Source organism: Lentibacter sp. (assembly GCF_965657785.1).
In the GTDB taxonomy this organism is placed as follows: Bacteria; Pseudomonadota; Alphaproteobacteria; order Rhodobacterales; family Rhodobacteraceae; genus Lentibacter.
The window spans coordinates 1-54,254 of sequence record NZ_CBFHPP010000003.1; the positions used below are offsets into that span (position 1 = coordinate 1).

The window sequence follows — 54,254 nt, forward strand, 5'->3', positions numbered from 1 at the left end:
ATGTCCCTCATCGGCGCGGTTGCGCTGGCTTTGCCAACATTTGGCATGGCTGACCCCGACGATGACACGCTGGTGATCAATGGCGATATTGCCATCACCACAAAAGCCCCAGCACCTGAGCACCTGTCAGACGTTCTTGATGAAGTGATGTCTGGCTGGCACTTTCGTTCCGACGAAACGCAGGCCATGGAAATGGACGATTTTGACAACCCCGGCATGATCTTTGTCGAGCAGGGTATCGAAATGTGGAACGCGGTCGAAGGCAGCGAAGGCAAGTCTTGCGCAAGCTGTCACGGCGAAGCTGAAGCGATGGCAGGCGTTAAGGCTGTTTATCCGAAGTGGAACGAGGCCGCTGGCGAAGTGCGCACAATCCAGATGCAAGTCAATGATTGTCGTGAAAACCGCATGGGCGCTGAGCCTTGGAAGACAGACAAAGGCGGCTCTATTCCGATGGAAGCACTGCTCGCATCGGTCTCTCGCGGAATGCCTGTCAATGTGGCCATCGACGGTCCGGCAAAAGCGACATGGGAAAAAGGTAAAGAGATTTACTACACCCGTTATGGCCAGCTCGAGCTCTCTTGCGCCAACTGCCACGAAGACAACTATGGCAACATGATCCGCGCGGACCATTTGAGCCAAGGCCAGATCAACGGTTTCCCGACATACCGCTTGAAAAACGCCAAGCTGAACGGCACGCACAGCCGCTTTAAAGGCTGTGTTCGCGATACACGTGCCGAGACATTCAGCCCGGGTGGCCCAGAGTTTGTGGCCCTTGAGCTTTATGTCGCAAGCCGCGGCAATGGTCTTTCTATCGAAGGCCCATCTGTCCGTAACTAAAACACCCGAAGCCCGCATCTCATCTGAGGTGCGGGTTTCTTTTTGTCAGAACGCATTAGGTTTTGTGCATATGTTGCCGCCAATGCCCGAAGGAAGGTTCTCCCGCCATGATTTCACGCCGCGATTTTCTCCAAGTTTCTATGGCCGCATCAGCGCTTTATGGCGCAAGCGGGTTTGGCAATTGGGCCCGTCTGGCGGCGCAGCAGGCGCTGACGCAGGACCAGCTGCTGGAGTTTGAAACCTATGGCAATGTCAGCCTCATTCACGTGACCGACATTCACGCGCAGATGAAGCCGATCTTCTTCCGCGAGCCAGAAGTCAACATCGGTGTGGGCGTCAACAACGGCCATGTGCCGCATATCACGGGCGCTGACTTCCGCAAGCTCTACGGGATTGCCGACGGGAGCCCCTCGGCCTACGCCTTGAGCTACAATGACTTCACCTCATTGGCGCAGCAATATGGCCGCGTGGGGGGGCTTGATCGCGTTGCCACTGTGATCAACTCGATCCGTGCTGATCGCCCTGATGCGCTGCTGCTGGACGGCGGTGACACATGGCACGGCTCCTACACCTGCTATCAGACCGAAGGGCAGGATATGGTCAATGTTATGAACGCGCTCAAGCCGGATGCGATGACCTTCCACTGGGAGTTTACGCTCGGCTCCGAACGCGTGAACGAGCTTGTGTCCAGTCTGCCGTTTACCTCCCTTGGCCAGAACATTTTTGACGCCGAATGGGACGAGCCAGCCGAGCTGTTCAAGCCCTATAAGTTCTTTGAACGCGGTGGTGTGAAGATCGCTGTGATCGGGCAGGCCTTTCCTTATATGCCAATTGCCAACCCGCGCTGGATGTTCCCTGAGTATTCTTTCGGGATCCGCGAAGATAATATGGCGGCCATGGTGCAGGAAGTGCGCGACCAAGGCGCCGAGCTTGTTGTTGTCTTGAGCCACAACGGCTTTGATGTGGACAAGAAGATGGCGGGCAATGTTGAAGGCATTGATGTGATCCTCTCCGGCCACACCCATGACGCGCTGCCCGAGCCTGTGCTTGTGGGCAAGACACATATCATCGCCTCAGGCTCAAACGGCAAGTTTGTCAGCCGTGTTGATCTGGATGTGCGCGACGGCGAGATGAAGGGCATCCGCCACAAGCTGATCCCGATTTTCTCGGATGTTATCACGCCAGATCAAGAGGTTGCGGCGCTGATTGATGCGCAGCGTGCGCCTTATGAGGACCAGCTCAAAGAAGTGATCGGCACGACCGACACGCTGCTTTACCGTCGCGGGAACTTCAACGGCTCTTGGGATGATCTGATCTGCAATGCGTTGATGTCGGAGCGCGAAGCCGACATCGCCATGAGCCCTGGCGTGCGTTGGGGACCGAGCATCTTGCCGGGTCAGGAGATCACGCGAGAAGACATTTGGAACGTAACTTCAATGACTTACGGCGAGGCTTATCGCTCCGAGATGACCGGTGAGTTTATCAAAGTGATCCTTGAAGATGTGGGCGACAACCTCTTTAACCCTGATCCCTATTACCAACAGGGCGGGGACATGGTCCGCATCGGCGGCATGGGCTACAAGATCGACGTGAGCAAGCCGCAGGGCGAGCGGATTTCGGATATGACGCTGCTTAAGACAGGCGAAGCGATTGACCCTGCGAAAAACTATGTTGTCGCGGGCTGGGCCAGCGTCAACGAAGGCACCGAAGGACCGCAGATTTGGGATGTGGTGGAAAACCACATTCGCAAACAGGGCACTGTGACGCTTGAAGAGAATACATCGGTGAAGGTTACGGGCGCGTAAAAGCTGCGCACCGGATTTATTTGGCCGATTTGAAAATAAAAACGCCCGCGTCATTTGCGCGGGCGTTTTGCTGTCTCGGGCGAGGTGTTTCGGCTTTCGCCGACCCGCTGGGGGGCCAGCCCCCCAGAGACAAAAGCCTGACGGCTTTTGTCTCATCCCCCCGGGATATTTGAGGCAAAAAGAAAGTGCGAAGGCAGATTAACGCTTCTGGCGGGCCATGAAGGCGAGGCGCTCGAAGAGATGAACGTCTTGCTCGTTTTTGAGGAGGGCGCCGTGCAGCTTGGGCAAAGCGTTGGCTGCGTCGCGTTTGAGGTCTTCGGGGGTGAGGTCTTCTGCGAGCAGAAGCTTGAGCCAGTCGAGCACCTCGGAGGTGGACGGTTTTTTCTTGAGGCCCGATTGATCGCGGATGTCATAGAACTGTGTGAGGGCCGTTGTGAGCAGCTGTTCTTTGATGGCGGGGTGATGCACCGCCACGATCTGGCGCATGGTGTCCATATCGGGGAAGCGGATGTAGTGAAAAAAGCAGCGGCGCAGGAAGGCGTCGGGCAGCTCTTTTTCATTGTTGGAGGTGATGATGATCACGGGGCGGTTTTGGGCGCGGATCGTCTCGCCTGTTTCATAGACGTGGAACTCCATGCGGTCGAGCTCTTGCAAGAGATCGTTGGGGAATTCGATGTCGGCTTTGTCGACTTCGTCGATCAAGAGCACGACCCGCTCGTCTGAGGTGAAGGCCTCCCAAAGCTTGCCTTTTTTGATATAGTTTTTAACGTCATGCACGCGCGCCTCGCCAAGCTGGCTGTCGCGCAGGCGGCTGACGGCGTCATACTCATAGAGGCCTTGCTGGGCTTTGGTGGTGGATTTGATGTTCCACTCGATCATCCTGAGGCCCAGAGCACTGGCCACCTGACGGGCAAGCTCTGTTTTTCCTGTGCCTGGCTCGCCTTTGACAAGGAGCGGGCGCTCCAGCGTGACGGCGGCATTGACGGCTGTCTTGAGGTCTTCGGTGGCGATGTAGGCCTTGGTTCCTTCAAATCTCATCTGCGCACTGCCTTCTTGATTGTTGATTTCCAGGGCAAACTAGCCGAGACGCAATTTCACCGCAATCTGATGTTATGGGGTAGTGACAATCAGCTTCCTTAGGGGTAAGAGCGGCGCAGAAGAAGCGCGCAGTGTAGGAGTGTAACCCGTGTCATTGACTCGCTCAAACGTAGGGGTAAAGGAAATGAAAGCAGAATTTTTTCTGCCCGATGATTATCGTCCGGCTGAGGACGAACCTTTTATGAACGAGCGTCAGCTCGAGTATTTTCGCAGAAAACTGATCACGTGGCGCGAGGAATTGCTGGAAGGCAGTCGCGATACGATTGAAGGGCTGCAAGAGAGCACGCGCAACATTCCTGATGCGGCAGACCGCGCCTCCGAGGAAACCGACCGCGCGCTAGAGCTGCGCACCCGCGACCGCCAGCGCAAGCTTGTGTCCAAGATTGACGCTGCTTTGCGCCGTATCGGAGAGGGCGAGTTTGGCTATTGCGAGGTCACGGGCGACCAGATTTCGCTCAAGCGCCTTGATGCGCGCCCGATTGCGACCATGAGTCTTGAGGCTCAGGAGCGCCATGAGCGCCGCGAGAAAGTCCACCGCGACGATTGAGCTGTGGATGGGGCTGACAAGAGATAGTAAGGCGTCGGAGCGGCTGTTCCGGCGCTTTTTTGTTTGGAGGCAAGCATGATCACGGGCTTGAAAACCTATATTATTGGCGCAGGCATTGGTGGGCTGGCTTTGGCGCGGGTGCTGGCGCTGCGGGGCGCGGATGTGACCGTTCTGGAGCAGGCGGGCGAGATCAAAGAGGTCGGGGCGGGGTTGCAAATTTCGCCCAACGGGCTGGCTGTCTTGCGCGCCATCGGGCTTGAGCCGGCGCTTGCGGAAAGCGGGGCTGTGCTGGCGGACACTGTGCGGCTGATGGATTATCGCGGGGCCGAAGTTGTCAGGCTTGATCTGACGCAGATGGCGCCGCAGAAATACCACTTTGTGCATCGGGCCGATCTGATCTCGCTTTTGGCGGAGGGGGCGCGCGCCGCTGGTGTCAAAATTCAGCTTTTGCAGAAGGTTGAGCGCGTCGAGGCGGGCCGCCCTGCGACGCTCATCATGCAAAATGGCGTGCGGCGGGAGGCCGATCTGGTTGTTGGGGCGGATGGGGTGCACTCGGTTGTGCGGCCTGTGCTCAACGGGGCGCGTGCGCCTTTCTTTACGGGCAATGCCGCGTGGCGGGCTGTTGTGCCAAACAGATGGGGCCGGGCGCGCGATGTGCAGGTTCATATGGGGCCGCGGCGACACCTTGTGAGCTATCCGTTGAGGGGGGGGGAGCTGCTCAATCTGGTGGCTGTGGAGGAGCAGCGCGACTGGCTTGAGGAGAGCTGGACGCAGGCGGACGACCCCGCCAATTTACGCGCAGCCTTTGCGGATTTTGCACCTGAGGTGCAAGAGATGCTGGGGGCTGTGGAGGAGGTCAGGCTGTGGGGGTTGTTCCGCCATCCTGTGGCCGAGCATTGGCATGGCGAGGGGCTTGCTTTGCTGGGCGATGCGGCGCATCCGACGCTGCCGTTTCTGGCGCAGGGGGCGGTTATGGCGCTGGAAGACGCTTGGGCTATGGGCGCGGCTTTGCAGGGGGCTGCGGGCCTCGGGCAAGGGCTTGCGCGCTATCAGCTTTGGCGGCGGGCGCGGGTGGAAAAAGTCATCAAGACGGCGACGGGGAACGCCTGGAAATATCACCTCGGATTTGGCCCGCTGCGCTTTGCGGCCCATAGCGCTTTGAGGCTGGGCGGGGCGCTTGCGCCACGGCGGATGCTGGGCCAGTTTGACTGGCTTTACGGCTATGACATTACCAAAGAACTGCCGCCAGAAAACAGGCGTTAACTTTTGCAAAACGGCTGATTCGGGGGGGGTGAAAAGCGTGCACAATGCGTGCACCGGGCGTGCACCGGCTGAACAGGTTTTTGCACACCACAAAAAAGCCGCCGTTCGTTAAGAGAGCGAACGGCGGCTTCATGTTCGGGGCCGATTATTTAAGGATTGAGCGGCCTGCATAGTGCGCGCTTTCGCCGAGCGCCTCTTCGATACGGATGAGCTGGTTATACTTCGCCAGCCGGTCGGAGCGCGCCAGCGAGCCTGTTTTGATCTGGCCGCAGTTTGTGGCGACGGCGAGGTCGGCGATGGTTGCGTCCTCGGTTTCGCCAGAGCGGTGGGACATCACGTTGGTCATACGGGCGCGGTGGGCCATATCGACGGCCTTGAGCGTCTCAGACAGCGTGCCGATCTGGTTGACTTTGACGAGCATCGAGTTGGCGCAGCCTTTCTCGATCCCCATGGCGAGGCGCTCGGGGTTTGTCACGAAAAGGTCGTCGCCGACGAGCTGGACTGTATCGCCGAGCTTGTCTGTGAGCGCTTTCCAGCCGTCCCAGTCGTCCTCAGAGCAGCCGTCCTCAATTGAGATGATCGGGTAGTCGGCGCAGAGCGCGGCGAGGTAGTTGACATTTTCGGCGGGCGTGAGCGATTTGCCTTCGCCTTTGAGCTCGTATTTGCCACCTTTGAAATATTCGGTCGCGGCGCAGTCAAGCGCGAGGTAGATGTCTTCGCCCGCCGTGTAGCCTGCCTTTTCGATCGACTTCAGGATAAAGTCGAGCGCTTCGCGGGCGGAAGCAATGTTGGGCGCAAAGCCGCCTTCATCGCCAATGCCTGTGGAGAGGCCAGCGGCGGTCAGCTCTTTCTTGAGGGTGTGAAAGACTTCCGCACCCATGCGGATCGCGTCGCGGATATTTTCCGCGCTGACGGGCATGATCATGAATTCCTGAATATCGATCGGATTGTCGGCGTGCTCGCCGCCGTTGATGATGTTCATCATCGGCACAGGCAGGGTGCGCGCAGAGGTGCCGCCGACGTAGCGGAAGAGGGGCTGGGAGCAGAAATCGGCAGCGGCTTTGGCTGCGGCGAGGGAAACGCCGAGGATCGCGTTTGCGCCGAGACGGGATTTGTTCGGCGTGCCGTCCAGCTCGATCATCACCGCGTCGAGCAGCTCTTGCTCGGTGGCGTCCATGCCGATCAGGGCTTCGGCGATTTCGCCATTTACAGAGGCGCAGGCCTCAAGCACGCCCTTGCCCATGTAGCGGCCCGCGTCCCCATCGCGCTTCTCGGAGGCCTCATAAGCGCCTGTGGACGCGCCCGAAGGCACAGCGGCACGCCCCATGGTTCCGTCCTCCAGAACCACATCGACTTCAACTGTGGGGTTGCCACGGCTGTCAAGGATTTCTCTGGCGTGGATGTCGATGATGATGCTCATGGCGAAAATGTTCCTCTGGTTGCGTTGTGCTGTTCATAGGGGTTGTGGCGCTGCGCGCAAGGACGGTAGCGCCAACATCACGCTATTAAGCTGCCTCACAGATGCGCCATGTCTGAGAGCGAGGTCGTGCCCTCCTTTGCCCCGCTTGGTCTTCCTCTTTCTAAAAATATCCTGGGGAGAGCGCGAGAGGGGCTAGCCCCTCTCGCTTGGGTCGGATTTTCGCGCAGCGAAAATTCGAAGCCGTCAGGCCGTCACTTAGGCCGCCACAACGGGCTTGTTCGCCAAGGTCTTCGCAAGTTTGCGTTCGCGCAGGACCGTATAGAGGCCTGAGGCGATGATCAGGGTAGCGCCGATGTAGGTTAAGGCATCAGGGGATTCGTTGAAGACGAGATAGCCGAGGATGATTGAAAAGAGCAGGCGCGTGTAGCGGAACGGCATGATGGCAGAGGCCTCTCCCATACGCATGGCGACGACGATCATGTAATAGCCGATGATGCCAAAAAAGACCCCGATCGCAAGAAAGAGCTCCGTGTCTGCGGTGAGGGCCACATATGGCTCTCTCGTGAGCATGAGCAGGGGGACGGCGAAGATAAAGGCGCTTGAGCCATAAAAAGAGACCACCATGGAAGAGGTCTTGGCGGGCACAAGCCGTGTGAGCAGATCGCGCGCGGCGATGCCTGCCACAGCGATGAGCACGAAGAGGGCGGAGGGATCAAAGCCGGCGAGGCCCGGGCGGATGATCACCAGGACACCGATGAAACCAGTGAGGATTGCGGCCCATCGCCGCCAGCCGACCTGTTCGCCCATAAAGAGCGCAGCGCCCAGTGTGATGGCCAGTGGAGTGGCCTGAAACACGGCCGCAACTGTGGAGAGCGGAACGAGCCAGAGTGATGTGATGAAGGCGGCGGCGGCGATGGTATCGGACAGGGTGCGCCAGAAGATGATCTTGGTGCGATAGCGCCGCGCAAAGACATTGACGCCCTGTGCTCGCGCCAGAAGGCCGAAAACGAGCACGGATGCGCCGCCGAGATAGATAAAAATCTGCCAGCGCGGCAGGCTTTGGGTGAGGTGTTTGATGAAGCTGTCTTCAATCGCAAAGGCCGCCATGGCGGCTGTGAGAAGGAGAATACCGCGCAGGTTGTTCATGGGGGGCGTCCGTAAATGTTATGAGGCTTGCTTCACGCAAAGTGGCGGGCGGCGCAAGCTCTTTCGCGTGTTAACGAGTTTTGGCGGCGCGGGAGATTGCGCTTTGGCTTTGCCAAATCGCGGCGGGGGCGAGAGGGGCGCGCCCCTCTCGCGCTCTCCCCGAGCGCGCTGCCCCGCCTGTGCCGAGACGGCGAGGGCGCGTCTGATTTGGGGTTTGGGTTTGGATATTTAAGGCAAAAAGAAAGGAGGTCGGGGGGGGGCTTGCGGCGGCGCGCGCGGCGGGGCAGGCGGGCGCTGGCGGTGTTATTTTTTGAGCGGCACGCCGTAGAGCTCGAGGCGGTGGCCTTTGAGGGTATAGCCGAGCTTTTGGGCGATGCGCTCTTGCAGGGCTTCGATCTCTTCATCGACAAATTCGATCACCTCGCCTGAATTCATATCAATCAGGTGGTCATGGTGCTCGCGCTCGGCATCTTCATAGCGGGCGCGGCCATCGCCGAACTCCAGCTTGTCGAGGATGCCTGCTTCGTCAAACAGTTTGACAGTGCGATAGACCGTGGCGATTGAAATTCCGGCATCCAATGCGGCGGCGCGGGCGTAGAGCTCTTCGACATCGGGGTGGTCATCTGAGTCTTGCAGCACGGCCGCAATGATGCGGCGTTGTCCTGTCATGCGCAGGCCTTTGGCTTCGCAGCGGGAAATAATTGTATCGGTCATGGCGTGGCTCTTTTTGGCGTGGGGCGGGTTTAGCCCAGCTCCCGGCTTTTGACCAGTGGGTTGGCGCTATACGTGAGCTGTCTTTGCATGGTTTGGACGGTTTGTCGGCTCTGTCAGTGTGAAGGGCAGGCCGAAAGGGGCGAGCGTGGGCGCGTGCAGCCTAGGAGCGGTGTCAGGCCAGGCGTTTGGCCTCTTGACCTTGGTGCGGCGGGCTGAGCAGATGGCCGCATGGAGCGTAAATCTCATATCGACATGGCGGGCGCGGCGGCGCTGACTGTTTTTGCTTTGGTGCTCGGGTTTAATCAGGTTGTGATTAAGCTGAGCAACGGGGGCTTTCAGCCTATTTTCATGGCGGGGCTGCGCTCGGCTTTTGCCTTTCTGGTGATGCTGGCGTGGATGCGCTATCGCGGGCTGCATCACGGGATACGGCGGGATCTGCTGTTTCCGGGGTCTGTTCTGGGCCTGCTGTTCACCTTCGAATTTGTCTGTCTCTATCTGGCGCTGGATTACACCACGGTGTCGCGCGCCTCGATTATCTTTTACTCGATGCCTGTCTGGCTCACGCTTGCGGCGCATTTTCTGTTGCCGGGGGAGCAGATGCGCGCGCCGCGTGCGATTGGGCTTTTGCTGGCGATGGCGGGTGTTGTCTGGGTATTGGCCAAGCCTTATGACGGCGCAGAGGCGAGCCTTGTGGGCGATCTTCTGGCGCTGGGGGCCGCCCTTGGCTGGGGCGGGATTGCCTTGTTTTTGCGGCTGCACCCTGTCTCTCAGGAGCGGCCTGAAGTGCAGCTTGTCTGGCAACTCGGGGTGTCGATGTTGCTATTGTTTGCATTTGCGCCCCTGTTTGGGCCGCTGACGCGGGAGCTGGCGCCGATCCATTGGGCGGGGCTTGTGTTTCAGGTTTTGGCTGTGGCGAGCTTTGGGTATCTCTTCTGGTTTGTGTTGCTCAAGATTTATCCCGCCTCTGGCGTGGCCTCGTTCAGCTTTCTCTCGCCCGTCTGTGGCGTGACGCTGGGCTGGCTTGTGTTGGGCGAGGAGATCGGGGTCGAGATCATTGGCGGGCTTTGTTTTGTCGCCGTCGGGCTTCTTCTGATCAACCGCAAGCCGCGCCTTGCGCGCTAGCGCGTGCGGGTCATCAGCATATAGGTTTCGCGCGCTTCAAAGCCTGCACGTTTGTAGAGACTCTGGGCGCGCTCGTTGTCGCGCGCGACTTCCAAATGCAGGGCTTTGACGCCGTGCTGTTTGAGGGCGGGGAGAAGCGTTGTGAGGGCTTCGGAGCCCATGCCGCGACCGCGGATTTTCTCGCGAATGAAAAACTCATCGACAAAGCCGTCGATCCCGCCAAGCTCGACCGAATAGCCCAAAGTGATCACGATATAGCCGACAGGGGCTTTGCGCGGGCCGATGAGGTAAACCATTCCGTGGGGGATGCCCTCAAGGAGCGGTGTGAGGGCGGCGCGGCGCTCATCCTCTGACAGGGAGATGTTGTGGTGGGCATGAAAGCCGGCGACCAGCGGCAGAAGCTTTTCCATGTCTTCCAGACCGGCGAGATGAAGCAGGTTCATAGGCGGGCCAGCCGCTCTGTGAGGAGGGCGAAGAAGCCTTCGGCGTCGATGCTGCCCATAAAGGTGCAGTTGGGCGCGCGGTCTGTGACGCGCCACCAGTCGGCGACCGTCATGCCGAGGGTCAGCTCGGAGTGCGTTTCGATTTCGACATTGACCTTGCGGCCTTTGAACAGATCGGGCTGCAAAAGGTAGGCTGTCACGCAGGGGTCATGAAGGGGCGCTCCGAGGGAGCCGTATTTCTCGCGGTCAAAGCGCTCGAAGAATTCTGTCATCTCGGCGACGGCGACCCCGACGGGGGAGCCAATGGCGCGGAAGGCGTCGTTGCGCTCTTTGGTGACGAGGGCCTTATGGGTCACATCAAGCGGCATGACTGTTATGGGCGCGCCAGATTTAAAAACAATATCAGCGGCTTGAGGGTCAACGTAAATGTTGAACTCGGCAGCGGGTGTGATGTTGCCGACCTCAAAGTAAGCCCCGCCCATGAGCACGATCTCGGCCACGCGGGCGGCAATATCGGGGGCGCGCTGGAAGGCTGTCGCGATATTGGTGAGCGGGCCGAGGGGGCAGAGTGTGACCGTGCCGGACGGCTCGCTGCGCAGGGTATTGATAATGAAATCAACGGCATGGTCGTCTTGCAAGGGCATGGTCGGCTCTGGCAGGACGGGGCCATCAAGGCCTGTTTTGCCGTGGACGTGCTCGGCTGTGACGAGGTTTCGCGCCAAGGGCCTGTCGCAGCCTGCGAAGACTTTAACATGAGGTTTTCCTGCCAACTCACAGATAATGCGCGCATTTCTCTCTGTCAGGGGCAGGGGGACATTGCCTGCGACACAGGTGATCCCGAGCACATCCAGCGCCTCGGGGCTGGCCAGCGCCAGAAGGATCGCCACGGCATCATCCTGCCCCGGATCGGTATCAATAATGATTTTACGTGCGCTCATCGGGGCCTCCAAAAGTTTGAGCGACCTTGGCAACAGTTCTGCGCACTGTCCAGCCAAGCATTGCAAATTGGCGCAAACTAGCCGAAACTTGCAGCGTGATTTGAGGGGGTGAACATAGTGCGTAAATTATATCTTCATGCGGGGGCGCATCGCACGGGGACATCGAGTTTTCAGCTCTGTCTTGCGGCCAACCGTTCAAAGCTTGAGGCCGAAGGTTATGATCTTGCCTATCCCGGGCGGGACGGAGCGCCAGGGGGGATGCTGCATCTGCGCCTGCCAAAACCGCGCCACAGCAAAGAGGATTTGCCCGAGTTTACCGCCAAAGTGACCAAGACCCTTATGCGTCATGTGACAGGGGACAGTGGCGGGCTTATTCTTTCGGATGAAAATGTGCTGGGATTGATCGTTCATTTCTTTTCTGGGCGTCTTTACCCTGCGCGGCGCAAGCGGCTTTTGGCCTTTCGCGGTGGGCTTGAGGCGATTGAAGCCGAGGTAGCCCATATTTTATTGGTGATACGCTCCTATGAGGAGCTGTTTGTCTCGGGGTATCGCAAGCACGCCGAGGACAATTCTGTGGAGCCTTTTGAGGCTATTGCCCAGACAATGACGGATTTTTCTGGGGGCTGGCCTGATACGATCAAGGCCGTGCAAAATGTGCTGAAGCCCGCGGCGATCACTGTGATTGAATATGGCGCGCGCGGGGAGAGCTCGGCACTTTTGGCGCGCCTTTTGGGCGCCGAGCCTGAGGCTTATGTGGAGCCTGAGGAAGACTTGAATGTCAGCGCGACGGATGCGGCGCTCGAACATTTGCAGGGGATATATCAGGCGGGAACAGAGCTTGAGCGCGAGGCGTGGCAGGCTGTGATTGCGCAATATGCCGATCAGGCAGAAGACCGTGGCTTTGCGCGGTTTTCGGCGGCGCAATCAGAGGCGCTGGCGGCGCGCTATGCGCAGGATCTGGAAGAGATCGGGGCGATGGAGGGTGTGACGCTCATCCCCTAAAAAAAGGCGCTCCGAAGGGGGGCGCCTCAGGTGTTTGTCGGCCAAGGGATTAGCCGTCAAAATCAACTGTTTCTGTGAGCTTGAGCGCCTCATCGCGCAGGCGGGCGAGATCCATCAGATTGACAGGATCGGCGACAAAGCCGCCCCAGCTTTTGACCAGCGTATCGGCTTCTGTGCCAGGGGCGATGGGGTATTCATAGTTTGCGTGAGCATAGATTTCCTGTGCTTTCGGCGAGGTGAGGAATTCCATCATTTTCAAGGCATTGTCTTTGTTTGGGGCGGCTTTTGTCATGGCGACACCAGAGATGTTGACGTGCGTGCCGGCGCCTTCAAAGACGGGAAAGAGCACATTGACGCTGTCGGCCCAGTCTTTTTGCTCGGGGTCGGCGAGCATCTGGCCCATGTAATAGGTGTTGCCGATGGCGATGTCGCATTCGCCTGCCCAGATCGCCTTGACTTGGGCGCGGTCATTGCCTTGGGGTTTGCGGGCGAGGTTGGATTTGAGACCTTCGAGCCATGTTTTGGCGGCCTCTTCGCCGTGATGATAGATCGCGGCGGAGGTGAGGGCGACATTATAGGCATTGGTGCCCGAGCGGGTGCAGATGCGGCCCTTCCACTTGGGATCGGCGAGGTCTTCATAGGTTGTCACATCGCTTTCGGCCACGCGGTCTTTGCTGGCATAGACAATGCGGGCGCGGGTTGTGAGGCCCCACCAGTGGCCTTCTGGATCATGGTAGATCGCGGGGACATTGGCTGTGAGTGTGTCGCTTGTGACGGGTTGGGTGAGCCCCGCCTCGACGGCGGCGTGCAGCCGCGAGATATCGACTGTGAAGATAAGATCGGCGGGGGAGCGCTTGCCCTCGGCTTGGAGGCGCTCAACCATGCCTTTTTCAAGGTAGGCGACATTGACGGCAATGCCTGTTTCGGCGGTGAAGGCGTCTGTCAGCGGTTTGATCAGTTCGGGCTGGCGGTAGGAGTAGATATTTACCTCCTCGGCGAGCGCGGGCGTGGCCATTGCGAGGGCTGCGAGGCTGAGAGCAAATTTGGGTAGGGGCGTCATGTGAGTCTCCGTTTCTGATGAAGCGGTTTTATCCTGACTTTTTTTGTCAGGTCAATACCTGAATTTTTATATCAGGTATTATTCAGGGGTGCGCTCTTCCCTCTTGGCGGCGGTCCAGAGCGCGTCCATCTCGGCAAGATCGCTCTCGTCGGGGCGCTTGCCGCGCGCGGCGAGCAGGGCTTCGACGCGGCCAAAGCGGCGCTCGAACTTGGCATTGGCGGCGCGGAGGGCAGCCTCAGGCTCAACGCCAAGGTGACGGCCCAGATTGGCCATGACGAACATCAGATCGCCGTATTCCTCTAAAATATGCGCGGGGTCGGCCTCGGCCTGCGCTTCGACAAGCTCTTGGGATTCTTCAAGAATTTTGTCGAGAACCTCGCGGGCAGAGGGCCAGTCAAAGCCGACACGGGCCGCGCGCTTTTGCAGCTTGTGGGCGCGCAAGAGCGCGGGCAGCCCGAGCGCGACGCCATCCAGCGTGCCTTTCTCGGACTTTCCAGCGCGCTCGGCGGCCTTAATCGCCTCCCAGTCGCGGGTCTGCTGTTCGGAAGATTTATCGCGGCTCTCTGTGCCAAAGACATGAGGATGTCGGGCGACCATTTTGTCAGACATGGTGTCGGCGACCTCATCGAGGTTAAACAGCCCCGCTTCTTCGGCCATCTGGGCGTGAAAGACCGACTGGAACAAAAGATCGCCCAGCTCGCCTTTCAGCTCGTCCCATGCCTCGCGCTCGATGGCGTCGGCGACCTCATAGGCCTCCTCGATGGTATAGGGCGCAATACTGGCAAAGCTCTGCTCGATATCCCACGGGCAACCTGTTTCGGGGTCGCGCAGGGCGCGCATGATTGCGCGCAGGCGTGGGAGGCCGCCGTTTGGAGAGTGAATAAGCGTATCGTCAGCCATTGCGCCTGCCTTTCGTTTGAGATTGAGTGGCAGGGTAATGCAGCGGGCGGGGGACGCAAGACATGGCGGTGATAAATCGGATCGCGGGCTTTTCTGCTGAGATGGCGGGCTGGCGACGCCATATCCATATGCACCCTGAGCTGGCCCTTGATTGCCATGAGACGGCGGGTTTTGTTGTGGCGCGGCTGCGCGAGTTTGGTGTGGACGAAATTCACGAGGGCATTGCGAAGACGGGTGTTGTCGCGATCATCAATGGCACGGGAGACGGCCCTTGCACGGGGCTGCGCGCGGATATGGACGCGCTGCCGATGCAGGAAGAAACGGGGGCTGAGTGGGCCAGCAAAGTGGACGGCAAAATGCACGCTTGCGGGCATGACGGGCATACGGCGATGCTTCTCGGCGCGGCGAAATATTTGAGCGAGACGCGCAATTTCACGGGCCGTGTCGCGCTCATCTTCCAGCCTGCGGAAGAGGCGATTGGCGGCGGGCGGATCATGGTGGAAGAGGGCATGATGGAGCGCTTCGCGATTGACGAGGTCTATGCGCTGCACACCGACCCCTTTGCGCAAGCGGGTGAGCTGCGCACCTGCGCGGGGCCGATTATGGCGGCGGTGGATGAATGGGAGATTACTGTGAAGGGGGTGGGCGGGCACGCGGCCTATCCTCATATGTGCCGCGACCCTATGGTGACGGCGATGCAGACGGGGCTGGCGCTACAGAGTGTTGTGGCGCGCAATGCCAACCCGATTGATCCCATTGTGGTGTCGGTGACGCAGTGTCATGGCGGCACGGCGAGCAATATCATTGCGGATGAAGTGAAGCTGAGCGGGACTGTGCGCACATTTAGCGAGACGAACCGTGACCTTGCAGAGCGGCGGATTGGCGAGATTGCCCGCGCGCAGGCGGAGAGTTTTGAGATGACTGCCGAGGTGGTTTATGAGCGCAGCTACCCCGCGACAGTCAACCACGCGGCGCAGGTGGAGAAATCGGCGCGCGTTGCGCGCGAGGTTGTTGGCGATGACATGGTGATCACCGATTTGCCGCCCGAAATGGGCGCGGAAGATTTCTCTTATATGCTTAATGCGCGGCCCGGAGCGTTTTACTTTTTGGGCCAAGGGCTGGGGCCGTCTGTGCACCATCCTGAATTTGATTTTAATGACGAAGTCGCCCCTATTGGCGCTTCGTTTTTTGCGCGTCTGATCGAGACGCTGCACAGATAAGGAGACGACAGATGGCTGTGATCAACCGTATTGCGGGGCTTGCCGAGGAGATGAAAACATGGCGGCGCCATATTCATATGCACCCCGAATTGGGCCGCGACTGTCACGAGACGGCGGCCTTTGTTGTGGAACGCCTCAAGGAGTTTGGCGTCGATGAGATCACCACGGGCTGGGCCGAGAGCGGGGTTGTGGCTGTGATCAACGGGCAGGGCGCGGGGCCGAGCATTGGCCTGCGCGCGGATATGGACGCGCTGCCGATGGAGGAGATCACGGGGCTGGACTACGCCAGTAAGACCCCCGGAAAGATGCACGCTTGTGGCCATGACGGGCACACCGCGATGCTGCTTGGAGCGGCAAAATACCTCAGCGAGACACGCAACTTCGCGGGCAAGGCTGTGCTGATCTTCCAACCTGACGAGGAGTTGTCTGGTGGTGGCGAGGCCATGGTCAAGGAGGGTATGATAGAGCGCTTTGGGATTGATGAGGTCTATGCGATCCACAATGGACCCGGCCTTGAGGCGGGGACCATTGGCACGGTTGCGGGGCCGATTATGGCGGCAGTCGACAGCTTTTATATCGACATTCAGGGCAAGGGCGGGCACGGCGCAATGCCGCATGAGAGCGTCGACCCTGTGGTGGCGGCTGTGGCCATGGTGCAGGCGATCCAGACGATTGTGAGCCGCAACAATGATGCGCAGGAGCGGCTTGTCGTCTCGGTGACGCAGATCAACACGGGGACGGCGACGAACATTATCCCTGACAGTGCAAGGATTTGCGGGACGGTGCGCACCTTTGACCCTCACGTGCGCGACATGGTGGAAAAGCGCATGGGCGAGATTGTGGCGGGGCAAGCGGCGAGCTTTGGCGTTTCGGCCACGCTTCAGTATGATCGCGGCTACCCTGCGACGGTGAATGACGCGGGCAAGACGGCTTTTGCGGCCGATGTGGCGCGTGAGATTGTGGGCGCGGCAAAAGTGGATGACGGTGCCAAGCCGATGATGGCGGCGGAGGATTTTTCTTATATGCTGAATGAGCGGCCCGGGGTTTATGCGTTTGTTGGCAATGGGGAGGGGGCGATGGTGCATCACCCCGCTTATGACTTTAACGACGAGATTGCGCCGATTGGGGCGTCCTTTCTGGCGCGGTTGGTTGAGAAGGCGGCACCGATTGGCTAAGGCCCTCAATGGGCCACGGCCCCACCCACCCACCCGCCGTAGCCCATTGAGGGCTGGCAGACCGACAGGAGAGGCCTGATGGCACTGGAAGACAGCAAGAATTTTGTGGACGAGGCGTTTACGCGCAGCTCTGACCGTGGCGTCAGCTTTGAGAACAGCTTTGGCGGGGCGCTTTCGTTTTTGCGCCGCCGTTACACCAAGGATCTGGCGGGTGTGGATATTGCCGTCACCGGCATTCCGTTTGACCAAGCGGTCACCAACCGCCCCGGCACACGGCTTGGCCCCCGCGCCATTCGCGAGGCGAGCACGCTGCAAAGCCCTGATGCGCCTTATGGCTGGGGGTATAACCCGCTGGATGAGCTGAATATCGTTGATTATGGCGATCTGGCGTTTGATTATGCCAATATTCCTGCCTTTCCCGAGGCGCTGACGGCGCATATCAGGGGTATTTTGCAGAGTGGCGCGGCCAGCGTGGCTTTGGGCGGCGATCATTACGTCAGCTTCCCGATCTTGAAGGCTTATGCGGAGAGATACGGGCCTATTTCGCTGGTCCAGTTTGATGCGCATACCGACACTTGGGCGGATGATGATATGAGCCGTGTAGACCATGGCACGATGTTTTACAAAGCCGTCAAAAGCGGGATTGTCGACCCGAAGACCTCTGTGCAGATTGGTATTCGCACAACCAATGAGGACACGCTTGGTGTCAATATCATTGATGCGCGGGAAGTTCATGCCACGGGGCCTGCGGCTGTGGCGGCCAAGGCGCGCGAGATTGTCGGGGCGCGGCCTGTGTATCTGAGCTTTGACATTGACGGGCTTGACCCTGCCTTTGCGCCTGGCACGGGCACGCCTGTTTGGGGCGGGCTGAGTTCGGCACAGGCCAGCCATATTCTGCGCGATTTGGCAGGGATCAATATTGTGGGGGGAGATATTGTGGAAGTCTCGCCGCCGTTTGACACCAGCGGGGCCACCGCGATTGCGGGGGCGCACGTGGCGATGGAGATCATCTGTTTGCTCGGCTGGAACAGGCTTGGCAAAGAGTAGAATGCCTTCGGCGAGGATATTTGGAGCAAAAAGAAAGGGATGGGGCGCATGAGCTGGGTTTTATGGGGGGTGCTGTTGCTTGGTGTGGGCTTTGCCTCTTATGTGCGGCTGGCGCCGCAGGAGGCGGCGCGCTGGCGGGTGACAGGGCCGATGGCGGCGCTTGGCGATCAGGCCGAGGCGGGCGGTTTTCGTGCGGTGCGCGCGTTTGAGGGCGATTGGGGCGCTGTTGAAGCCGTGGTGTTTGGCACGCCGCGCACGCGGGCGCTTGCGGTTTGGGAGAACCAGCGGCTTTATGTGACGCGTTCGGCGCTTTGGGGCTTTCCGGATTATACCACTGTGCGGCTTGAGGGCGGGCAGATCGAGATCTACGGGCGCTTGCGCTTTGGCAAGTCGGACCTAGGCGTCAATCAGGCCCGTATCAGGGGCTGGCTCGCTGATCTTAAGCTGTGAGCTCATGCAGCCCTCGGCGGTTTCGCGCCACATCGGGACATTGAGCGACATCTGGCACTGGGCTGTGAACATCCGCCCGCCGACCTGAAGGCAGATGCTTTCGCCAAGTTCGACGCGTGCGCCCGCTGTGTCAGTGCAATAACAATCAACGGTTTTGACGCCGATGTTTTGATCGGCAAATGAGGGGGCCGCGAGGGCCATGAGGAAGATGGCAAGGCGCGTCATGGCATGAGTATAGCACGAAGTCGGCGCTTGACCAAGCGGGCTGAATACCGCACATCGGAGCCATGGTTCCTTCAGAGCGTTTAGAACAGATCATCCAGCGTTTCCAATTCCTTGAGGCCAAGATGGCCGAAGGGGGCGGGGATATTGCGGCTTTGGCCAAGGAATATTCCGATCTGCGCCCTGTGGTGGAGGAGATTGAAAGCTACCGCCGTTTGATGGCCGATCTGGTCGAGGCCAAAGAGATGCTCGCTGACCCTGATATGAAGGCGTTGGCGGAAGAAGAGCTGCCCGCCTTGCGGGCGCGTCTGCCTGAGGCGGAGGCGGCGTTGCAGCTTTCGCTTTTGCCCAAGGATGCGGCGGACGGGCGGCCTGCGCTGATCGAAATCCGCCCGGGCACCGGCGGCGACGAGGCAGCGCTTTTTGCGGGCGATTTATTGAGGATGTATCAGCGCTACTCTGAGGCGCGGGGCTGGAAATTCGAGATTCTGGAGCTGAGCGAGAGCGAGCTTGGCGGCGTCAAGGAGGCTGTTGTGCGGGTGGCGGGGCAGGATGTCTTTGCGCGGCTCAAGTTCGAGAGCGGGGTGCACCGTGTGCAGCGTGTGCCTGAAACCGAGAGCGGCGGGCGCATTCACACCTCGGCGGCCACTGTGGCTGTTTTGCCTGAGGCGGAAGACGTCGATATTGTGATCAACGCAAGTGACATCAGGATCGACACCATGCGCGCGAGCGGCGCGGGCGGGCAGCACGTCAACACCACCGACTCGGCAGTGCGCATCACCCATCTTCCCAGCGGGCTGGTTGTGACCTCGTCGGAGAAGAGCCAGCACCGCAACCGCGAGATTGCGATGCAGGTCCTTAAGACGCGGCTGTTTGATCTGGAGCGTCAGAAAGTGCATGACGAACGCAGCGCCAGCCGCGCCGAACAGGTGGGTTCGGGCGACCGCTCGGAGCGGATCAGGACCTATAATTTCCCGCAGGGGCGGATGACGGACCACCGGATCGGGCTGACGCTTTATAGTCTTGGGGCTGTGATGCAGGGCGATCTGGACGAGACCATTGATGCGCTGATTGCAGACCATCAGGCGAGCCTTCTGGCGGAGATGAACGGGTGAGCGGAGCCACTGTGGGCGCGGCGCTGCGGGCGGCGGGCATGGCCCTGACGGAGGCGGGCATTGAGGGCGGTGCGCGTGATCTGCGGCTGTTGATGGCGTCTGTGCTGGGCATCGAGCCCGCGCGGATGACGCTGCATTTGCAAGACGATTTGCCCGTGGAGATGGCGGCGGCGTTTGAGGCGCTTGTACTGCGTCGGGCCGAACGCGAGCCTGTGTCGCATCTGATCGGGCGGCGCGCGTTCTTTGGCCGTGAGTTTGGCGTCAGTGCGGATGTGCTTGATCCGCGCCCCGAAACCGAGGCGCTTGTTTTGGCCGCGCTTGAGCGCCCGTTTGCGCGGGTGCTTGACCTTGGCACAGGGTCGGGCTGTATTTTGCTTTCGCTGCTGGCCGAGCGTCACGCGGCGCAGGGGGTCGGGGCGGATCTGTCGGCGGCGGCTTTGGCCATGGCGGCCCGCAATGCAGAGGCGCTTGGGCTTTCGCAGCGTTGTGACTTTGTGCAATCAGATTGGTTTGAGGCGGTTGAAGGGCTTTATGATCTGATCGTTTCCAATCCGCCTTATATTGCGCTGGATGAAATGTCGGCGCTTGCGCCTGAGCTTTCGCACGAGCCGCGTATGGCGCTGACGGATGAGGCCGACGGGCTTGGCGCATACCGGATCATTTGCGCCCGCGCTTCGGCTTTTTTGAAAGAGGGCGGGCGTTTGATTGTAGAAATCGGCCCGACGCAGGGCGCTGATGTGAGCGCCATGATGCGCGCTGCGGGGCTGCAGGATGTGCAAATACGGCCTGATTTGGACGGGCGGGACCGTGTGGTTTTGGGCTATCAGCGCGGTTAAACGGCTTTTTGCACGGATTCAGGGCATTTCGGCCTTGTGAAACATCTTCTGTCGTGGTTATTGAGGATGTGAGCGGTGGATGTCTTTAGGACGGTCCCGCATACACCCAAGCCAGAAATCTTTGGATTTGTTAAAAGTGCATTTTGCACGCCGCAGATCAAACAAAGGCCAATTAACAAGCTCAGGCTCTTAAAACATGAGATCATCTAAATCGCGTTCGCGATCAAAGAATAACCGGAACAACAACCGGCCGTCTGGAAATATTGTAAACCGCGTGTTTGACAGCTCGGGTCCAGAGGGAAAAGTGCGCGGCACGCCGCAGCAGATTATCGAGAAATACAACCAACTGGCGCGGGATGCGCAGCTTGCGGGCGACCGTGTGGCGACAGAGAACTTCCAGCAGCACGCCGAGCATTATCAGCGCTTGTTGAGCGAAGCCATGGTTGAGGAAAACGCCAAGCGCGAACAGCTTGAGCAGCTTCATCGCGAGCGTCAGGCCGAGCGGGACCGCGAAGCGGCCGAGCGTCGCGAGCGCCAAGAGCGCGAGAGCAATGCGGCAAGTGCCGCGAGCCATGAGGCGCAGGAGACGCGCGAACAGCCGCAGCCGCAAGCGCAACCACAGCGCAAGCCGCGCCGCGCCGCGCCTGTGAATGAGGCGCAGGACGCGCCGCAGCCCGATATTGCGCAGCTTGAAATGATGCGTGCGCCTGAAGACAGCGGGTTGGTTGAGACGCCCGAAAACGCGGAAGAGAAGCCGAAGCGCACACGAAAGCCACGGCGCAAGAAAGAAGATACGCCGTCAGACGATAGCGGATCACAAGCCGCAGAATAAAAGAAACCCCGCGCCAGACGCGGGGTTTTTTCTTTTTGGGGGCTTGGTTTTAGGGCGCTTTGATGGCGCGGGCGAGGGCGCAGAACTGTTCAAGCCCGATGACTTCGGCGCGGTCTGTCGGTTTGATGCCTGCGGCGAGGAGCCTGTCTTCCAGATCGGGCGCAAGGCCTTTGAGTGCGGCGCGCAGCATTTTGCGGCGCTGGTTGAAGGCTTTGGCGACCACGCGCTCCAGCGTTTTGGCATCGGCTTCAAAGCGCGGCTTTTCCAGCGCTTTGATATGCACCACAGCGCTGCTGACTTTGGGCGGCGGTGTGAAGGCTTCTGGCGGCAGGTTGAGCACAATGGCCGCATCAGAGCGCCACTGGGCGAGGAGCGCCAAGCGCCCGTAGGCTTTGGAGCCGGGGCGCGCGACGATCCGTTCGGCAACTTCGCGTTGGAACATCAGCGTGAGGCTGTCCCAGAACGGGGGCCATTCTGGCGGGGTGAGCCAGCGCACCAGAAGCTCGGTGCCAATGTTATAGGGCAGGTTGGCGGCGATCTGGATCGGCTTTGAGAGATGGCTGAGCGGGTCGACTTCTAGGGCGTCGCCTTCGATCACGGTGAGGCGTCCGTCATAGGCGGCGGCGATCTCTTCCAGCGCAGGGATGCAGCGGCTGTCTTTTTCTATGGCAAGGACGCGGCGCGCGCCTTCAGAGAGCAGACCACGGGTGAGCCCGCCCGGGCCCGGGCCGATTTCGAGCACATCGCTTTTGGACAAATCGCCGACATGGCGGGCGATCTTGGCGGTCAGGTTGAGATCAAGGAGGAAGTTTTGCCCCAAGGATTTGCGCGCGGAGAGCCCGTGGTTTGCAATCACGGCGCGCAGGGGCGGGAGGCTGTCGATCTGGGTCATGTGGCTGTGCCTTTGGCCATGGCCCACGCAAGGCGCAGGGCTTCTATGCTGGAACTGGGATTGGCGCGGCCTTGGCCTGCGATGTCAAAGGCGGTGCCATGATCAGGCGAGGTGCGCACGAAAGGCAGGCCGAGGGTCACGTTGACGCCGCGGTCAAAGTCAAGCGTCTTGATCGGGATCAGGGCTTGGTCGTGATACATACAGATGGCGGCGTCATAGCGCGCGCGGGCGGCTTCGTGAAACATGGTATCGGCGGGCAAGGGGCCTGCGATATCAAGGCCTGTCGCGCGCAGCGAGACAAGCAAGGGCGCGATCCAGTCAAGCTCTTCCTGCCCCATGGTGCCGCCTTCGCCTGCGTGGGGATTGAGGCCCGCCACAGCGAGGCGTGGCGCCGCGATATGGAACTGGGTTTGCAGGGCGGTGTGGGTGATCTCGAGTGTGCGGCGCAGGCTGGCGGGCGTCAGCGCCTTTGGCACATCGGCGAGCGCGATATGGATCGTAGCGGGAACAACCCGAAGCGTGGGGCTGGCGAGCATCATCACCACATGATCGACGCCCGCAAGATGGGCAAGGAACTCGGTATGACCGGGGAAGGCAAAGCCAGCCCCGTCTTTGAGGGCTTTTTTATGAATGGGAAGCGTGCAAACGGCGGAAGCCTCGCCTGACTGCACCAGCGCAACCGCGCGTTCGATAGAGCCGATGACGCCTGCGGCATGGGCGGGGTCGGGCTGGCCCGCAACACGGGCAGAACCCATAGGCAAGGGCAGCACCGGCAGGCCATGGGCCATGGCGGCGGGGGCCTCGGACGGCGCGTTGATTGCGATATAGCGGCAATCAACGGGCAGATGCGCAGGATCACCGATCAGAAAAAAGCTCAGCTCGTCCTTGAGGGCGTACCAGAGCATGGGGGCCAGCTCGGGGCCGATCCCTGCGGGTTCGCCACAGGTGAGCGCGACGGGCTTAGTATTCAATGATCCGCGCCTCGGAGCGCAGCTGGGCGAGGTAGCCATCGGCATAGCTGGCAAGGCGGCGGTTTTGCAGGCTGATCCCGATTTGGTCGCGATCGACGCCTTCGGCTTGCTTGGGTGTTCTGCCACAGAGCATCAGGAAGACAAGCGTTTGGCCGTCGGCGCGGGTGAGGGCCGTGGAGACTTCATGCTTGTCGAGCTTGGCAAGCTCCAGAGCGATGTCGGAGGGAATATCGGCAGGCGCTTTTGAGCCGCGCTCCAGCACCTCTTCGGGCTGGCCTTTGGCAACGCCATAGAGGTCATCACAGGTATCGACCGTGTTGGTGAGCTTGCGGGCGGTTGCCAGAGCGTCGGGGCTGCGCCCGCCTGCGATATAATAGGCGGCATATTCAATCGCCGAATAAATGGGCGTTGCGACTTTGCCTTCCTCGATCCCGCGCATTTGAAAGAGCGCAATCGCGCCGTCAATCGGGATCGGATCGCTGACCTGACCACGGCCAAGGCCGAGAATGATCGGGTGAAGCGCGGGGGGGAGGTTGGACAGGGGCATCCACTCCAATCTGCCGCCACGGGCGCTTGTGGCTGTGGCAGAATACTGGCGCGCGGCGGCGGCAAAGGCGCTTTCGGTTGTGATTTGGGAGAGCTCGTTGGCGCGCGCTTGGGCTGCGGCGGCCTCTGCGGGCGGAGCGGGAATGATGATTTCGGAGAGCAGCACACGGATGCTGTCTGTGGTTGTCGCGTTGAGCGCTTGGTCAATGTCGGTGTCGCCGACTTCAACTTTGGGGCCGAAGCGGGCGCGCACAAGGCTGCGCCAGGCGACGCCCGAGACAATGAAATCACGGAAGGTCTGTTCTTCGATGCCGCCCTGTTTGAGGGCGGCGAGGAACTCTTCGGTGCTCATATTGGCGCGGGCGGCGAATTCTGCCATGCCAGTGGTGATCTCTTGGCCAGCGGGCAGCACGCCAAGGGCTTGGGCGGCGTCGAGCTTGAGGCGCTCTTCAATCAATTGGGCGCGGGCTTCTTTCGCGGGGTCGCCCGGGGCGCGGAACATGGCCAGCATCAGGCTGCGCTGGTTGAGATCAAACTGGGTGATCACCTTGTCATTCACTTTGATCGCGGGGGCAAAGAGGTTTTGCGACTGCGCTGTGCTTGAAACTGTCACCGTGACGGCGAGAAGCGCGATAAGGAGCGAGAGAAGCGGTGTGCGCGTGATCATCAGTCTTAGTCCTTGCATTGGCGGGTATAGCTATTATCCCGCGAGCTTGCATTAAAGCCGAGAAGCCCGACCGTCAGGCTCATTTCGGTTGATGGTGACAGAATAGTCGAAGAGGTAAACCTGCGCGAGAGCGAAAGGTCAAGTTTCACACATTCATTTCGGTATTGGAGGCCAAGACCCGCCTCGGCGGCATGATCGACGGTTACATCATAGCGCATATTGGCGGTGCCAGCCCAATGGCGCGAGAAGCGGTATAGCCCGTCAAGCGACAGCTCGGAGACTGTCTCGGCGCGGTCCTCGGCGAGATCGGCGTCAAGCCAGACATAGCTTGCCCCGAGACCAAAGCGCTGGTGTTGCCATGTGGCGCGGGCTTCGGCCTTTGAGAGAGAGAAATCCGCGTCAAAGAGCGTGCGCGCTGTCAGGGCAACACCGCTTGTTGTGCGCAGTTGGCCTGCGACGAGCAGATCGGAGTTCTGGCCCGCAAGGCCCGAGGAGGCTGAAAACCCAAGCTCTTCGTTCTGCCGCAGGATCTGGCCCAAGGTCAAGGTGCTGTCCCAGCCGTTGGGGCCTGTGCGCGCCCAGTTGACCCCATAGGTCATCATCTGGCCGCGCTCGCGGCGGTCCGGGCTTGGGAAATGCGTCAGATCGAGCAGGTTGCCTTCGTCAAACTCGACGCGGGTGCTCTCGTCATTGGCGACATTCACAGCGCGTCCACCCACCCAGCCAAACTGCACAAAAGGCTCAAGCACATGATAGGCGCCTTTTTGTGAGCGCTTCGTCAAAGGCCAGCGCAGGGCGAGGGCGGCCATTGGCGTCAGCTGGGCTTCTGCTTTTGGCAGGGTGGCATCCTGATAGGTATAAAACTGATCGGCGGCGACGCCTGTAAAGACTTTGGCTTGCAGGCCCTGTGCGGTTGTCCAGCTGCGTTGCCAGCTGAATTCGCTGCCAAGGCGCACAACATCGCGCCCGTCAACCACACCGTCCAAATCGGCATCGGTATCTGTATCGGAATAGCGAAAATGGCTGTGCAGCGCGAGACCAAAGCGCAGCTCGCCGCCAAGAGCCTTGGGAAAGTAGCGCACTTCATGAGCAAGGTCGTTGATCAGCGAGGGGATGTTGCCGTTGATCTCGCCGACGCGCAGCGAGCGGTAATGCACCAGAGCGGCCGCCGAGTAGCTGTTGCGCTTGGCGCGGGTCAGGGCGATTTCGCTGGCGAGGCGGTCATTGCTGGAATAGCCGTAATCGACCAGATAGCTGTCATCTAGCGTGGTTTCTATCGAAAAGCCGAGCTTGAAATCATCGGCAATATCAAATGTCCCTTCGCCAAAGAGATAGGCGCGGGTGTCGCCTGGCACTTCGTCGTCGCGCGAGACCGCGCCATCAAAGGAGACAGTGCCGTTTGCGAAGGCTTGCCGATATTGAAACTCAAGGGTGCGCGCTTTTGTGCTGAGGTAGGGGGTGAGCGTCAGGTCGCGGTGATCGCCCATGCGGATGAAAAACGGCAGGCGGATCCCTGTGCCCAAGATCGAGGAGCTGTTGAGCGCAGGGATCATGAAGCCAGAGGCGCGTTTGAGCGTCGGATCGGGCAGGCGCAGGTAGGGCAGGTAAAACACCGGCACATCTTTGACACGTAGCTGTGCGCCCTCAAAGTAGAGCTGCTTTTCGGCCTGATCATGGACCACGCGGCGGGCGCGGATTTGCCAGAGAGGCGGGGTGCCATCGTTGCAGATGTGGCAGGAGGTCACCGCTGTTTTATAGAGCTGCGAATAGCGCCCGTTAACGCGGTTCATCTGGTAGGCGGCGAGCTGGACTTGTTGGTCGAGCACCACGCGGGCGCTTTTGAGCACGGCGTTTTGAAAGCCTGCGTCCATCTCGGCACTGGAGGCGACAACTGTGATGTTGCCACCGTCTTCAATGCGGATCGGGCCTTCAATGTTGAGCTGTCCTGTGGTGCGATCATAGGTGATTTTTTGCGCCACAATGCGGGTGTTGCCCGAGAGCGCCTCGACGCGGCCTTCGGCCACGAGGCGGGTCTTGCCATCAAGGTAGACCTGATCGGCGACGAGCATGGCGGGGGCCTCGGCCTGTTCTGCGCCGAGGGGCAGAGCGAGGCAGAGCGCGAGGGTAAGATGGCTCAAGAGGCGCTTCATCCCAATTCTCACCCGTCTTCCATATGCAACAATAAACCCCACGCCAGCAGAACCGAGGCGGTGGGCGGTGCCCAAGCGGCCAGCATCACAGGGATCTGGCCATTTTCACCGAGGACTTGCGCGAAATTTCGAATGTAGTAAAGCCCAAAGCCGAGCAAAATCGAGCTGAGCACAGCCATGCCTGTGCCGCCGCCGCGACCGTGGCGCATGGTAAAGGCTGCGCCGACCAGCACCATCGCCAGCAAAAAGAGGGGCTGGGCCAGCTCCATCTGGAGCCAGACGGCATGGCGGCGGGTTGAAAAACCCGCTTGGTCAAGCTGTTTGATGAAAGCGGGCAAATCCCAGACCGATATCGCGCTGGGGGCCCCGAAGCTTTCCAGGATACGCTCTTGGGTGAGTGTGGAAGAAATCCGCAGGGTTAGGTGGCGCGCGACATTGCCCTCGGGGTTGACCCCGGAGGAGAGCGGCCAGACGGTGGCATCGGTCAGCTCCCATGCGCCGGGCAGCAGGCGGGCCTCGGCGGCTTCGACGCGTTTGAGCGGGCCGCCTTGGGGGGCATAAGACAGAAAGGTCACATCATAGAGCACGGTGGCGTCCGGATTGGTTGTTGCGGCGCGGATGACAGTCTGGCCCTCGGCCCCGCCCTGACGCAGCCAAAGGCCTTCGGCGGAGAGCGACAAGACATCGACGCTGCCGTCGCGCAGCTCTTGGCTGAGGTCATGAAAACGTTTGGATGTGGCGGCGACAATCGGATTGAACAGGGCGACAAGCATCACGCCGATCAGAAAGCCCATGCTGGCAGGCGCAATCAGGGCGCGCAGGGCCGAGCGGCCCGTGGCCCGCACCACCACCAGCTCGGAGCTGCGCGCCAGCCCGAGAAACAGCGCCACGGTGGACATGATCATCACCAAGGGCACGATCTGGTAGAGACCTTGGGGCACATTGAGCAAGGACAGCGTGACAAGCCCCGAGAAGGGCACCTCGACGCCCTGAAAACGGCGCACCATTTCGACCAGATCAATCAAGGTTTGAAACAGGAAAAACAAGAGCAACAGGCCGAAGAACAGCCCGAGGAACTTGCGGATGAAATAGCCATGCAAGATCATGTGAATGCGGCCTTTCTGCGCCGCCATGCCGAGAGCGAGGGCAGCTGCCCCGCCGTGCGCGCCAGAAGCGCGGCGGCCAGAAGCAGCCCCAAGAGGGGCGGCACATAAAGCAGGGGCCAGCGCGCAGGGTTGGCGAGCACGGGGTCTGTTACCACGCTTTCAAGCACTTTGATCAGCACAAGCAGCAGCAAGGCGATCACGATCTGGCGCCAGACGCCAAAGCGCGAAAACCCGCCCGCGAGGAGCGTGGCAAAGCCGAGCATGACAACGGCCAGTGCAAACAGGGGCTGAGTGAAGCGGGCGTGCAGTTCTTCGGCAAAAACGCCCGCGCTGACACCTGTGCGGACCTGAATATGCACAGGGGATATGAGCAACTCATAGGTGCTGAAGTGGCGCAGCAGGGGCGTGACATTATCGTTGGTCTGGATGATGCCTTTGATCGCATAGGACAGGTCTGCAAAATGGGTGGTGTTGAGCTGCATCGCGGGCCGTGTGAGGCGCTGTGTCAGCCCGTTGATCATCACCAGTGTGGGGCCATTGTCTGTGCGCACAAGATATGCGGAGGCCGCGGTATGCGTCACGCTTTCGCTGGGGTCGCGGCGATCGGAGAGGAAGACATCATTCATCCGCCCGTCTGGTGCAATTTCGCGAATGTAGAAGGTGACCCCGTCGGTGGGGTGTAAAAACGTGCCTTCGGTCAGGAGCCGCGCTGTGACATTCTGGGAGATTTCGGCTTCGCGCAGTTGGAGCTGTTTGAGCGAGCTGGGGACCAGAACATTGGCGAGAACAGCGACCATAAGGCCAACGATCAGGCCGAAATAGACAACAGGCCGTGCCAGACGCCACGGCGAGAAGCCTGTCGATTGCATCACGGTGAGTTCACTTTCGGTGCTCAGGCGGTTGGTGACATAGAGGGCTGCGGCAAATCCTGCGATGGGCAAGACAATGCGGATCACCGAGGGCAGGGTGAGGGCGGTAAATTCGGCAAAGACCAGAGCGGTCTGCCCGTCGCCTATCAGCCTATCGAAGAGTTTGATCGCGCGGTTGATCCAGTACACCGAGACCAGAACCAATGCAAAAAAGCCAAACAAAACCATAATCTGCGACAGCATATAGCGGTCGAATCTGGCCACGGTATCCCCCTCGGATGGTGTAATAATAGGAGGACACTACTAGATGTGGCGGGGCAGGGTAAACTGCAAATCAGGACCAAAGGCCGCGACGGGCCAAAGGCGGCTCAAAAGCCGGGGTTTGGGCACTGGTCAAGGCGGGCGTGCCGCGCTACCACTTGGGCAAAGATGATATGGGAGAGAAACATGGCCGAGCTTGTGACATTTGACTTCAAAGACCTTGATCTGGAGGCCTTGGGCAGCGCCAAGGGGCGTGTGGCGGTTGTGGCCAGCCCTGAAGGGACGCTCGACAAGGCAGGACGGCGTATTGCGCGGCTCACCAAGGGCGCGCTGAAGCGGCTTGTGGAGAGCGAGCGTTTTGAGAAGGCCAAGGAGGGCGATGTTCTGACGCTGGGCTACCCTTCGGGGATGGAGGCTGACGCTGTTGATGTGGTCAAGCTCGCGCGCACGGCCAAGTCCGATATGACGCGTAAAGCGGGCGTTTCTTTGGCCAAAGCCAAGGGCAAAGCCGCTTTGACGCTCTGCCTTGGGGCCATGCCACGGGCGCATGAGGTTGTTATGGGCTTGGCGCTGCGGATTTATGAGTTTACCCCGCATAAGACAGCGGAAAAGGAAGCCGATGGCGCGATCCTTGTGATGTGTCCCAATCCTGAAGGCCTAAAAGCCGCAGTGGCAGACCCGCTGGCTGTGGCGCGCGGTGTGCATTTTACCCGCGATCTGGTCAACGAGCCTGCAAACCATCTGACCACAACAGAATTTGCCAACCGCCTTGTGGCGCTGGGCAAGCTTGGCCTTAAGGTCAAGGTGATGGAGGAGGATGAGCTGGCCACGCTTGGGATGCACTCCTTGCTCTCTGTCGGGCATGGCAGCATCAGCCCCTCAAAAGTCGTTGTGATGGAATGGCTTGGCGGCGAAAAAGACGCAGCCCCTCTGGCGCTTGTTGGTAAGGGGGTTGTCTTTGACACAGGCGGGATCAGCCTCAAGCCTGCCGCTGGCATGGAAGATATGACCATGGATATGGGCGGCGCGGGCACGGTTGCGGGCGCGATGCAGGCTTTGGCCGAGCGCAAGGCCAAGGCGAATGTGATCGGGCTTGTCGGGCTTGTGGAGAATATGCCCTCTGATCGCGCCACGCGACCGGGGGATGTTGTGACCTCGATGAAGGGGGACACCATTGAGGTGATCAACACCGACGCGGAGGGCCGTCTCGTTCTCTGTGATGTGATGTGGTATGCGCAAGAGACATATAAGCCTGCGGGGATGATCGACCTTGCGACACTCACGGGCGCTGTGCTTGTGGCGCTGGGCCATGAAAACACGGGTGTGTTCTCCAATGATGACGCCTTTTGCCAAAGTTTCATGAAAGCCGCCGAGGCCGAGGGCGAAGGCGCGTGGCGTTTGCCGCTGGGGCAAGCCTATGACGACCTGCTCAAGAGCCGCATTGCCGATATGAAAAATGTCGGCGGGCGCATGGCTGGCTCGATCACGGCGGCGCAGTTCTTGCAGCGCTTTGTGCAAGAGGGGCAGCCGTGGATTCACCTTGATATTGCGGGCACAGCCAGCGTGAAGGCAGAAACGGCCTATGCGCCGCTCGGCGCGACCGGCTGGGGCGTGATGGCGCTCAACCGGTTTGTGGCGGATGCTTTCGAGACGAAAGAGGCCTGACGCAAATGGGCAAGGCGATGTTTTACCATTTGACGCGGCGTCCGCTGGAGCAGGCGTTGCCGCAGCTTTTGGAGGCATCGCTTTCGCGTGGTTGGAACGTGGCTGTGCGTGGGGCCGAGCGCGCACGGCTTGAGTGGCTGGATGAGAAGCTTTGGGGCGGGCGGCCCGAGAGCTTCTTGCCACACGGGATGGCAGGCGGGCCGCATGATGCGCAGCAGCCTGTTTTGCTCACCGAGGGGCTTGATCTGCCCAATGGGGCGAGCTGCCTTATGGCGATTGATGGGGCCGCTGTGAGCGCTGAGGACGTTCATGCGCTTGAGCGGGTTTGCCTTGTGTTTAATGGCTATGAAGAGGAGGCCGTATCGGTGGCGCGGGGGCAGTGGAAGGCCCTGACGGCGGCGGGCTGTGCGGCGGAATACTGGTCTGAAGAGAGCGGGCGCTGGGAGAAAAAGGCCGAGAGCGAAGGCGCTTAACCATCAGTTGACTGGTCAGATCCTGCGGGACAGTCTGGCCGAGCTGCAACACCAGAGCTTCATCGCTCCTCAGAGGCAGATTGAAAGGCGCGACGAGATCGCCCTTTGCCAGAGCCGCCTGCACCAAGAGCAGATGCCCCATCAAGACGCCAAACCCCGCCTTGGCGTCGGCCAGAACCAAAGCATAGAGCGAATAGCGGGCAAGGTCTTGGCTGGCAGGCAAGTGCAAGCTGTGGGCCTTGGCCCAGAGTGGCCAGTCGTCCTGCCAGCTTTCATCATAGAGCAATGTCTCTTGCAGAAGGTCTTGCGGCGTGTTGAGGCGTGCGGCGACGCTGGGCACGCAGACTGGCAAGAGCCTGTCTTGGGCGAGAATGGTTTCGCGGGCTTGCCAGACGCGGGTGAAGCCAGAGCTGCGCGATATTGGGCAGGGTGGCGATATTGAGCGTTGGTTTGGGGCGGGCAGGCGGCGAGCAAAACTCTGCGGCAGGTGAGCTTTCTGGCCTGCGGGATTGGTCTGCCGATTGCGGTTGTGGCGGGCGATATGAACGGGCTTCGGATCGGCACGCCCGAGCTTGTGCGCTGGGGCATGACGGCGGCGGATGCGCCAAGGCTTGCCGCGTTGATCGCGCGCGGGCTTTTGGGCAATGAGGCCGAGGCTGTGGCGCGCGATGTTGCGGCGTGGCGCGGCGCGTTTGAGCGTGTGCATTTTGTGCACGGGAAGGTTCGCGCGCTGACGCGCGCGACCCGCTGGGGGCGCTGCCCCCAGACCCCCTTATTTGGTGGGGGCCAGCCCCCACTCCCCCGGGATATTTAGGGAAAGAGGAAGGCGGGGGCGGCTTTTTTTTGGGGGGGATGGGTTAGACGCCGAGGCGGTCGCGCAGGGCATACCATGTCATGGCCAGCGTGAGGAGCGGCGTGCGCAGGGCAGGGCCGCCGGGGAAGGGGGTATTGGGGATGCGCGCCATGGTATCAAAGCCTTCGGCTTCGCCTGCGATGGCATCGGCCATGAGTTTGCCTGCCTGTGTGGCTGTGCCGACGCCGTGGCCCGAGTAGCCCGAGGCAGAAAGGATGTTGGGCGCAAGGCGGGCGAGATAGGGCAGGCGCTTCATTGTGATGGCGAGGGTGCCGCCCCATGTGTAGTCAAAGCGGATGTCTTTGAGGTGGGGGTAGATGGCGCGCATGGGCTTGCGCACGGTTTTGTCGATATCGGGGAATTTGTAGCCGTAGCTTTCGCCGCCGCCGAAGAGGAGGCGGTTGTCTGACGAGAGGCGGAAGTAGTTCACCACGAATTTGCTATCGGCAACGGCGATGTCTTGGGTGAGGACGCGGGAAGCGTCTTCTCCGAGCGGCTCTGTCGCGGCAATAAAATTGTTGATCGGCATGACGCGGCCTGCGACGCGGCGGTTGAGCCCGCCGAGGTAGCCGTTGGCGGCGAGGATGACGTGGGTGGTGGTGAGGTGGCCTGTGTCGCAGCGCACCACGGGGTTGGCGCCTTCGTCGATCTGGTGGACATGGGTGTTTTCATAGAAGGTGACACCAGCGTTCGCAGCGGCGCGGGCGAGGCCCAAGGCGTAGTTGAGCGGGTGCAGATGCGCCGCCCCCATATCAAGCGAGCCGCCTTTGTAAGCGGGTGAGGGGCAGAGTGCGCTGAGGGCCTCTTCGCTGAGGGCGGTGATCTGGTCATAGCCATAGCGGCTCTGGAGGTGCTCGACATAGGCGTGTTCATGGGCGGTTTCTGAGGTCGAAAACGTCGCATGGGCGATGCCTGGTTTGAGATCGCAGTTGATGTTGTGTGTTGCGATCAGCTGTTTGACGAGGGTTTTGGCCTCTTCGGCCAGTTCCCATAGCTTGAGAGCTTCGGCTTCGCCGACCATTTTTTCAAGGTCGGTTTGCTCTACGCGCTGGCCAGAGCCGAGCTGGCCGCCATTGCGCCCTGATGCGCCAAAGCCGACGCGGTGCGCCTCTATGAGGGCGACAGAGTAGCCGCGCTCGGCCAGATGCAGCGCCGCCGAGAGGCCTGCGAAGCCGCCACCTATAACGCAGACATCGGCGCGTGCCGCGCCGCGCAGCTGGGGCGCGGGGGTGCGCTCATGGGCCGTTGCGGCATACCAGCTTGGCGGAAAGGCGCCTTGGGTGTCGTTTGAGTAGAGGAGGTTCATATCAGACGTTGAGCAAGAGGTGTTCACGCTCCCAAGGCGAGATGACGCCGAGGAACTCTTCGTATTCGGCGCGCTTCACGATGGAATAGACGCGGGCGAACTCCGGCCCGAGGATGTCGTGAAGGCCTGTCGCTTCGTCAAAAAGATCAAGGGCTGCGCCCATTTCGCGCGGGATATCCTCTTCGCCTTCATAGGCGTCGCCCTTGAACTGGCGGTCGGGGCGCTTCTCTTCGTTGAGACCTAGGAGGCCACAGGCGAGGGATACGGCGATACCGAGGTAGGGGTTGCAATCCATGCCTGCGAGGCGGTTTTCAACGCGGCGCGACTTGGGGCTGGAGAGCGGCACGCGGATGCCTGTGGTGCGGTTGTCGCGGCCCCATTCGAGATTGATGGGTGCTGCGTGGTCGCGCACGAAGCGACGGTAGGAGTTTACGTAAGGCGCGATGACCGCAATGGCGGCGGGCAGGTGATTCTGAAAGCCTGCGATATAGTGAAAGAACGCGTCGGTTTCGCCGCCCTGAGGACCAGAAAAGATATTCTGGCCTGTCTCGATATCCAGCACCGAGTGGTGGATGTGCATGGCAGAGCCTGGTTCGTCGGCAATGGGCTTGGCCATGAAGGTGGCGTAGCAATCGTGGCGCATGGCGGCTTCGCGGATGAGACGTTTGAAAAAGAAGACCTCATCGGCGAGCTTCACAGGGTCGCCATGCACGAGGTTGATCTCAAGCTGGCCTGCGCCGCCTTCTTGGGTGATCCCGTCGATCTCAAAGCCTTGGGCTTCGGCGAAATCATAGATGTCGTCGATCACGGGGCCAAATTCGTCAACGGCGGTCATGGAATAGGCCTGACGCGCGGCGGCGGGGCGGCCCGAGCGGCCCATCATCGGCTCGATCTTTTTGGCAGGGTCGATGTTGCGCGCAACGAGGAAAAATTCCATTTCGGGCGCGACCACAGGCTCCAGCCCTTGTTTGCGATAAAGCTCGACCACGCGTTTGAGCACGTTGCGGGGGGCAAATTCGATCGGGTTGTTCTTGCGGTCATAGGCGTCGTGGATGATTTGCAGCGTCCAGTCGCCTGTCCATGGTGCGGCTGTGGCTGTGCTCATGTCTGGCCGCAAAATCATGTCGCGCTCGATAAAGCCGTCCTCGCCTGCGGCTTCGCCCCAGTCGCCTGTGATGGTTTGGTAAAAGATGCTGTCGGGCAGGTGGAAATACTCTTGGCGCATGAACTTGGTGGAAGGCACGGCCTTGCCCCGCGCGATGCCCGGTAGATCGGAGATGATACACTCGACCTCGTCAAGGCGGCGGCCTTCAAGATAGGCTTGGGCGGCTTCGGGGAGTTTTTTTGTCCAGTCGTCGCTCATGCTGTGGCCTCTGCTGTTTGGCGCTTGAGATGTGCGACCATCATATCACGGAAAAGGCCGCGGTCTGTTTCTGTGTCGAGCGCGGCTTTGGCGGCGCTGAGCTGCTCTGGCGGAACGGCCCCGCCGCGATGGGCGATCAGCCCTGCGATGACGCCAGCGCCAAACTCGGGGTGGGGCTGGATTGTCAGGGTATTGTCGCCAATCATCAGCACCGCGTTTTCGCAATGGGCGTTGCCTGCGAGGACTTTTGTGTCGGCGGGTAGCGCGACGACCTGATCCTGATGCCATGCGTTTACGGCAAGTTTTTTGCCATCCATATCATAGGTTTGACGGCCCACGGCCCAGCCACCTGCGAACTTTTCGACCTTGCCGCCAAGGGCTTGGGCGATGATCTGGTGGCCAAAGCAGATGCCGACGAGGGGCTTGGCGGCGGCGCTGATCTCGCGGATCAGCGCTTCAAGTGGAGGGATCCAAGCGTGGTCTTCATAGGCGCCGTGTTTGGAGCCGGTGATGAGCCATGCGTCTGCGGCGGCGGCCCCGCTTGGGAACGCACCGTCCACGACATTGAAGGTTTCAAACTCAAAGCCCTCGCCAGCGAGAAGGCGGCGGAACATAGCGTCATAATCGCCTTCTGTTGCCAGAAGCTCGTCGGGGGCATGACCCGTTTGCAAAATACCGATTTTCATGTGTCACCTATTTGATCAAACCCAGACTATTGCGGCCCGATGAGCCGCGCAAGAGGGGCTTAAACAGTTTCCAGATATGTCATCCAATGGTCCTCAAGCGGGATGTCGGCCAGAAGCCGCAGCTCTTGGCGCTTGGTCATCACCAAGTTCTCGATCAACCGAGGATGGAAGATCTGCGCGATCAGCGGATCGCTCTCGAAGAGATCAATTGCGTCGGCCCAGTTTGTCACAAGCTCGGGGTGCTCGCTTTCATAGGCGTTGCCTGTGATGGGCGCGGGCGGGATTGCCTTGCGCTCGATGCCGTCGATGGCGGCGCCGAGGACGGCGGCGAGGTGCAGGTAGATGTTGGTGTCGCCGCCTGCGATCCGGTGCTCGATGCGGCGCGCGGCGGGCGGGCCTGCGGGAATGCGGATCGCGGCGGTGCGGTTTTCATAGCCCCAGCAGACCGAGATCGGGGCGTGTTCGCCTGGCACGATCCTGTCATAGCTCGGGCCGTGGGGCGCGAACACGAGGGTCGAGGCGCGCATGGCCTCAAGGCAGCCTGCCACGGCGTGGCGCAGGGTGTCGTTGCCTGTCTCGGAGCCGTCGTCAAAGACGTTTTTGCCGTCGGCGTCCACAACCGAGAAATGCACATGGAGGCCTGTGCCGGCGTCGCCTGCGAAGGGCTTTGGCATGAAGGTTGCGGCCATGCTGTGCTGGCGTGCGATGCCCTTGACCATGGTTTTGAAAAGCCAAGCGTTGTCAGCGGCTTCCATGGCTTCGCGGTGATTGATATCAATCTCGAACTGGCCTGTGCCAACCTCGGAAATCGCGGTTTGAGCGGGGATGTCCATCATTTCACAGGCGCGATAGAGCGAATTGAAGAACGGCTCGAAAGCGTCCAGCTCGGCCAGCGAAAGGATATTCGCGCCGACCAGCGGGCGGCCTGTGCGCGGGTTCTTGACCTGCACCGGCGTTTCGCCGCTGTCGTCGACAAGATAGAATTCCATCTCGGCTGCGGCGCGCACCTCCCAGCCCTTGGCGGCGTAGCGCTCCAGCACGCGCTCCAGCGCGCGGCGCGGGTCGCCTTCAAAGGGGGTCTGGTCTTCTTTGAGCATGGTGGCGGGCATGAGGTATGCGTCATCGGACAGCCACGGCATAGGCACAGTGCCGCGGCCCGTGGGCTGCATATACCCGTCGCGGTCGCCTGTTTCAAAGACCAGCGGGTTGTTGTCGATGTCGGCGCCCCAGATGTCGACGTTGAGAACGGAGAGGGGCATACGGACTGCGCCGTTTTCGACTTTGCGCAGAAAATCGGCGGGCAGGCGCTTGCCGCGCATCCGTCCGTTGAGGTCGGAGGCCGCGATACGAAGAGAGCTTAGGTCGGGTAACATGGGGTCGCCATAATTTGATCAAATCTTTGGGCACGATGCCAGAAGCCCCCCGTGGTGCGCAAGGGGTTTGATGAAAAGATCAGATTTGGGGCGGTTTTGGTGTGGTGACCGCGAGGTAATCTTGGCTTGGGATGGTTACCAAGGTCTTAAGGCCGAGGGCGTCGCGGGTAGGCGAATCAAGGGCCATCACGGCGGCGTCCATTGCGGCGCGCAGATCGGCTGCGTTTTGGGTCAGGCTGGTGATATAGGGCAGGGCCGGTGTGGGCGCGGTCCGGGCGACCACCTCGAGCGCCTCGCCAAGCGGGGTGTGGCGGGTCAGAAGCCGCCATGTCTGGGCATCCAGAGCGGCGAAATCGGCGCGGCCTTCGGCGACGGCGGCGGCAGACAGAGCGTGGCCGCCTGTCTGAAGAAGCGGGCCGTGGGCGAGGCCGAGACTGTCCAGATGCACTTTGGGCGCGGCCCAGCCCGATTGGGACATCGGCTCGTTGAAGGCAAAGCGCTGGCCTGACAGCTCCTTTAGAGCGGTGATCCTGTCGCTGCGGCGGGCGACAAACACCGAGTTATAGTGCCCCGCAGGGCAATCTGGCAGGCCGAAGTCAGGCGTGGCGACAAGCTGCACATGGCCATGCAGGCGCGCGCGGTAGGGGAAGCCGCAGGTTTGGGAGAGCAATAGATCAGGCGCTTGCCAATGATCCCAGAGATCGCCCCTGCGCAGGAGGGCGGCGGGGCCATAGCCGAGCACGGCGCGGATGGCTTGCCAGAAGCGATCATGCGCGCCGTGAAGCGCGGGCAGATCATACATCGGCAGAGAAGCGATCATGCGCCAGAGGCACGCTGGCGCGCGAGGTTGCTGTCACGGTCCGAGACGCCAAGCAGATTGGCGACCATGCGCAGAAGCGCGTCTTCGTGCTCGTCGCGGGCCTGATCGGCGAGGACAACAGACCAGAGCGCCTCAACCACGGCAATGCGCTCGTCATAGGGCACTGCGTCTTTGATGGCGCGGGTGAAACGGACGGTATCGGGGGCCTCGGCCTCCAGCGTTTCGGCCTCTTGGCGCAGGGCCTCTGTTTCGGCGGGAGAGAGCGCGTAGCGGCGGGCAATCACCTTGTCGATCTGGGCTTGCTCGGAGGCATCATAGACGAAATCGGCGCGGGCAACGCGCACCAGAAGGGCGGTGAGGGCAAGGCGCGCATCGGCGTCTGTGGCGGGGCTATCGGCTGCGCCAAGGAGGCGCTCGAAAAGTCCTTTGATCATGGATTATGCCTCTGGATCATAGCCTTCGACAATCACCACATCGGCGATTGAAGAGAGTTTGCGAATGGCCATGATCGCTTGAAATTGCGGGTCATGGTAGCAGGCGAGGGCCGCGTCATAGCTTGGAAATTCGATCACGACGGTGCGCTCGCGCCATTGGCCTTCGGGAGAGTCTTGCGCCCCGCCGCGCACAATGTAGCGGGCGCCATAGTCTTTGAAAGGCTCGACATTGCCGAGCTTGTAGGTGTTGTAAATTTCGGGGTCGGTTATGTCCAACTGAGCAATCCAATAGCCTTTTGGCATGGGAATTCCCTTCTTCACTCGTCTCAATGCCTCAACATGACCAGAAGCGTGGCAGCGGTCAAGGCTATGGGTGTGAAAGAACACAAGTTTGACGGCTTCGTGCCGCGCTCAGCCGTCATAGCCTTTTACGATCACCATATCGCCAATGGAGACGTTTTTGCGGATGTCAACGGCGGCTTGGTAGGCGGGGCTTTCATAGCAGGCCACGGCGGCCTCATAGCTTGGAAATTCGATCACAACGGTGCGGTTGCGCACCTGACCTTCGCGCACTTCCTGATCGCCGCCGCGCACGACAAAGCGCGCGCCGAACTCGGCAAAGGGGGCCGCATTGGCGGCTTTGTAGTCTTCATAGGCCTCTGGATCGGAGACATCGACGTGCGCAACCCAATATGCTTTGGCCATTGGTCTTTCCCTTCTGTTCATTGGCGCGCAGGCTGCGGCGGATGCCTTTGCGCGTCAAGCCGATTGTGGCTAGACGAGGCGGGAGGTTTCGACGGCGGCGCGCACGAAATCCGCAAACAGCGGGTGCGGGGCGAAGGGCTTTGACTTCAGCTCGGGGTGGAACTGAACGCCGATAAACCACGGGTGATCCTTCCACTCGACGATCTCGGGCAGGCTGCCATCGGGGGACATCCCCGAGAAGGTGAGGCCGCAAGCTTCGAGCTTGTCGCGATATTTCACATCGACTTCATAGCGGTGGCGGTGGCGCTCTTCGATGGCTGTTGTGCCGTAGACTTCGGCGACTTTGGAGCCTTCGGCCAGCGTGGCGTCATAGGCGCCAAGACGCATGGTGCCGCCTTTGTCGTCGGTTTCCTTGCGGGTCACTGTGTAGTTGCCCTGCACCCATTCTTTGAGGTGGTAAACCACGGGTTCAAAACGCTTTTTGCCGGCCTCGTGGTCAAACTCTTCGGAGCCTGCATCCTTGATTTTGGCGACGTTGCGGGCGGCCTCGATCACCGCCATTTGCATCCCCAGACAGATGCCGAGATAGGGCACTTTGCGCTCGCGGGCGAACTGCGCCGCCTTAATTTTGCCTTCGGTGCCGCGCTCGCCAAAGCCGCCGGGTACGAGGATCGCGTGATAGCCTTCAAGGTGGGGGGCGGCGTCGCCTTTGTCGAAGACTTCGGCATCGACCCAGTTCACATTGACTTTGACACGGTTGGCCATGCCGCCGTGCATCAGGGCTTCTTTGATGGATTTATAGGCGTCTTCAAGCTGGGTATATTTGCCGACGATGGCCACGTTGACTTCGCCGTCTGTGCTTGTGATGCGGTCTTTGACGTCTTCCCAGACTTTCAGCTCGGGCTTGGGCGCGGGGCTGATCTGGAAGGCGTCGAGCACGGCTTGGTCAAGGCCCGCTTGGTGATAGGCGAGGGGGGCCTCATAGATTGATTTCAAATCATAGGCGGGGATGACCGCCTCGGGGCGCACGTTGCAGAACAGCGCGATTTTGGCGCGCTCTTTCTCGGGGATGATCTGCTCTGAGCGGCAGACCAGCACGTCTGGCTGAAGGCCGATGGAGCGGAGTTCTTTGACGGAGTGTTGGGTCGGTTTGGTCTTTAGCTCGCCTGAGGCGGCAAGATACGGCAAAAGGGTCAAGTGCATGAAAATGCACTGACCGCGGGGGCGCTCTTGGGCGAACTGGCGAATCGCCTCAAAGAACGGGAGGCCTTCGATATCGCCCACGGTTCCGCCGATTTCGCAGAGCATGAAGTCGACTTCATCATCGCCAACGCCAATGAAGTCTTTGATTTCATTGGTGACATGGGGGATGACCTGAATGGTTTTGCCCAAGTAATCGCCACGGCGTTCTTTTTCGAGCACGGTGGAATAGACGCGCCCCGAGCTGACCGAGTCTGTCTTGCGGGCGGCGACGCCTGTGAAGCGCTCGTAATGGCCCAGATCAAGATCGGTTTCGGCGCCATCATCTGTGACGAACACCTCGCCATGTTCAAACGGCGACATGGTGCCTGGATCGACGTTGAGATAGGGGTCAAGCTTGCGCAGGCGGACGGAAAATCCACGGGCTTGCAGGAGCGCTCCGAGGGCCGCAGAGGCCAGCCCCTTGCCAAGAGAGGAAACAACACCACCCGTAATGAAAATGTAACGTGCCATGTGTGAAACTCCCGTGAATGCAGTGCGAAGGACGCTCAAAAATGCTCAGAAACGGCCTGAAAAGACCGCATCATCACGGGATTTGAGCTATAGTAGATTCGGCCCCGCTTGGCAATGGAGGCGCAACATAATGTTGCGCTTTTTAACGCGGGGTCAATTTGTAGTGGTCAGTCGGCGGAGGGAACGAGCGGCGCATCATCGCCCTCGGAGGGGGGCAGGAGCGTCTCTGTTGTGCTCTCTTCTTCCACCGCTTCAGGGGGTGTCACATCGCTGAGACGGTCAATGACGGAGCCGCCAGCGGACTTTTGCGCGGCGATAATTGTCAGCGAGATCGAGGTGCAGATAAAGGCAATCGCAAGGATCCATGTGACTTTGCCAAGGGCTGTCGCGGCTGCGCGCCCAGAGACACCGCCGCCACCGCCGCCGCCCATGCCAAGGCCGCCGCCTTCGGAGCGCTGCATAAGCACAACCCCGATGAGGGCCAAAGCCAAAATGAGATGGACGATAAGAACGACGTTTTCCATGAAATGCCCGATGCCTGAGACTGGTCTGGGCGGGTTTTAGGGGAAAGCCCCAAGGCGCGCAACCCGTGATCTTGGCTTGGATGCGGCAGGTTCTCTTTAACAGAGGGTTAAGCCTGCGGCAGGTAGGGTTAACGGGGCTTGGGAGCGGCGATTCTGGGGGGGTGATAAGCGTGCACCGGGCGTGCACCATGCGTGCACCGGGTGACTCCGCGTTTTGGGGCGGAAAAACAAGTAAACGCCGCGTGCGCAGGTGCGGCGGCGTTTAGGGAATATTCATAGGTTTCTGTCGGGGCCGTTTGGCCCACTTTGACGCTCTCTCGCCCGCTTTGGCGGCGGTTTGGAGCGCTTAAGGCTTTGGTAGGCTTTGCATGGCAGGATGCCGCTCAGGCGAACAGAGGATTGAAATGAATATTTATCACTGCGAGATTGATCTGCGCGACAATGCCAAGGCGCTGGCCTTTGCGGCCGCGCTTGAGGCGTGGATGGGCCATCTGCTGGCGCATCAGGTTATTCTGGGGTGGCGCTTATGCCGCCGCAAGCTTGGTTTTGGCGCGCCGCAATCGCGCGACTTTTTGCTTGAGATCGAAGTCAGGGACATGACCCAGCTTGATCAGGCGTTTCGCTATGCGGGGCAGGCCGATGAGGAGGTGGAGCAGCTTTATACCACGGTGCACCAGATGGTGGGGGAGGTTGATATCGGACTTTACCGCCCGTTTCCCGACCCCGAGCGCGCCGAGCGCATGGCCTTGATCTGAGCTTTTCTGCGCCGCCTCTGCCACCCCTCTGCGATGGTCTGCGGCGAATTAGGTGTTTCGCCCCGTCCCTCAGCGCGATATAGGAGCGCGGGTTTGACAAGAAACTCTAGGCAGAATCTGAGGGGGCCAGCATGGCAAATGTAGTGGTTGTCGGCGCACAATGGGGCGACGAGGGCAAAGGCAAGATTGTAGACTGGCTGTCTGAGCGCGCAGATGTGATTGCGCGCTTTCAGGGCGGACACAATGCGGGCCATACGCTTGTTATTGATGGCAAGGTTTATAAGCTTCATGCGCTGCCGTCCGGTGTTGTGCGAGGCGGTAAGCTGAGCGTGATTGGCAACGGCGTTGTGCTAGACCCTTGGCATCTGATCAACGAGATCGAGACGGTGCGCGCACAGGGTGTCGAGATCAGCCCAGAAACACTGATGATTGCGGAAAATACGCCGCTGATCCTGCCGATTCATGGCGAGCTTGACCGCGCCCGCGAGGACGCCGCGCGCAAGGGCACAAAGATCGGCACCACGGGGCGCGGCATTGGCCCGTGTTATGAAGACAAGGTGGGCCGCCGTGCGATCCGTGTGGCCGATCTGGCGGATGAAGCGACGCTGATTGCCCGCGTCGATCGCGCGCTGCAGCACCATGATCCGCTGCGCAAGGGGCTTGGCATCGCGCCTGTGGACCGTGACGCGCTGATCACGGCGCTGCAAGATATTGCCTGGAAGATCCTGCCCTATGCGGCGCCAGTCTGGAAAGTGCTGAGCGAGAAGCGCAAGGCGGGCAAGCGGATCTTGTTTGAAGGGGCGCAGGGCGCGCTTCTGGACATTGATTTTGGCACCTATCCCTTTGTCACCAGCTCCAATGTGATCGCGGGGCAGGCCGCCACGGGCGTGGGCATGGGGCCTGGCGCGATTGACTATGTGCTTGGCATTGTAAAGGCCTATACCACCCGCGTTGGCGAGGGGCCTTTCCCGACCGAGCTTGAGGACGCGGACGGCGAGCGGCTTGGCACGCGCGGCCACGAATTTGGCACGACGACAGGGCGCAAGCGGCGCTGTGGCTGGTTTGATGCGGCGCTGCTGCGCCAGACCTGCGCGACGAGCGGTGTGAACGGGATTGCGCTCACCAAGCTTGATGTTCTGGACGGGTTTGAGACGCTCAAGATCTGTGTGGGCTACGAGCTGGACGGGGAGCGGCTGGATTATCTGCCGACAGCGGCGGAGGCGCAGGCGCGCTGCACGCCGGTTTATGAGGAAATGAAAGGCTGGTCGGAGAGCACCGAGGGCGCGCGCTCTTGGGCGGATCTGCCGGCGGAGGCGATCAAATATGTGCGCCGTGTGGAGGAGCTGATCGACTGCCCTGTGGCTATGGTGAGCACCAGCCCCGAGCGCGAGGATACGATCCTTGTCACCGACCCGTTTCAGGACTGAGGGCTATGTTTGACACCCTGAGCTTCAAGATGCGGCGCTGGCTGGTATTGCTTCTGCTGCTGGTCGGGATGCCGCTTTATATTGTGGCGGCTGTCAGCGCGGTTGGCTGGCTGGAAAGCCTGTTCGGGCGGCTGCCTTTGCTGATTGAGCTGGTGGTCTATGTCGGCCTCGGGCTGGCGTGGATTTTCCCTTTCAAAGGGCTTTTCAAAGGGATTGGCAAGCCTGACCCTGACGCGGCACCCATCACATGGGACGACGAGCGCTAGGTGGTTGCGCTGCCTTCGGCATCGCCCGGGGGCGCGCGCCAGACCTGCGGCCTGGCGCGCACCTTGTGTCCTGTTACATCTGTTGTGGGTGGGGCGCGGGCGGAGTGGATATTTTTAGAAAGAAAAAGACAGGGGGGGGGCTTGTGAGGGGCTTCTTTGATCCGCTTGCGGGGCTTTGGCGCGGCTGCTAAAGGGATTTAAACCCGATGAAACCTGTCGGATACTGTAAGAGGCATCTTGTGACCAAGCTCCCGCCGAGGCTCGATATTCGCAATCTCAAGCGCTCTTTTGAGGGGCGTGTTGTGGTGGACGATGTGTCGCTCACCATCGAGCCGGGGCAGGTGACCTGCCTTTTGGGGCCGTCGGGCTGCGGCAAGTCGACCACGCTGCGCATGATTGCGGGGGTGGATATGCAGGACAGCGGGCAGATTTATGTGGATGGGGCGCTGGTCTGTGACACGGTGTTTCGCATTCCGCCCGAGCGGCGCAACACGGGGCTTATGTTTCAGGATTTTGCTTTGTTTCCGCATTTGAGCGTGGCGGAAAACGTGGCTTTTGGCCTTGGTGGCACGCGGGCAGAGAAGGCGGCGCGGGTGCGCGCGCTTTTGGCGCGGGTCGGTTTGGCGCGGTTTGAGGAGAGCTATCCGCACGAGCTTTCGGGCGGCGAGCAGCAGCGCGTGGCGCTGGCGCGCGCCCTTGCGCCGCGGCCGCGGCTGATGTTGATGGATGAGCCGTTTTCGGGGCTTGATAACCGTTTGCGCGACGAAATCCGCGACGAGACGCTGGATGTTCTCAAGCAAGAGGACACGGGCGTTTTGCTGGTGACGCATGAGCCTGACGAGGCGATGCGGATGGCCGATGAGATCGCTTTGATGCGGGCGGGCAAGATTGTGCAGCGCGGGGCACCATACAATATTTACAATGCGCCGCGCGACAAAGAGGCTGTTGGATTTTTCAGTGATATCAATGTGATCGACGGGGTGGTGCGCGGGGCGCTGACCGATACGCCGTTTGGGCAGTTTCTGGCACCGGGGGTGCCTGACGGGCAGGCTGTGGAGATTGTCATTCGCCCGCAGCACTTCAAGATCGATTTTGACCGTGACGGGCGCGGCCCTGATCCGACGCCGAGCGACGGGGCAGCGGCGCGGGGCGTTGTGGAGCGGGCGCGCTTTATGGGCAACGAGAGCCTTGTGGAGTTTCGCATGGATCATGACGGTTCAAAGCTGCGGGTCACGGTTCCGAATGTGTTCTTGCCCTCGGTGGGCAAGGCGCTCTGGCTGTCGATCCGCCGCGACCGCTGCTTTGTTTTTCCGAAGGTGGCATGAGGCGGCTTCTGCTTCTGGCGGGGGCGGGAGAGGCGCGCGCTGTGGCCTGCGGGCTGGCGGAGGCGGGCGCGCCGGCGGTGGCTTCTCTGGAGGGGTCTGCGCGCTTTTTGGGCGGGCTGGCGCTGCCCACGCGCTTTGGCGGATTTGGCGGCGCGGCGGGGTTTGAGCGATATTTGCAAGAGCACAGAATCGGTGCGGTGCTGGATGTGACCCATCCTTTTGCGGAGGCGATCAGCGCGCGCGCGGCGGCGATCTGTGCGGCGCGGGGGCTGCCTTATGCGCTTCTGTGGCGGCCCGAGTGGCGGCCTGAGCCGGGCGATGACTGGATTGCCCTGAAGGATGAGGCGGCGGCGGCGGCGCATATCCCTGCGGGGGCGACTGTATTTGTCGCCACGGGGCGGCGCGGCTTGGCGGGCTTTGCCAATTTGCGCGGCTGTGAAGTGATTGCGCGGCGGATCGGGGAGGCGGCGCCAGAGCCGTTTCCGTTTGCGGGCGGGCGCTATCTGGCTGGGGTGGCGCCGTTTAGCGTGGCCGAGGAAGAGGCGCTTTTTCAAGAGCTTGGGGTGGATTGGCTTGTGGTCAAAAACGCAGGCGGCGCGGGGGCGCGGCCCAAGCTTGAGGCGGCGCGCAGGCTTGGGCTTAAGGTCGGGATGATTGCGCGGCCCGCCCCGCCGCGCGGGGTGACGCTTTTGCGCACGGTGGCCGAGGCGCTGGACTGGGCGCTGGACTGGGCGCGCGCCCATGGATGAGCGGGTGATCCTTGGGGCTGAGTGTGTGGCCGAGGGCATGGCGTGGCTTGCGGGGAAAGACAGGCGCATGGCCGAGGCCTATCTGCGCACGGGGCCGCTGCCTCTCAGGCTCAAACCTGACGGCTTTGGCGCGCTTTTGAGTGCGATTGTGAGCCAGCAGGTCAGCGTTGCGAGCGCCCGCGCGATTTGGGAACGCTTGGTTGAGGCGGGCTGTGAGCGGCCCGAGGCAGTCGAGCGTCTGAGCGAGGATGCGTTGCGCGCGCTTGGCTTGAGCCGTCAGAAGGCGAGCTATGCCAAGGCTCTGGCGGAGGCGCGGATTGACTATGAGGCGTTGCGGGCGGCCCCAAGTGAGGACGTCATCAAGAGGCTGGTGGCTGTGAAGGGCGTTGGCACCTGGACGGCGGAGATCTATGCGATGTTCAGCCTCGGGCGCGCCGATGTTTTTGCCAGCGGTGATCTGGCGCTTCAGGAGGCCGCGCGGGTGCTTTACGGGCTGAAGGCGCGGCCCCGTGCGCGGGAGATGCGCGACATGGCCGAGGACTGGGCCCCTTGGAGGGCGGTTGCGGCGCGCCTGCTCTGGGCCTATTACAAAGAGATCAAAGACCGAGAGGGAAGCTTATGACACGTGCCTTGCAAGCCAGCCGAAGAGAACCAGTATCGGGAGAAACCCGGTCTGTTGTTGTGTTTTTACACGGATATGGCGCGAATGGCGCGGATTTGCTTGGTCTGGCCGACCCGCTGGGCGAGCATTTGCCAGATACGCTGTTTATTGCGCCTGATGCGCCCGAGGCCTGCGCGGGCGCGCCTATGGGGTTCCAGTGGTTTCCTATTCCGTGGATCGACAACTCCTCGGAGGAAGAATCAGAGCGCGGGATGCGTGCCGCTGTTGAGGATTTGAACGCCTTTTTGGACGGGATCCTTGTAGACGAAGACTTGCTGCCCGAGCAGATGGCTTTGGTCGGGTTCAGTCAGGGCACGATGATGGCGCTTGAGGTTGCGCCGCGCCGCGAAGAAGAGCTGGCGGGGGTTGTTGCGTTTTCGGGGCGTTTGCTGATGGCGGATGCACTCGCCGAGGAGGCTGTGAGCAAGCCGCCGATCTTGTTGATCCATGGCGATGCGGATGATGTTGTGCCGCCCCAGAGCCTGCCCGAGGCGGCGGAGGCGCTGCAAAATGCGGGCTTCAAAGAGGTCTATGCGCATATCATGAAAGGCACAGGCCACGGGATCGCGCCAGACGGGCTTTCTGTGGCGCTGGCGTTTTTGCGCGACAAGGCCAGCTTTTAAGCCGCTGATTTTATTTTGAATTAATACTTTGTTAACCCGAGCGTTCGGCGCTCGGGGCTGTCTCTTTACGCGTGGATTTTGCCGCGTTAGCCTTGATCTACGGGTCGTTTTCTTTGTGGGATGCAAGGGGCGCGGGCCGAGCGGAGGGCCAGCGAAATGAGGCAAAAACCATATGAGCATACACCCCCCTGACGGCATAAAGCCGACCGGAGCGCCGCAGCTTGGCGGCGCTGTGGCGACGCTTGTGCAGGAAATTACACGGCTGAAACTTGATCTTGAGGTGCGCAGAGTCGGGCTGTCGGCTGCGCCTGAGGCGCAAGAGGCACAGAAGCTGACCTCGGTGTTGCGCGATATTGTGCAGTGGATCGGGATCGCGATTGAAGTGGAGGAAACGTATGAAAAGCAATTCAGAGGCCCAAAGCCAGACACCCCAACTGAGCGTAACCTCGACCTTGACGCCGCGCGGGCTAGCATCGGCGGCAAGCTGGATCGCCTCAGAGCCGCCGCAGGTGCAGAGCGCCTTTCTGGGCAGCCTGAGTGAGGCCGAGCTTCTGGCGCTGCCGTATCTCTTCGAGTTTTGGGCGCTGCCCCATCAGCTGACACCCGAGGGGCATTGGCGCAACTGGATCATCATGGGCGGACGGGGCGCGGGCAAGACGCGGGCGGGCGCAGAATGGGTGCGCCGCTCTGTGGAGGGCGCGGGGCCGCGCGACGCGGGGCGCTGTGCGCGGCTTGCGCTTGTGGGGGAGACTGTGGCGCAGGTGCGCGAGGTGATGATTTTTGGCGAGAGCGGGATTATGGCCTGTTCGCCGCCTGACCGCAGGCCCGAATGGCAGGCGACCCGTGGGCGGCTGTTGTGGCCCAACGGGGCGGTGGCGCAAGTCTTTTCGGCGCATGAGCCAGAGGCTTTGCGCGGGCCGCAGTTTGACGGCGCATGGGTGGATGAGCTGGCGAAGTGGAAAAAGGCGCGCCAGACGTGGGATATGCTTCAGTTTGGTCTGCGTTTGGGCGAGGATCCGCGCGTTTGTATCACCACGACACCGCGCAACATCGGGCTTCTCAAAGAGCTGTTGGAGGCGGAGGCAACCGTGGTAACGCACGCCTCAACCGAGGCCAATAAAACCAATCTTGCCAGTGGGTTCTTGGCCGCAGTTCAAGCGCGTTATGCGGGCACGCGGCTGGGGCGCCAAGAGCTGGACGGGGTCTTGATCGAGGAGGCGGAAGGCGCGCTTTGGACGGCGGCGCAGCTTGAGGCGGCGCGGGTGCGCGAGCTACCTGAGATGAGCCGAATTGTCGTTGCGGTGGACCCGCCTGTGAGCGGCACGGCGCGCTCGGATGCCTGCGGCATTATCGTGGCGGGCGTTGTGGCCGAGGGGCCTGTGCAAGACTGGCGCGCCTATATTCTGGAGGATGTGAGCGTGCAGGGGGCCAGCCCGATGGCTTGGGCGGAGGCGGCTGTGGCGGCGATGCAGCGCTGGAAAGCGGAGCGGATGGTGGCAGAGGTCAATCAGGGCGGAGATCTGGTTGAGCAGGTGATCCGGCAGGTCGACCCGCTGATTTCATTGAGAAAAGTCCATGCCTCGCGGGGCAAAGTGGCCCGCGCCGAGCCGATTGCGGCGCTCTATGAGCAGGGCCGTGTGCATCACTTCACAGGGCTGGCGGCGCTGGAGGAGGAAATGTGCCAACTGACGATGCACGGGTTTCACGGCAAGGGCAGCCCTGACCGCACTGATGCGCTTGTCTGGGCTTTGAACGAGCTTTTGATCCTGCCGGCGAAGTCTCACATGAGCCCGCAGGTGCGCACGCTCTAGTTAAGAGTTCTTAAAGGTTTGGCGGCATCTTCACGATCAAGCTTTGATCTGGCCAGCTACATGAGAGTCGGATCGTAAGGTGTTATAAGTATTTGAGTAATCAGGAGCGCGGTATGACGGTATTTGACTTCTTTCGCAAGGCCGAGGCAGCGGCCCCGCAGCAAAAGGCGAGCGCGGCGGGCGGTGTGATTGCTTGGCAGGGCGCGGGCCGTGTGGCCTGGAGCCCGCGCGACACGAAGAGCCTGACGCGCACGGGCTTTGCGGGCAACCCTGTGGGGTTTCGCTCTGTGAAGATGATTGCCGAGGCGGCGGCGGCTTTGCCGCTTGTGTTGCAAGACAGCGCGCGCCGCTATGAAACGCACCCTGCTTTGACGCTTTTGAAACACCCCAACCCCGCACAGGGGCGCGCGGAACTGTTGGAGGCGCTGTACGGCCAGCTTTTGCTCACGGGGGACGCCTATATCGAGGCGGCAGGGGCCGACAGCGGTCTGCCGCAGGAGCTGCACGTTTTGCGCTCGGACCGGATGAGCCTTGTGCCGGGCAGTGACGGCTGGCCTGTGGCCTATGATTATGCGGTCGGCGGCAAGACGCACCGTTTTCATATGGCGCAAGAGGCGCCTGTGATCTGCCATATCCGCAACTTCCACCCGCAGGATGACCATTACGGCTTTTCGCCGATGCAGGCGGCGGCGCAGGCGGTGGATGTTCACAATTCGGCCTCGCGCTGGACCAAGGCGCTTCTAGACAATGCCGCAAGGCCCTCTGGCGCAATTGTCTATCGCGGGGCAGACGGGCAGAGCGGGCTGAGTGCAGACCAGTATGACCGCCTCGTGAGCGAGATGGAGGCCAATTACCAAGGCGCGCGCAATGCGGGGCGGCCTATGTTGCTGGAGGGCGGGCTGGATTGGAAGCCGATGGGGTTTTCGCCCTCGGACATGGAGTTTCAGAAGACCAAGGACGCGGCGGCGCGCGAAATTGCGCTGGCCTTCGGGGTTCCGCCGATGTTGCTCGGGATACAGGGCGATGCGACCTATGCGAATTATCAGGAGGCGAACCGCGCGTTTTACCGGCTGACGGTTTTGCCGCTGGCGGCACGGGTGACGGCGAAGCTGGCTGACTGGATCGGGCAGCATTCGGGGGAGCGCTTTGAGCTGAAGCCTGATCTGGACCAAGTGCCAGCGCTTGCCGCCGAACGCGATGCGCAATGGGCGCGGGTGAGCGGGGCGGGTTTTTTGAGCGAGGCGGAAAAGCGGGTTTTGCTGGGGCTGCCTGCGCTTGGGGAGGCGGGGGATGAGTGATCTCAGCCCGCCCGAGGCGGGGCTTGAGGCTTTGCTGCCCTATGAGGGCTATCGCGCGATGCTGCGGCATATCGAGCGGCGGCTCACCTCGCTTGAGCTGAGTGTTGCCGCGATGGAGACAGAGCGCGCGGTGAGTGAAGAAAAGCGCAAGTTTATGGTGGCACGGTTCAACCAGATTGACGGGCGGCTCGACAAGATCGACGGGCATATCGCGCGGCTGGTCTGGCTGATTATCGCGGCGATCATTGGCGGGTTTATGTCCTTTGTGATGCAGGGCAGCCTTGTGGGCGGCTGACATGGTTTTGGAGTAGAGTGATGGGTTATCAGACGGATATTGAACGCAAATTTTGCCGCCTTGGCGAAGAGATCACAGTGACGGAGGGTTGCCGTATCGAAGGCTATGCGAGCCTGTTTGGGGCCTGTGATCAGGGCGGTGATATTGTCCAGAAGGGCGCTTACGGGGCGAGCCTTGCGGCGCTGGCCGCCGAGGGGCGGCGCGTCAAGATGCTCTGGCAGCACGACCCCGCCCAGCCGATTGGCATCTGGGACGAGGTCCGCGAGGACAGCCGCGGCCTCTATGTGAAGGGCCGCCTGCTGGAAGGCACCCAGAGGGGGCGCGAGGCGGCGGCGCTGATTGAGGCGGGGGCGATTGACGGGCTGTCGATTGGGTATCGCACCAGAAAGGCGGGCAAAACGGACAAGGGCCAGCGGCTTTTGACGGAACTGGAGCTTTGGGAAGTGTCGCTTGTGACCTTTCCGATGTTGCCCAGTGCGCGGGTGGGCGCGAAGGGCGAGAGCCTTCACGCACAGGCTCTGCGCAATATGGCGGCGGCCATTAAGGATGCGCGCCAGCGGCTGGCGCAAGACTGACGCAGCAAACAGGAACCAGAAAGGAAACTCTTGATGAGTGACACCCAAGTTAAGGCTCGGGGCAAGGAAGCTGTGCCTTCCGCGCCTGAGACGAAATCAGCGACTGACGAATTTATGAGCGAATTCAACGGCTTTCAAAGCGACATTGCGAAACGACTTAAACAACAGGAAGAGCGACTGACCATGCTTGATCGGAAAACACAGACCCACAACCGCCCCCATCTTGCCCGCGCAAGCGCGCTTGAGGCCCCGCATCAGAAGGCCTTTAACGCCTATCTGCGCACTGGCGATGACGACGGACTGCGCGGTCTTGAGCTTGAGGGCAAGGCGATGTCGTCGGCTGTGGCCGCGGACGGCGGCTATCTTGTGGACCCGCAAACCAGCGAGAGCATCCGCTCGGTGCTTGAGAGCACAGCCTCGATCCGTGCGATTGCCAATGTGGTGCGCGTCGAGGCGAGCTCGTTTGATGTGCTTGTGGATCACTCCGATGTGGGCGCGGGCTGGGCGACAGAAACCGACCCCACAAGCGAGACAGGCACGCCGCAGATCGACCGTATTACCATTCCGTTGCACGAGCTTTCAGCACTTCCCAAGGCGTCGCAGCGTCTTTTGGACGACTCTGCCTTTGACATTGACGCCTGGCTTGCGGGGCGGATTGCGGAGAAATTTGCCCGCTCCGAGGCATCCGCCTTTATCAATGGCAACGGCGTTGACAAGCCCAAGGGGATGTTGACGCACCCCACGGTGGACAATGCCACATGGGCTTGGGGCAGTCTGGGCTATGTGACCACGGGCGTTTCTGGCGGGTTTGACGGCGGCGAAGCTGTGATCGACCTCGTTTATGCTCTGGGCGCGCAGTATCGCGCCAATGCGAGCTTTGTCATGAACTCGAAAACAGCGGGCGCGCTGCGCAAGCTGAAGGACGCGGACGGGCGCTTTCTGTGGTCGGACGGGCTGGCGGCGGGGGAGCCTGCGCGCTTGCTTGGCTATCCTGTGCTGATTGCCGAGGATATGCCTGATGTGGCGGCTGACGCTCTGGCCGTTGCCTTTGGCGACTTTAACGCAGGCTATACTGTGGCCGAGCGCCCTGATCTGCGGGTATTGCGCGACCCGTTCAGCGCCAAGCCACACGTGCTGTTCTACGCAACCAAGCGTGTCGGCGGGGATGTGAGCGACTTTGCTGCGATCAAGCTGCTGAAATTCGGCACCTCGTAATCCGCTGAAAGAGGGGGGCGGCGGGCCTGCCTCCCTCTGGCGCGCGGCGCTGAAGATCTGTGTTGCCAAGCTGTCCCCTCCGCCAACGGCAACAGCAGCGTCGCGCGCTTTTCGGAGGCGTAAACTTTGGAGAGACTCCATGATGTTAATTGAAGAAACCGCAGTGCCGAGCGCGGCCTTGCCAGTGGAGGCCTTCAAAGCGCATTTGCGCCTTGGCACGGGCTTTTCTGAAGACACGTTGCAAGAGCCCGTGTTGGCGAGCTTTTTGCGCGCGGCGATGTCTGCGATTGAGGCGCGCACGGGCAAGATATTGATTGAGCGTGACTTTTCATGGACGCTGAACGGCTGGCGCGACGAGACGGGGCAGGCTCTGCCTGTGGCGCCTGTGAGCGCGCTTCTGGATGTGATTTTTGTCAGCCGTCTCGGTGTGGAACACCCTTTGGCGGCGCATTTTTACAAGCTTGAGCAGGATATGCAGCGGCCCAAGCTTGCGCCTGTGGCCGGGGTCTTGCCGCAGGTGCCGACAGGCGGCGCGGTGCGGATCGGCTTCCGCGCGGGCTATGGCGCGACATGGGACGAACTGCCCGCCGATCTGGGGCAGGCGGTGCTTTTGCTGGCGGCCTATTATTACGAATATCGCAACGAAAGCAGCGTTGGCGAGGGCTATATGCCCTTTGGGGTCAGCTCGCTGATCGAGCGGTATCGCACGGTGCGTCTGTTTGCGGGGGCGGGCAAATGAGAGCGCCTTTATTGAACCGACAGCTTGTCTTGGAAAACCCTGTGCGCCTGCCTGACGGGGCGGGGGGATTTCGCATCACCTGGCAGTCGCTTGGCACGCTTTGGGCCGAGGTGAGCGCGCGCACGGGCCGCGAAACCCAAGGCGAGGCCGTGCCTTTGGCGCGGGTGTCCTACAAGATCCGTCTGCGGGCTGCCCCCGAGGGCAGCGGGATGCGCCCCAAGCCCGAGCAGCGGTTTGTGGAAGGCGCACGTGTTTTTCGGATCGTCGCGGTTGTGGAGGATGACCTCACGGGGCGGTATTTGAGCTGTTTGGCAGAAGAGGAGGTAGTGGCATGAGCTATGGTGTTTCGTCGGCCCTACAGGCGGCCGTTTATCAGGCGTTGATTGCGGATGCGCCGCTTGCGGCCCTTGTGGGCAGTGCAATTTATGATGCGATTCCGTCGGGCAGCCTGCCGTCGATCTATGTGGCGCTTGGGCCTGAAAATGTACTCGACAGCTCTGACAAGAGCGGGGGCGGGGCGCTGCATCTCTTCAGCGTCTCGGTGGTGACGGATGGTGCGGGCTTTCAGGCGGCCAAGGATGTGGCGGGGCGGGTGAGCGATGTGCTTGTTGACGCGCCCCTCACGCTGGCGCGCGGCAGCCTCATTTCGCTTGGATTTGACCGCGCGAGCGCCAGCCGCGAGGGCACAGGCGCGACACGCAGGATTGATCTGCGCTTTCGGGCGCGTGTGGAAGACGACAACTAACTTACAGATAACATTGGAGATTTCCCATGACGGCACAGAACGGAAAAGAACTTCTCATCAAGATCGACCTCACTGGCGATGGCCAGTTTGAAACCATTGCGGGCCTGCGGGCGACGCGGCTCAGCTTTAACGCCGAAAGCGTTGATGTCACCAGCCTTGAGAGCGCGGGCGGATGGCGCGAAATTCTGGGTGGCGCGGGCGTCAAATCGGCGGCGATTTCGGGCTCTGGCGTTTTTAAGGACGCGGCCTCTGACGAGCGCGCACGCCAGATCTTTTTTGACGGCGAGACGCCTGATTTTCAGGTGATTATTCCTGATTTTGGCACAATTGAGGGCGCGTTTCAGGTGGCTTCCATCGAGTATTCAGGAAGCTACAACGGCGAGGCGAGCTATGAGCTTGCGCTCAACTCGGCAGGTGCGCTGAGCTTCACGGCGGCGAGCGTGTGATGGGCAATCCCTTTGCCTCTGAAGTGGCGCTCGTCATGGACGGCGAGCGCCGTGTGCTCAAGCTCACGCTTGGCGCGCTCGCCGAGCTTGAGGCGGCGATGGGGGCTGATACGCTTGTTGACCTTGTGGGCCGCTTTGAGGCCGGCAGTTTTAGCAGCCGTGATGTCATGAAACTGATCGTGGCTGGCCTTCGCGGCGGCGGCTGGCAGGGGGCCTCAAGGGACTTGCTCTCTGTCGAGATCGAGGGCGGGCCGATGGCGGCGGCGCGGGCGGCGGCGCTCTTGCTGGCGCGGGCGTTTATGCTGCCTGAGGGGGAGGCCGATGCGCTTTGACTGGGCCGAGCTTCTCAGGCTGGGGCTGACCCGTATGGGCCTGAAGCCACATGAGTTTTGGGCGCTGACGCCTGTGGAGCTGATGTTGATGTTGGGGCCTGAGGCGCGCCTGCGCCCGATGGATAAAACCGGACTTCAGGCGCTGCTTGAGGCCTATCCCGATGCCACTGAGGTAAGAAAGAACGAGGAACACCATGAGTGACTTTGACGCTTTGGACGATATGGAGCTGAAGGCGGATGCGCTGGAGCAGAGCTTGGGCGCGGCTGCCGGGATGGCGGCGCGGTTTGATGCCGAGCTGCGGCAGGTGCGCGCGAGTTTTTCTCAAACGGGGCAAGAGGTTGCCACGCTTGAGCGCGGGTTGAGCCGTGGGCTGAGACGCGCGGTGGATGGCGTTGTGTTGGACGGGGCAAAGCTCTCGGATG

60 protein-coding genes and 1 pseudogene (1 of these 61 running past the window's edge) are annotated in these 54,254 nt (G+C 60.9%); 36 read left to right on the forward strand and 25 right to left on the reverse strand.

What is annotated here, in order from left to right; all coding sequences use genetic code 11:
• Together soxA and soxB are read left to right on the forward strand one after the other, a co-directional pair.
• Complete coding sequence (soxA, locus tag ACTF58_RS02410) at positions 1–837, forward strand: sulfur oxidation c-type cytochrome SoxA (RefSeq protein ID WP_438990372.1); 837 nt, start codon at positions 1–3, stop codon at positions 835–837.
• A 107-nt stretch (positions 838–944) separates the two neighbouring features.
• A complete protein-coding gene (soxB, locus tag ACTF58_RS02415; protein ID WP_438990373.1) occupies positions 945–2,642 on the forward strand; it encodes a thiosulfohydrolase SoxB in 1,698 nt (565 codons plus the stop codon).
• Positions 2,643–2,840: 198 nt separating this feature from the next.
• On the opposite strand, the gene ACTF58_RS02420 is transcribed toward soxB, so the two are convergent.
• The gene (locus ACTF58_RS02420; protein WP_438990374.1) at positions 2,841–3,680 is read right to left on the reverse strand and encodes an AAA family ATPase; all 840 of its coding nucleotides are present in this window, start codon (positions 3,678–3,680) and stop codon (positions 2,841–2,843) included.
• Between the two features lie 184 nt (positions 3,681–3,864).
• Between ACTF58_RS02420 and dksA the strand changes: the two genes are divergently transcribed.
• Together dksA and ACTF58_RS02430 are read left to right on the forward strand one after the other, a co-directional pair.
• Positions 3,865–4,287, forward strand: coding sequence for an RNA polymerase-binding protein DksA (gene dksA / locus ACTF58_RS02425; protein WP_271437231.1), 423 nt, complete (start codon positions 3,865–3,867; stop codon positions 4,285–4,287).
• Between the two features lie 75 nt (positions 4,288–4,362).
• Entirely contained in the window at positions 4,363–5,550 is a 1,188-nt protein-coding gene (locus ACTF58_RS02430) for an FAD-dependent monooxygenase (protein ID WP_438990375.1), read from the forward strand.
• Between the two features lie 145 nt (positions 5,551–5,695).
• Here ACTF58_RS02430 and eno read toward each other — a convergent pair whose 3' ends face one another.
• The 3 genes from eno to ACTF58_RS02445 all read right to left on the reverse strand — a co-directional run bounded on the left by eno (position 5,696) and on the right by ACTF58_RS02445 (position 8,830).
• Positions 5,696–6,970, reverse strand: coding sequence for a phosphopyruvate hydratase (eno, locus tag ACTF58_RS02435; protein ID WP_438990376.1), 1,275 nt, complete (start codon positions 6,968–6,970; stop codon positions 5,696–5,698).
• A 255-nt stretch (positions 6,971–7,225) separates the two neighbouring features.
• Positions 7,226–8,116: a DMT family transporter gene (locus ACTF58_RS02440; RefSeq protein ID WP_438990377.1), complete on the reverse strand. Its 891-nt coding sequence runs from the start codon at positions 8,114–8,116 to the stop codon at positions 7,226–7,228.
• Positions 8,117–8,419: 303 nt separating this feature from the next.
• Complete coding sequence (locus ACTF58_RS02445) at positions 8,420–8,830, reverse strand: Fur family transcriptional regulator (RefSeq protein ID WP_438990378.1); 411 nt, start codon at positions 8,828–8,830, stop codon at positions 8,420–8,422.
• A 228-nt stretch (positions 8,831–9,058) separates the two neighbouring features.
• Between ACTF58_RS02445 and ACTF58_RS02450 the strand changes: the two genes are divergently transcribed.
• Positions 9,059–9,952, forward strand: a complete 894-nt coding sequence (locus ACTF58_RS02450; protein ID WP_438990379.1) for a DMT family transporter — start codon at positions 9,059–9,061, stop codon at positions 9,950–9,952.
• Here the strand turns inward: ACTF58_RS02450 and ACTF58_RS02455 are convergent.
• A complete protein-coding gene (locus ACTF58_RS02455; protein WP_438990380.1) occupies positions 9,949–10,395 on the reverse strand; it encodes a GNAT family N-acetyltransferase in 447 nt (148 codons plus the stop codon). The two genes, ACTF58_RS02450 and ACTF58_RS02455, sit on opposite strands and share 4 nt — an antisense overlap.
• On the reverse strand, positions 10,392–11,333 hold the full coding sequence (locus ACTF58_RS02460) for a nucleoside hydrolase (RefSeq protein WP_438990381.1): 942 nt from the start codon (positions 11,331–11,333) through the stop codon (positions 10,392–10,394). Before ACTF58_RS02460 ends, ACTF58_RS02455 begins: the two co-directional genes overlap by 4 nt.
• Positions 11,334–11,450: 117 nt before the next feature.
• On the opposite strand from ACTF58_RS02460, the gene ACTF58_RS02465 reads away from it, so the two are divergent.
• Positions 11,451–12,335: a hypothetical protein gene (locus ACTF58_RS02465; protein ID WP_438990382.1), complete on the forward strand. Its 885-nt coding sequence runs from the start codon at positions 11,451–11,453 to the stop codon at positions 12,333–12,335.
• Positions 12,336–12,384: 49 nt separating this feature from the next.
• On the opposite strand, the gene ACTF58_RS02470 is transcribed toward ACTF58_RS02465, so the two are convergent.
• Both ACTF58_RS02470 and mazG read right to left on the reverse strand, forming a co-directional pair.
• On the reverse strand, positions 12,385–13,395 hold the full coding sequence (locus ACTF58_RS02470) for a Fe(3+) ABC transporter substrate-binding protein (RefSeq protein ID WP_438990383.1): 1,011 nt from the start codon (positions 13,393–13,395) through the stop codon (positions 12,385–12,387).
• A gap of 78 nt (positions 13,396–13,473) precedes the next feature.
• Positions 13,474–14,295 (reverse strand): nucleoside triphosphate pyrophosphohydrolase, encoded by an 822-nt coding sequence (mazG, locus tag ACTF58_RS02475; RefSeq protein WP_438990384.1) that lies wholly within the window; start codon positions 14,293–14,295, stop codon positions 13,474–13,476.
• Positions 14,296–14,357: 62 nt separating this feature from the next.
• Between mazG and ACTF58_RS02480 the strand changes: the two genes are divergently transcribed.
• The 4 genes from ACTF58_RS02480 to ACTF58_RS02495 all read left to right on the forward strand — a co-directional run bounded on the left by ACTF58_RS02480 (position 14,358) and on the right by ACTF58_RS02495 (position 18,187).
• Positions 14,358–15,515, forward strand: coding sequence for a M20 aminoacylase family protein (locus ACTF58_RS02480; protein WP_438990385.1), 1,158 nt, complete (start codon positions 14,358–14,360; stop codon positions 15,513–15,515).
• A gap of 11 nt (positions 15,516–15,526) precedes the next feature.
• Entirely contained in the window at positions 15,527–16,690 is a 1,164-nt protein-coding gene (locus ACTF58_RS02485) for a M20 aminoacylase family protein (RefSeq protein ID WP_438990386.1), read from the forward strand.
• Positions 16,691–16,768: 78 nt separating this feature from the next.
• A complete protein-coding gene (speB, locus tag ACTF58_RS02490) occupies positions 16,769–17,737 on the forward strand; it encodes an agmatinase (protein ID WP_438990387.1) in 969 nt (322 codons plus the stop codon).
• A gap of 48 nt (positions 17,738–17,785) precedes the next feature.
• A complete protein-coding gene (locus ACTF58_RS02495; protein WP_438990388.1) occupies positions 17,786–18,187 on the forward strand; it encodes a DUF1499 domain-containing protein in 402 nt (133 codons plus the stop codon).
• Here ACTF58_RS02495 and ACTF58_RS02500 read toward each other — a convergent pair.
• On the reverse strand, positions 18,134–18,412 hold the full coding sequence (locus ACTF58_RS02500) for a hypothetical protein (RefSeq protein ID WP_438990389.1): 279 nt from the start codon (positions 18,410–18,412) through the stop codon (positions 18,134–18,136). The two genes, ACTF58_RS02495 and ACTF58_RS02500, sit on opposite strands and share 54 nt — an antisense overlap.
• Before the next feature lie 62 nt (positions 18,413–18,474).
• On the opposite strand from ACTF58_RS02500, the gene prfA reads away from it, so the two are divergent.
• From prfA to ACTF58_RS02515, 3 genes are all read left to right on the forward strand, one after another.
• Positions 18,475–19,524 carry a peptide chain release factor 1 gene (prfA, locus tag ACTF58_RS02505; RefSeq protein ID WP_438990390.1) on the forward strand — a complete coding sequence of 350 codons (1,050 nt, stop codon included), beginning with the start codon at positions 18,475–18,477 and terminating at the stop codon, positions 19,522–19,524.
• Positions 19,521–20,360: a peptide chain release factor N(5)-glutamine methyltransferase gene (gene prmC / locus ACTF58_RS02510; RefSeq protein WP_438990391.1), complete on the forward strand. Its 840-nt coding sequence runs from the start codon at positions 19,521–19,523 to the stop codon at positions 20,358–20,360. The genes prfA and prmC overlap by 4 nt, the downstream gene beginning before the upstream one ends.
• Positions 20,361–20,556: 196 nt before the next feature.
• Entirely contained in the window at positions 20,557–21,192 is a 636-nt protein-coding gene (locus ACTF58_RS02515; RefSeq protein ID WP_438990392.1) for a DUF4167 domain-containing protein, read from the forward strand.
• A gap of 49 nt (positions 21,193–21,241) precedes the next feature.
• Here ACTF58_RS02515 and rsmA read toward each other — a convergent pair whose 3' ends face one another.
• The 6 genes from rsmA to lptF are packed head-to-tail and all read right to left on the reverse strand — an operon-like array spanning position 21,242 to position 28,657.
• The gene (gene rsmA / locus ACTF58_RS02520) at positions 21,242–22,084 is read right to left on the reverse strand and encodes a 16S rRNA (adenine(1518)-N(6)/adenine(1519)-N(6))-dimethyltransferase RsmA (protein ID WP_438990393.1); all 843 of its coding nucleotides are present in this window, start codon (positions 22,082–22,084) and stop codon (positions 21,242–21,244) included.
• Entirely contained in the window at positions 22,081–23,055 is a 975-nt protein-coding gene (pdxA, locus tag ACTF58_RS02525) for a 4-hydroxythreonine-4-phosphate dehydrogenase PdxA (protein WP_438990394.1), read from the reverse strand. The genes rsmA and pdxA overlap by 4 nt, the downstream gene beginning before the upstream one ends.
• Positions 23,045–24,268 carry a peptidylprolyl isomerase gene (locus ACTF58_RS02530; protein WP_438990395.1) on the reverse strand — a complete coding sequence of 408 codons (1,224 nt, stop codon included), beginning with the start codon at positions 24,266–24,268 and terminating at the stop codon, positions 23,045–23,047. Before ACTF58_RS02530 ends, pdxA begins: the two co-directional genes overlap by 11 nt.
• A 5-nt stretch (positions 24,269–24,273) precedes the next feature.
• Entirely contained in the window at positions 24,274–26,406 is a 2,133-nt protein-coding gene (locus ACTF58_RS02535) for an LPS-assembly protein LptD (RefSeq protein WP_438990396.1), read from the reverse strand.
• 20 nt (positions 26,407–26,426) lie between these two features.
• Positions 26,427–27,524, reverse strand: a complete 1,098-nt coding sequence (lptG, locus tag ACTF58_RS02540; RefSeq protein WP_438990397.1) for an LPS export ABC transporter permease LptG — start codon at positions 27,522–27,524, stop codon at positions 26,427–26,429.
• Complete coding sequence (lptF, locus tag ACTF58_RS02545; protein ID WP_438990398.1) at positions 27,521–28,657, reverse strand: LPS export ABC transporter permease LptF; 1,137 nt, start codon at positions 28,655–28,657, stop codon at positions 27,521–27,523. Before lptF ends, lptG begins: the two co-directional genes overlap by 4 nt.
• Positions 28,658–28,840: 183 nt before the next feature.
• Between lptF and ACTF58_RS02550 the strand changes: the two genes are divergently transcribed.
• The 3 genes and pseudogenes from ACTF58_RS02550 to ACTF58_RS02560 all read left to right on the forward strand — a co-directional run.
• Positions 28,841–30,319, forward strand: coding sequence for a leucyl aminopeptidase (locus ACTF58_RS02550; protein ID WP_438990399.1), 1,479 nt, complete (start codon positions 28,841–28,843; stop codon positions 30,317–30,319).
• Positions 30,320–30,324: 5 nt separating this feature from the next.
• A complete protein-coding gene (locus ACTF58_RS02555; protein WP_438990400.1) occupies positions 30,325–30,792 on the forward strand; it encodes a DNA polymerase III subunit chi in 468 nt (155 codons plus the stop codon).
• Between the two features lie 454 nt (positions 30,793–31,246).
• Positions 31,247–31,507, forward strand: a pseudogene (locus ACTF58_RS02560) (serine hydroxymethyltransferase); the annotation flags it as partial.
• 142 nt (positions 31,508–31,649) lie between these two features.
• Here the strand turns inward: ACTF58_RS02560 and ACTF58_RS02565 are convergent.
• From ACTF58_RS02565 to secG, 10 genes are all read right to left on the reverse strand, one after another.
• The gene (locus ACTF58_RS02565; RefSeq protein ID WP_438990401.1) at positions 31,650–32,951 is read right to left on the reverse strand and encodes an NAD(P)/FAD-dependent oxidoreductase; all 1,302 of its coding nucleotides are present in this window, start codon (positions 32,949–32,951) and stop codon (positions 31,650–31,652) included.
• Between the two features lies 1 nt (position 32,952).
• Positions 32,953–34,314: a glutamine synthetase family protein gene (locus ACTF58_RS02570; protein WP_438990402.1), complete on the reverse strand. Its 1,362-nt coding sequence runs from the start codon at positions 34,312–34,314 to the stop codon at positions 32,953–32,955.
• Positions 34,311–35,000 carry a type 1 glutamine amidotransferase gene (locus ACTF58_RS02575; protein WP_438990403.1) on the reverse strand — a complete coding sequence of 230 codons (690 nt, stop codon included), beginning with the start codon at positions 34,998–35,000 and terminating at the stop codon, positions 34,311–34,313. The genes ACTF58_RS02570 and ACTF58_RS02575 overlap by 4 nt, the downstream gene beginning before the upstream one ends.
• Positions 35,001–35,059: 59 nt before the next feature.
• Positions 35,060–36,373: a glutamine synthetase family protein gene (locus tag ACTF58_RS02580; RefSeq protein WP_438990404.1), complete on the reverse strand. Its 1,314-nt coding sequence runs from the start codon at positions 36,371–36,373 to the stop codon at positions 35,060–35,062.
• A gap of 79 nt (positions 36,374–36,452) precedes the next feature.
• Positions 36,453–37,193: a phosphate/phosphite/phosphonate ABC transporter substrate-binding protein gene (locus tag ACTF58_RS02585; protein WP_438990405.1), complete on the reverse strand. Its 741-nt coding sequence runs from the start codon at positions 37,191–37,193 to the stop codon at positions 36,453–36,455.
• On the reverse strand, positions 37,190–37,627 hold the full coding sequence (locus ACTF58_RS02590; protein ID WP_438990406.1) for a TerB family tellurite resistance protein: 438 nt from the start codon (positions 37,625–37,627) through the stop codon (positions 37,190–37,192). The genes ACTF58_RS02585 and ACTF58_RS02590 overlap by 4 nt, the downstream gene beginning before the upstream one ends.
• A 3-nt stretch (positions 37,628–37,630) precedes the next feature.
• Positions 37,631–37,930 (reverse strand): DUF1330 domain-containing protein, encoded by a 300-nt coding sequence (locus ACTF58_RS02595; RefSeq protein ID WP_438990407.1) that lies wholly within the window; start codon positions 37,928–37,930, stop codon positions 37,631–37,633.
• Between the two features lie 108 nt (positions 37,931–38,038).
• Positions 38,039–38,332 carry a DUF1330 domain-containing protein gene (locus ACTF58_RS02600; RefSeq protein ID WP_438990408.1) on the reverse strand — a complete coding sequence of 98 codons (294 nt, stop codon included), beginning with the start codon at positions 38,330–38,332 and terminating at the stop codon, positions 38,039–38,041.
• A gap of 69 nt (positions 38,333–38,401) precedes the next feature.
• Positions 38,402–40,045, reverse strand: coding sequence for a CTP synthase (locus ACTF58_RS02605; protein ID WP_438990409.1), 1,644 nt, complete (start codon positions 40,043–40,045; stop codon positions 38,402–38,404).
• A 167-nt stretch (positions 40,046–40,212) separates the two neighbouring features.
• Positions 40,213–40,569, reverse strand: a complete 357-nt coding sequence (gene secG / locus ACTF58_RS02610; RefSeq protein ID WP_438990410.1) for a preprotein translocase subunit SecG — start codon at positions 40,567–40,569, stop codon at positions 40,213–40,215.
• A 404-nt stretch (positions 40,570–40,973) separates the two neighbouring features.
• Here secG and ACTF58_RS02615 point away from each other — a divergent pair, with 404 nt between their 5' ends.
• The 20 genes from ACTF58_RS02615 to ACTF58_RS02710 form a co-directional block, all read left to right on the forward strand.
• The gene (locus ACTF58_RS02615; RefSeq protein WP_438990411.1) at positions 40,974–41,324 is read left to right on the forward strand and encodes a DUF6614 family protein; all 351 of its coding nucleotides are present in this window, start codon (positions 40,974–40,976) and stop codon (positions 41,322–41,324) included.
• A gap of 131 nt (positions 41,325–41,455) precedes the next feature.
• On the forward strand, positions 41,456–42,751 hold the full coding sequence (locus tag ACTF58_RS02620; RefSeq protein ID WP_438990412.1) for an adenylosuccinate synthase: 1,296 nt from the start codon (positions 41,456–41,458) through the stop codon (positions 42,749–42,751).
• A 5-nt stretch (positions 42,752–42,756) separates the two neighbouring features.
• Entirely contained in the window at positions 42,757–43,017 is a 261-nt protein-coding gene (locus tag ACTF58_RS02625; protein ID WP_438990413.1) for a DUF2842 domain-containing protein, read from the forward strand.
• Between the two features lie 206 nt (positions 43,018–43,223).
• Complete coding sequence (locus ACTF58_RS02630) at positions 43,224–44,342, forward strand: ABC transporter ATP-binding protein (protein ID WP_438990414.1); 1,119 nt, start codon at positions 43,224–43,226, stop codon at positions 44,340–44,342.
• Positions 44,339–45,091 (forward strand): precorrin-6A/cobalt-precorrin-6A reductase, encoded by a 753-nt coding sequence (locus ACTF58_RS02635; RefSeq protein ID WP_438990415.1) that lies wholly within the window; start codon positions 44,339–44,341, stop codon positions 45,089–45,091. Before ACTF58_RS02630 ends, ACTF58_RS02635 begins: the two co-directional genes overlap by 4 nt.
• The gene (locus tag ACTF58_RS02640) at positions 45,084–45,713 is read left to right on the forward strand and encodes a DNA-3-methyladenine glycosylase family protein (RefSeq protein WP_438990416.1); all 630 of its coding nucleotides are present in this window, start codon (positions 45,084–45,086) and stop codon (positions 45,711–45,713) included. Before ACTF58_RS02635 ends, ACTF58_RS02640 begins: the two co-directional genes overlap by 8 nt.
• Positions 45,710–46,375, forward strand: a complete 666-nt coding sequence (locus tag ACTF58_RS02645) for an alpha/beta hydrolase (protein WP_438990417.1) — start codon at positions 45,710–45,712, stop codon at positions 46,373–46,375. Before ACTF58_RS02640 ends, ACTF58_RS02645 begins: the two co-directional genes overlap by 4 nt.
• A gap of 172 nt (positions 46,376–46,547) precedes the next feature.
• Complete coding sequence (locus ACTF58_RS02650) at positions 46,548–46,916, forward strand: hypothetical protein (RefSeq protein ID WP_438990418.1); 369 nt, start codon at positions 46,548–46,550, stop codon at positions 46,914–46,916.
• Between the two features lie 10 nt (positions 46,917–46,926).
• Positions 46,927–48,186, forward strand: coding sequence for a DNA-packaging protein (locus ACTF58_RS02655; protein WP_438990579.1), 1,260 nt, complete (start codon positions 46,927–46,929; stop codon positions 48,184–48,186).
• Between the two features lie 113 nt (positions 48,187–48,299).
• Complete coding sequence (locus ACTF58_RS02660; RefSeq protein ID WP_438990419.1) at positions 48,300–49,484, forward strand: phage portal protein; 1,185 nt, start codon at positions 48,300–48,302, stop codon at positions 49,482–49,484.
• Complete coding sequence (locus tag ACTF58_RS02665) at positions 49,477–49,779, forward strand: hypothetical protein (protein ID WP_438990420.1); 303 nt, start codon at positions 49,477–49,479, stop codon at positions 49,777–49,779. Before ACTF58_RS02660 ends, ACTF58_RS02665 begins: the two co-directional genes overlap by 8 nt.
• Before the next feature lie 20 nt (positions 49,780–49,799).
• A complete protein-coding gene (locus tag ACTF58_RS02670; protein ID WP_438990421.1) occupies positions 49,800–50,354 on the forward strand; it encodes an HK97 family phage prohead protease in 555 nt (184 codons plus the stop codon).
• Positions 50,355–50,387: 33 nt separating this feature from the next.
• Entirely contained in the window at positions 50,388–51,569 is a 1,182-nt protein-coding gene (locus ACTF58_RS02675) for a phage major capsid protein (RefSeq protein ID WP_438990422.1), read from the forward strand.
• 139 nt (positions 51,570–51,708) lie between these two features.
• Positions 51,709–52,308, forward strand: coding sequence for a head-tail connector protein (locus tag ACTF58_RS02680; protein ID WP_438990423.1), 600 nt, complete (start codon positions 51,709–51,711; stop codon positions 52,306–52,308).
• Positions 52,305–52,643 carry a head-tail adaptor protein gene (locus ACTF58_RS02685; RefSeq protein ID WP_438990424.1) on the forward strand — a complete coding sequence of 113 codons (339 nt, stop codon included), beginning with the start codon at positions 52,305–52,307 and terminating at the stop codon, positions 52,641–52,643. Before ACTF58_RS02680 ends, ACTF58_RS02685 begins: the two co-directional genes overlap by 4 nt.
• The gene (locus ACTF58_RS02690; protein ID WP_438990425.1) at positions 52,640–53,053 is read left to right on the forward strand and encodes a DUF3168 domain-containing protein; all 414 of its coding nucleotides are present in this window, start codon (positions 52,640–52,642) and stop codon (positions 53,051–53,053) included. Before ACTF58_RS02685 ends, ACTF58_RS02690 begins: the two co-directional genes overlap by 4 nt.
• Positions 53,054–53,079: 26 nt before the next feature.
• Positions 53,080–53,499: a phage major tail protein, TP901-1 family gene (locus ACTF58_RS02695; RefSeq protein WP_438990426.1), complete on the forward strand. Its 420-nt coding sequence runs from the start codon at positions 53,080–53,082 to the stop codon at positions 53,497–53,499.
• Positions 53,499–53,831 (forward strand): gene transfer agent family protein, encoded by a 333-nt coding sequence (locus ACTF58_RS02700; RefSeq protein WP_438990427.1) that lies wholly within the window; start codon positions 53,499–53,501, stop codon positions 53,829–53,831. Before ACTF58_RS02695 ends, ACTF58_RS02700 begins: the two co-directional genes overlap by 1 nt.
• On the forward strand, positions 53,821–54,033 hold the full coding sequence (locus tag ACTF58_RS02705; protein ID WP_438990428.1) for a rcc01693 family protein: 213 nt from the start codon (positions 53,821–53,823) through the stop codon (positions 54,031–54,033). Before ACTF58_RS02700 ends, ACTF58_RS02705 begins: the two co-directional genes overlap by 11 nt.
• Positions 54,026–54,254, forward strand: partial view of a phage tail tape measure protein gene (locus ACTF58_RS02710; protein WP_438990429.1) — the beginning only. 431 nt of this gene lie beyond the right edge of the window; the window shows 229 of its 660 coding nt (coding positions 1–229); it begins with the start codon at positions 54,026–54,028; its stop codon lies off the right edge, out of view. Before ACTF58_RS02705 ends, ACTF58_RS02710 begins: the two co-directional genes overlap by 8 nt.

Bases quoted from the DNA above. Each gene is read 5' to 3' on its own strand.
- soxA (WP_438990372.1), top strand. From the start codon at position 1: ATGTCCCTCATCGGCGCGGTTGCGCTGGCTTTGCCAACATTTGGCATG.
- soxB (WP_438990373.1), top strand. From the start codon at position 945: ATGATTTCACGCCGCGATTTTCTCCAAGTTTCTATGGCCGCATCAGCG.
- ACTF58_RS02420 (WP_438990374.1), bottom strand. From the start codon at position 3,680: ATGAGATTTGAAGGAACCAAGGCCTACATCGCCACCGAAGACCTCAAG.
- dksA (WP_271437231.1), top strand. From the start codon at position 3,865: ATGAAAGCAGAATTTTTTCTGCCCGATGATTATCGTCCGGCTGAGGAC.
- ACTF58_RS02430 (WP_438990375.1), top strand. From the start codon at position 4,363: ATGATCACGGGCTTGAAAACCTATATTATTGGCGCAGGCATTGGTGGG.
- eno (WP_438990376.1), bottom strand. From the start codon at position 6,970: ATGAGCATCATCATCGACATCCACGCCAGAGAAATCCTTGACAGCCGT.
- ACTF58_RS02440 (WP_438990377.1), bottom strand. From the start codon at position 8,116: ATGAACAACCTGCGCGGTATTCTCCTTCTCACAGCCGCCATGGCGGCC.
- ACTF58_RS02445 (WP_438990378.1), bottom strand. From the start codon at position 8,830: ATGACCGATACAATTATTTCCCGCTGCGAAGCCAAAGGCCTGCGCATG.
- ACTF58_RS02450 (WP_438990379.1), top strand. From the start codon at position 9,059: ATGGAGCGTAAATCTCATATCGACATGGCGGGCGCGGCGGCGCTGACT.
- ACTF58_RS02455 (WP_438990380.1), bottom strand. From the start codon at position 10,395: ATGAACCTGCTTCATCTCGCCGGTCTGGAAGACATGGAAAAGCTTCTG.
- ACTF58_RS02460 (WP_438990381.1), bottom strand. From the start codon at position 11,333: ATGAGCGCACGTAAAATCATTATTGATACCGATCCGGGGCAGGATGAT.
- ACTF58_RS02470 (WP_438990383.1), bottom strand. From the start codon at position 13,395: ATGACGCCCCTACCCAAATTTGCTCTCAGCCTCGCAGCCCTCGCAATG.
- mazG (WP_438990384.1), bottom strand. From the start codon at position 14,295: ATGGCTGACGATACGCTTATTCACTCTCCAAACGGCGGCCTCCCACGC.
- ACTF58_RS02480 (WP_438990385.1), top strand. From the start codon at position 14,358: ATGGCGGTGATAAATCGGATCGCGGGCTTTTCTGCTGAGATGGCGGGC.
- ACTF58_RS02485 (WP_438990386.1), top strand. From the start codon at position 15,527: ATGGCTGTGATCAACCGTATTGCGGGGCTTGCCGAGGAGATGAAAACA.
- speB (WP_438990387.1), top strand. From the start codon at position 16,769: ATGGCACTGGAAGACAGCAAGAATTTTGTGGACGAGGCGTTTACGCGC.
- ACTF58_RS02495 (WP_438990388.1), top strand. From the start codon at position 17,786: ATGAGCTGGGTTTTATGGGGGGTGCTGTTGCTTGGTGTGGGCTTTGCC.
- ACTF58_RS02500 (WP_438990389.1), bottom strand. From the start codon at position 18,412: ATGACGCGCCTTGCCATCTTCCTCATGGCCCTCGCGGCCCCCTCATTT.
- prfA (WP_438990390.1), top strand. From the start codon at position 18,475: ATGGTTCCTTCAGAGCGTTTAGAACAGATCATCCAGCGTTTCCAATTC.
- ACTF58_RS02515 (WP_438990392.1), top strand. From the start codon at position 20,557: ATGAGATCATCTAAATCGCGTTCGCGATCAAAGAATAACCGGAACAAC.
- rsmA (WP_438990393.1), bottom strand. From the start codon at position 22,084: ATGACCCAGATCGACAGCCTCCCGCCCCTGCGCGCCGTGATTGCAAAC.
- ACTF58_RS02530 (WP_438990395.1), bottom strand. From the start codon at position 24,268: ATGATCACGCGCACACCGCTTCTCTCGCTCCTTATCGCGCTTCTCGCC.
- lptG (WP_438990397.1), bottom strand. From the start codon at position 27,524: ATGATCTTGCATGGCTATTTCATCCGCAAGTTCCTCGGGCTGTTCTTC.
- ACTF58_RS02550 (WP_438990399.1), top strand. From the start codon at position 28,841: ATGGCCGAGCTTGTGACATTTGACTTCAAAGACCTTGATCTGGAGGCC.
- ACTF58_RS02555 (WP_438990400.1), top strand. From the start codon at position 30,325: ATGGGCAAGGCGATGTTTTACCATTTGACGCGGCGTCCGCTGGAGCAG.
- ACTF58_RS02565 (WP_438990401.1), bottom strand. From the start codon at position 32,951: ATGAACCTCCTCTACTCAAACGACACCCAAGGCGCCTTTCCGCCAAGC.
- ACTF58_RS02570 (WP_438990402.1), bottom strand. From the start codon at position 34,314: ATGAGCGACGACTGGACAAAAAAACTCCCCGAAGCCGCCCAAGCCTAT.
- ACTF58_RS02575 (WP_438990403.1), bottom strand. From the start codon at position 35,000: ATGAAAATCGGTATTTTGCAAACGGGTCATGCCCCCGACGAGCTTCTG.
- ACTF58_RS02580 (WP_438990404.1), bottom strand. From the start codon at position 36,373: ATGTTACCCGACCTAAGCTCTCTTCGTATCGCGGCCTCCGACCTCAAC.
- ACTF58_RS02585 (WP_438990405.1), bottom strand. From the start codon at position 37,193: ATGATCGCTTCTCTGCCGATGTATGATCTGCCCGCGCTTCACGGCGCG.
- ACTF58_RS02590 (WP_438990406.1), bottom strand. From the start codon at position 37,627: ATGATCAAAGGACTTTTCGAGCGCCTCCTTGGCGCAGCCGATAGCCCC.
- ACTF58_RS02595 (WP_438990407.1), bottom strand. From the start codon at position 37,930: ATGCCAAAAGGCTATTGGATTGCTCAGTTGGACATAACCGACCCCGAA.
- ACTF58_RS02600 (WP_438990408.1), bottom strand. From the start codon at position 38,332: ATGGCCAAAGCATATTGGGTTGCGCACGTCGATGTCTCCGATCCAGAG.
- ACTF58_RS02605 (WP_438990409.1), bottom strand. From the start codon at position 40,045: ATGGCACGTTACATTTTCATTACGGGTGGTGTTGTTTCCTCTCTTGGC.
- secG (WP_438990410.1), bottom strand. From the start codon at position 40,569: ATGGAAAACGTCGTTCTTATCGTCCATCTCATTTTGGCTTTGGCCCTC.
- ACTF58_RS02615 (WP_438990411.1), top strand. From the start codon at position 40,974: ATGAATATTTATCACTGCGAGATTGATCTGCGCGACAATGCCAAGGCG.
- ACTF58_RS02620 (WP_438990412.1), top strand. From the start codon at position 41,456: ATGGCAAATGTAGTGGTTGTCGGCGCACAATGGGGCGACGAGGGCAAA.
- ACTF58_RS02625 (WP_438990413.1), top strand. From the start codon at position 42,757: ATGTTTGACACCCTGAGCTTCAAGATGCGGCGCTGGCTGGTATTGCTT.
- ACTF58_RS02630 (WP_438990414.1), top strand. From the start codon at position 43,224: ATGAAACCTGTCGGATACTGTAAGAGGCATCTTGTGACCAAGCTCCCG.
- ACTF58_RS02635 (WP_438990415.1), top strand. From the start codon at position 44,339: ATGAGGCGGCTTCTGCTTCTGGCGGGGGCGGGAGAGGCGCGCGCTGTG.
- ACTF58_RS02640 (WP_438990416.1), top strand. From the start codon at position 45,084: ATGGATGAGCGGGTGATCCTTGGGGCTGAGTGTGTGGCCGAGGGCATG.
- ACTF58_RS02645 (WP_438990417.1), top strand. From the start codon at position 45,710: ATGACACGTGCCTTGCAAGCCAGCCGAAGAGAACCAGTATCGGGAGAA.
- ACTF58_RS02650 (WP_438990418.1), top strand. From the start codon at position 46,548: ATGAGCATACACCCCCCTGACGGCATAAAGCCGACCGGAGCGCCGCAG.
- ACTF58_RS02660 (WP_438990419.1), top strand. From the start codon at position 48,300: ATGACGGTATTTGACTTCTTTCGCAAGGCCGAGGCAGCGGCCCCGCAG.
- ACTF58_RS02665 (WP_438990420.1), top strand. From the start codon at position 49,477: ATGAGTGATCTCAGCCCGCCCGAGGCGGGGCTTGAGGCTTTGCTGCCC.
- ACTF58_RS02670 (WP_438990421.1), top strand. From the start codon at position 49,800: ATGGGTTATCAGACGGATATTGAACGCAAATTTTGCCGCCTTGGCGAA.
- ACTF58_RS02675 (WP_438990422.1), top strand. From the start codon at position 50,388: ATGAGTGACACCCAAGTTAAGGCTCGGGGCAAGGAAGCTGTGCCTTCC.
- ACTF58_RS02680 (WP_438990423.1), top strand. From the start codon at position 51,709: ATGATGTTAATTGAAGAAACCGCAGTGCCGAGCGCGGCCTTGCCAGTG.
- ACTF58_RS02685 (WP_438990424.1), top strand. From the start codon at position 52,305: ATGAGAGCGCCTTTATTGAACCGACAGCTTGTCTTGGAAAACCCTGTG.
- ACTF58_RS02690 (WP_438990425.1), top strand. From the start codon at position 52,640: ATGAGCTATGGTGTTTCGTCGGCCCTACAGGCGGCCGTTTATCAGGCG.
- ACTF58_RS02695 (WP_438990426.1), top strand. From the start codon at position 53,080: ATGACGGCACAGAACGGAAAAGAACTTCTCATCAAGATCGACCTCACT.
- ACTF58_RS02700 (WP_438990427.1), top strand. From the start codon at position 53,499: ATGGGCAATCCCTTTGCCTCTGAAGTGGCGCTCGTCATGGACGGCGAG.
- ACTF58_RS02705 (WP_438990428.1), top strand. From the start codon at position 53,821: ATGCGCTTTGACTGGGCCGAGCTTCTCAGGCTGGGGCTGACCCGTATG.